We start from the raw sequence: 56583 nt of genomic DNA, 5'->3' as shown, positions 1-56583 counted from the left end.
GGGAGATCCGGAGGGGGTGGCGGACTCGGATCGGGCGCAAGGGGGGACGCCGCGCGGGGTGGCGGGCGCCGTCGCGGAACGGTGGTAACGCCAGTGTGACGCCGTCAAGCCGTTATGTCGGTAATGTCGGCGCCATTTCTCGGTCAGATCCATCGCTCCGTCGCCGGGTGCCGGGTGCCGGGTGCCAGGTCGTACGGTCTCTGCCGGCGGCGGGACGATCGGCCGGTTCGCCGGCCGGTCGGTCGGCCGATCACCACTGTCAGTCCTCTCCCGGCGTGATCAGCTCCAGGGAGCGGAGCGCGGACCGTAGGGCGCGGTCGTCGCCGTCGGCGGCCCAGGAGGCCACGTCGAGGACGGTGTCGGTCAGCTTGATCACATGCGCGTCGCCGTGCGCGGCGGCCCGTTCGAAGACTTCCTCCGGTGTGAGCGGACCCGCGACGAGCTCCGGCAGCGGGGTGTCGGGGCTGTAGACGGAGGTGAGGGCGGCGCTCGCCGTCCAGGCGGCGCCCAGCGAGGGCGCCCACAGCTCGCGGGGGAGCGCCGGGAGGGTGCGCAGGACGGCGTTCGGGGCGGTGGCCGCGTGGACCAGCAGGACGCCGTCGCCGTGGCCGTAGTCGAGATAGTGGTGGGCGGCCGCCTGTACCAGCGCAGCCAGCTGATCGCGGGCCTCGTCGGGGTTCTGCGGTGCGCGCAGCGACTCGGCCGCGGCCAACCATCCCTCCGTGCCGGGCAGCTGGGCCAGCCCGTCGATGACCGTCGCCTGCTGGTTGGGTACGTGCGGGAGGGCGGCCAGGGCGTCGGCGGGGGCGGTGGTTCCGCTGGGCCGAACGGACATCGGCAGGGTGGCGTGACGCGCCGCCCAGTAGCCGAGGGCGTGCGCCAACTCCGCGATCCGCGGCTCCTCTTCACCCTGCTCCAGGAGGGTGCGCACGGCGTGGCCGATCCGGATCACCGGGTGGGTGGCGGCGCCCGCGATGCCGGGCAGCAACCGCGGCCACCACTCCACGAGCACCTCGCGCCAGGGGCGTTCGGCCACCCGGCGGGTCATGTACGCGGTCCAGTCGGTGACCCGGCGCGGATCGCCCAGCGCCTCCTGCCAGTTGGCGTCGGTGATCGTCGTTTGCCGGCTCGGTACGTCCTCCAGACGGGTGGCGTAGTCGTCGAGCCAGCGGTGGACGGCCGCCGCCTGGCCGTGCCGGATCAGGGCCTCGACGGCCATCGGGGCGTGGTTGCTGAGGTATCCGTTGAATTCGGGGCCGGTGGTGTGGAGGCGTTCCAGGGCTTCGTCGAGGGTGCCGCTCGTCGTATCCATGCCCCGAGGCTAGGTACGCGCTCCGGGGCCGGGTAACGGACCGCGGGCGGATCCTCGGCGGGCCGGCGGGACTACGGCCCTGGTCCTACGGACACGGCCGCGGAGGGTGCGGGGCATTCGGCGGGACGTGCGGCACGGCGTGCGGCACGGCGTGTGTCCAGGCATGCGGAAAGGCGTGCAGGACGGGGCGTTGTCAGTGGTCGGTGGCACGCTGAAGTCGAGGGATTCGGAGGGTGGTTGGACGGGGCCACGGAATCGGAATACCGGACAGGAGGTGTCGGGTATGGGCGGGAGCCTGGTCGCCATGACGAGCGGGAACGGGCATGAGAACGGGCACGGGAGCGGGCGGGAGGACGGCGCGGCCTGTTGGGCTGCCGCGGAGGCCGCGGTGCCGGAGTTCGCCGCGGCGGTGCGCGAGCGGTTCGGGGCGTATCGGCACCACGTCCTGGCCACGCTGCGCAAGGACGGTGCGCCGCGGCTGGGCGGCCTGGAGGCGGATTTCCGGTACGGCGAGCTGTGGTTGGGCCTGATGATCGGCTCGCGCAAGGCGCTGGACCTGCGGCGGGACCCGCGGTTCGCACTGCACGCCAACCCAGGCGGCGGGACGGATCTGGCCGAGGGCGATGTACGGGTCGCCGGCCGGGCGGTCGAGGTGACCGACCCCGGACCGAAGGCGCGGTACGCGGCGGCGGCCAAGCCCCCGGAGCCGTTCCACCTCTACCGGGCGCTGCTGACGGAGGTGGTGCGGACGTCCGCCGAGAAGCCGTTCATCAAGCTGGAGATATGGCGACCGGGCCGCCCGCTGCGGACGATACGACGGACGTCGGACGATCCGGGGGTCCTGGAGCAATGGGGGTAGTCCGTGTCGCGGGCCCCTTACCGCCCCTTCGGTCAGCCGGCCGTGCGGGTGCGGGAGGGGCCGTCGTCCGGTTCCAGGTGCCAGCTGATGATGCGCCGCGGATGGATCCGGATCACCTCGCTGCTGAAGAACTCCGGTGCCATCGGCGGGGCGTCGAGGGTGAGCACTTCGGCGCGGCCGCGGATCTCCACACCGCGGCCCCAACCGGGCGCGACCGGATCGTCGTCCGGGGCCATGTCGTCGATGATGAGCGAGACATCGGGTCGGGCTTGCGCGTTGCGGTACTTCTGGCTGCGGCTGAGCGCCGGCCCGCCGATGTCGAGGGTGTCGTCGTCGTTGAGGACGAAGCCGACCGGGCGCACTTGCGGCCCGCCGTTCGGGCCGGTCGTCGCCAGGCGGGCCAGCGGCTGTCCGGCGAGGTAGGCGCGCTCCTTGGGGGTGAAGAGCGGGCCGGTGGCGGCGGCCGGGGAGGGTGCGGCGGCGGTCTCCGGCGTGTGCGCGGGGCCGGGCGGCGTCCGGTCGGGGTGCGGTGTCGTTGCCATGGGGAGAGGCTAGAACCTCAAGTGCGATTGAGGGCAAGGGTGTTGATCGCGACGCCTGATCCGTCGGGGTGTCGACCGGGGCGCGTCCGCTCGGCGTCAGTGTGCGGCGTGCGGGACGTGGGGCCGTCGGGTCGTGTGGGCATGGCGGGGGCGGTGCAGACCGTGCGGCTCCCGTTCGCGATGGGTGCGGAAGACGTAGAGCGAGGCGATGAACATCACCCCGAACATCACCAGTCCCCAGGCCGTCGACTTCAGGACCGAGGGCGTGCTGCCGCCGAGGGAGTAGAGCCAGCCCATCGACGCGCCGAAGAGCGCGCCGTACGCCAGGGCGCGGGTCTCGGTGATCATGGTCGACTGGAAGTGCACCAGCGTTACGCCCAGTGCTCCGGTGACCACCGCCGCGATCAGTCCGAGGAGGGCGGCCTGGCCGCCCTTGGCGCCGTTGGTGTGGTCCATCCAGATCGTGTAGCAGCCGAAGCAGAGCGCCGCGATGATCGGGAGCACCAGGGCGGGCCGCATACGGCGGCCGGGCGCCTCGGGGGTGGTGCGCTCCACGGGGCCGGAGAGCGTTGCGCCGTGTTCCGGCTCGACGGTGCCGTGCGAGCGGGCGGCCCGGGCCTCGGGCCGCCGCTCCCCGCCGGTGTGCGGGTCGCGGTGCGCGTGCGGGTCCATGACGGGCTCCTCTCGTTCGCCCTTCCAGTCCAGGCGACACCCGGGGGTGGGCGGCGTCAACTGGAACGGCCGGCCCGGGGCCCGGCCGGATCGGCCCGGGTCCCTCCCGTCGGTCGCTGTCACGGGTCCTTCGGCGCTATCGCAGGTCCTTCTGGTACCACGCGACGTCCCAGTAGCGGTCGAACTTCCGGCCCACCCCCGTGAACGTGCCGATGTGGCGGAAGCCGAAGCGCGCGTGGAGGCGGGCGGACGCCTCGTTGGGCTGAGCGATCCCGGCATAGGCGCGGTGCACGTCCTCCTCCGCCAGAGCCGCGAAGAGCGCCGCGTAGAGCAGCGTGCCGACGCCCCGACCGGCGGCCTCCGGTGCGCAGTAGACCGTTGTCTCCACGGACGTCGCATACGCGCCCTTGGGACGAAACGGGCCGCTGGTGGCATACCCGAGCAGGTGGTCGTCGGCGTCCCGCGCAACCAGAAGGCGGTGCGGGCCGTCTTGGGGGTGGGAGAGCAACCACGGGCGACGTCGCTCGGAGCTGAAGGGCTCCGTGTCGAATGTGATGGCCGTCTCACGAATGTAGTGATTGTAAAGATCCGTAAGGGCTGTGAGGTCCGTCTCGGCGCCCGCTCTGACCTGCACGTCCCCCTGCTCAGGTGGCATCTGTCCTCCCTCGTGGCGGTGCAGGGTACTGCATGATCAGAAAAATAGGGGCGCGGCATGGGAATTCTGTCCGGATTCCAGCCGTTGTTTCCTTCGGACGGGTCAGCCGGTCGCCACTGGCAGTCCACAGACCGATGATCCGCTCCACCGTCCCGCGACCGACTCAGCGCAAAGGGAGCATCCGCATGGCAACCCGTGCCGTCGCCCGTCGTCAGGCCAGCACCACCGGCTCTGGCGAGGCCAACAGCGTTCGCGCAGCAGGCGGAGACATCGCCGACCGCGACCTGGTGGGCATGTATCTCGACGAGATCGCGCGCACGCCCCTGCTGGACGCCGCCAAGGAGGTGGAGCTGTCGCAGACCATCGAGGCCGGGGTCTACGCCCAGCAGATCCTGGACGGCGAGATCACCGACACCGACGCCGCGGGTGCGAGCCGCGAGGAGCTCGAAGCGCTCGCCGCCGAGGGCGAGCGGGCCAAGGACGTCTTCATCCGGTCCAACCTCCGTCTGGTCGTCGCCGTGGCCCGCCGCTACCCGCGCTCCGGCCTCCCCCTGCTGGATCTGATCCAGGAGGGCAACGCCGGCCTGGTGCGCGCCGTCGAGAAGTTCGACTACGCCAAGGGCTTCAAGTTCTCGACGTACGCGACGTGGTGGATCCGCCAGGCCATCACCCGTTCCATCGCCGACCAGTCGCGCACGATCCGGCTCCCCGTCCACCTCGTGGAGGAGCTCGGCCGGATCCGCCGGGTCCAGCGCGAGTTCAACCGCGAGAACGGCCGCGACCCGGAGCCCGAGGAGGTGGCCGGCGAGCTGGGTTCCACGGCCGCCCGCGTCACCGACGTCCTGGACTGGGCCCGCGACCCGGTCAGTCTCAACATGTCGGTGGACGACGACGGCGACACCCAGTTCGGCGACCTGCTGGAGGACACCTCCGCCGCCTCCCCCGAGCAGTCCGTGCTCACGCTGCTGCGCAGCGAGGAGCTGGAGGATCTGATCGACCGCCTCGACCAGCGCACCGCGTCGATCATCAAGGCGCGCTACGGCATCGAGGACGGCCGCGAGCGCACGCTGACGGAGGTCGGCAAGCAGCACGGCCTGACCCGTGAGCGGATCCGCCAGATCGAGAAGCACGCGCTGCTGGAGCTGAAGCGGATGGCGCGCGACACCGGGTTCGACGCGGCGGCCTGAGCCGTCGCGGCCCCTGGCGGGGCCGGCCCGGTCGTAAGCGGACCGGCGCCGTGGCGGCGTGCGGCGGTGCGGTGTGCCCGGCGTGCGCGCGACGGACCGCTCTGATCGTGGGATGCGGTGCCGGCGCGGGACGCCGGTCACCCGTTGGTTGTGGATGGGGCGGGCCCCGATGCCGTAAGTGGCGTCGGGGCTCTTTCGCGTGCGCGCCCGCGGAGGGGCCGGCGGGTCGGGGCGGCCCGCCGCCCGGGCGGTGCTCCGCTCGGCAGGCCGCCCGGCGGCATGCCCGTTTGGGTCCGATCTGATGTCCGAGTCTGTTTACTTGGCGGATGGTGGGGCGTAACATCCCGCTGAAACCACAGGTTCGGGCATGGAACGGACACAGACGCAGATGTACGCACCCGAGCGCCAGCAGGAGATCCTGCGGCTCGCCCGTGAGAGCGGGCGGGTCGATGTGCTCTCCCTCGCCGAGGAGTTCGAGGTCACCGCCGAGACCGTACGGCGCGACCTGAAGGCGTTGGACCGCGCCGGCCTGGTCCGCCGGGTGCACGGCGGCGCCATCCCGGCCGGCCGGCTGGACTTCGAGCCGGACCTCGCCGAGCGGGACGCGGTCGCCGCCGACGAGAAGCAGCGCATCGCCCGCGCCGCGCTCGCCGAGCTGCCCGGCGGCGACGGCCCCGGCAGCGTGATCCTCGACGCCGGCACCACCGCCGCCCGACTCGCCGCCGAGATCCCGTTGGAGGCCGAGCTGACCGTGGTCACCCATGGGCTGCCGGTCGCCGCGCGGCTGGCCGACCACCCCGGCCTCACGCTCCACCTCGTGGGCGGCCGGATCCGGCACCGTACCCGGGCCGCGGTCGACGACTGGGCGCTGCGGGCCTACCGGGAGATCAACGCCGATGTGCTCTTCCTGGCGACCAACGGCTTCTCCCTCGACGGCGGGCTGACCACCCCCGACCTCGCGGAGGCCGCGGTCAAGCGGACGTTGCTCGCCGCCGCGCGGCGGGTGGTGCTGCTCGCCGACTCCGCCAAGTTCGGGCAGCAGCACTTCGCCCGCTTCGGCGAGTTGTCGGACGTGGACCTGCTGATCACCGATACCGGGCTCGGCCCCGAGGACGCCCTCGCCATCGAACGCGCCGGCACGGAAGTGATCCGCGCATGACGCCGAGCGATCCGCCTCCGACCCGTACGTCTTCCGCCCTCCGCGCCTCGTAACCCACGTCCGCATCACCGAACCGGTACCCCGAGATGATCCTCACCGTCACCCCCAACCCCAGCCTGGACCGCACCTACGAGATTCCGGTGCTGGAGCGCGGCGCCGTCCTGCGGGCCACCGCCGACCGGATCGACCCCGGCGGCAAGGGCGTCAACGTCTCCCGTGCCGTCGCCGCCGCCGGCCACCGCACCCTCGCCGTCCTGCCGTTGGGCGGCCCCGCGGGCGCGGCACTGGCCGGGCTGCTGCGGGACGAGGGCATCGACGTGGCGGGCGTCCCGGTGGCCGGGCAGACCCGCTCCAACATCGCCGTCGCCGAGCCCGACGGCACTCTGACGAAGATCAACGCGGCTGGTCCCGAACTCACCGCCGACGAGTCCGAGGCGCTGCTGGCCGCGGTCGCCGAGCACTCGGCGGGCGCCGGCTGGATCGCCTGCTGCGGCAGCCTGCCGCGCGGTCTGGCGCCCGAGTGGTACGCCGAGCTGGTCGCCCGGGCGCACCGCGCCGGCGCCCGGATCGCCCTGGACACCTCCGGCCCGTCGCTGACCGCGGCGCTCCGCGAACGCCCCGACATCGTCAAGCCGAACGCCGAGGAGCTGGCGCAGGCCGTCGGCCGCCCCCTGGCGACCCTCGGCGACGCGGTCGAGGCCGCAGAGGAACTCCGTTGCCGGGGCGCCCGGGCGGTGCTCGCCTCGTTGGGCGCCGACGGCCAGCTGCTCGTCGACGCGGACGGCGCGCACTTCGCCGGCGCCCCGGTCGCCGCCGTCCGCAGCAACGTCGGCGCCGGGGACGCCTCGCTCGCCGGCTTCCTCGCCGCGGGCGGCAGCGGCGTCCCGGCGCTGGCCGCGGCGGTGGCGCACGGCGCGGCGGCGGTGCAGCTGCCCGGCAGTCTGATGCCGACGCCGTCGGACCTGGCCCCGGAGCGGGTCACGGTGACCGCCGAGGTGCCGCTCGGCCGGGCGCTGACCGAACCGGTCCCCGATGCCCCCGCAGCACCCCGTCCCCACCGCCCGCACGGCGGTACCGCGCGCAAGGGAGCCCGCGATGAGTGAGTTGATCAGCGCGGATCTGGTCGATCTCGACCTGTCCGCCGCAACGAAGGACGCCGCCGCCCGTTCGCTGGCGGAACGGATGGCCGCCGCCGGCCGGGTCACCGACCTGGAGGGCTTCCTCGCCGATGTGGCCGCCCGCGAGGCGCAGATGCCCACCGGCCTGGACGGTGGCATCGGGATCCCGCACTGCCGCAGCGCGCACGTGACGGAGCCGACGCTGGCGTTCGGACGGAGCGCGGCCGGCATCGACTTCGGCGCCGCGGATGGCCCGGCCGACCTGGTCTTCCTGATCGCGGCCCCGGCGGGCGGCGACGCGGACCATCTGTCGATCCTGTCGTCGCTGGCGCGCCAGTTGATGGACGAGGCGTTCACCGGCGCGCTGCGGTCGGAGACCGAGCCGGCGCGGGCGGCGGCGCTCATCCGGGGCGAGCAGCCGGAGCCGGCTCCCGGGCCGACGGCCGAGCCGGCCCCATCCGTCCCTTCCGCCTTCTCGGCTCCCTCCTCTCCCCCCGCCGCTTCTTCTCCCTCAGCCTCCTCTTCTCCCTCCGCTCCATTTCGTATCGTCGCCGTCACCTCCTGCCCCACCGGTATCGCGCACACCTACCTCGCCGCCGAGTCGCTGGAGAAGGCCGCGCGGGCGGCCGGCGTCGAACTCGCCGTGGAGACCCAGGGCTCGGCCGGCTTCCGGAGCCTGGACCCGCAGCTGGTCGCGGCCGCCGACGGCGTGATCCTCGCGCACGACGTCGAGGTGCGGGACCGGGAGCGGTTCGCCGGCAAGCCGGTCGTCGACGTCGGGGTGAAGGCCGGCATCAACCGCCCCGCCGAACTCATCGCCGAGGTACGGGAGAAGGCCGCCCGCGAAGCCGCCCACGAAGGGGCCGCCGCCGCGCCCGCGCGACCCGCCGCCCCCATGGACCGGGGCGCCGACGCCACCGACGGCCCTGCCACCCGGCTCCGCAAGTGGTTGATGACCGGGGTCAGCTACATGGTGCCGTTCGTCGCCGCCGGCGGGCTGCTGATCGCGCTCGCCTTCGCGATCGGCGGCTACACCGTCGACAAGGCGCCGTCGGTCGCCGACCACTTCGTGTGGACGGAGTCGGCCAGCTGGGCGGCGCTGCTCTTCCAGATCGGCAGCACCGCCTTCGGCTTCCTCGTCCCGGTCCTGGCCGGCTTCATCGCATACGGGATGGCGGACCGACCCGGCCTGGTCCCCGGCTTCGTCGGCGGCGCGGTCGCGCTCACCGTGGACGCGGGCTTCCTGGGCGGGCTGATCGCCGGTCTGCTGGCCGGCACGGTGGTGCGGGCGGTCCAACGGGTCGGCGTGCCACCGGTGTTGCGCGGCATCATGCCGGTCGTGGTGATTCCGCTGCTCTCCTCGGCGGTGGTCGGCTTCCTGATGTTCCTGGTGGTCGGCAAGCCGGTCGCCGCGCTCCAGAAGGCCCTCACCGGCTGGCTGACCGGCCTCTCCGGTGCCAACGCCGTGATCCTCGGCGTGCTGCTGGGGCTGATGATGGCGTTCGACCTCGGCGGACCGCTCAACAAGGTCGCGTACGCCTTCGCGGTCGGCGGCCTGGCCACCCCCAATCCCGGCAGCCTGAAGGTGATGGCCGCGGTGATGGCGGCCGGTATGGTCCCGCCGCTGGCGATGGCGCTGGCCACGGCCGTGCGGGGCGGGCTCTTCACGCCGGCCGAGCGGGAGAACGGCAAGGCCGCCTGGGTGCTCGGCGCGTCCTTCATCACCGAGGGCGCCATCCCGTTCGCCGCCGCCGACCCCCTGCGGGTGATCCCCTCGGCGATGGCCGGCGGCGCGGTCACCGGCGGTCTGTCGATGGCTTTCGGCTGCACCCTCCGGGCCCCGCACGGCGGCGTCTTCGTCGTGCCGCTGATCGGCCGGCCGCTGCTCTACCTCCTGGCGGTCGCCATCGGCACCGTGGTCGGCGCCGCGCTGGTCGTCCTCCTCAAGCGCCTGCGGGCCCGCCCGGCAGCGGTGCCGGCCGCGGACATACCCGCCGCGAGGTAGCCGCCCGCTCACCGGTGACCGTTCACCGGTGACCGCTCACCTACGGGTAACCACCCACTAATTAGTGCGTACTTGTCCCGGACCACGCCCCCGCCAAAACTGATCACCAAGAGATCGTCACGAAACAGTCGGGAGCGCAGTTCCGTTATGTCGGCGGGGAATTCGGTAGGGCATTCGGTGGGCAATTCGGTGGGGAACTCGATGGAGTACCCGGTGGGAGAAGCGGTGCGGAAGAACGTCACCGTGCTGGGCCTGGGAGACATGGGTACGGCCCTGGCGGCGGCGCTGCTGGCGGCCGGTCACCGGGTGACGGTGTGGAACCGTACGGCGCGCAAGGCCGACGCGCTGGTGGAAAAGGGCGCCCGGCGCGCGCTCACTCCGGCCGAGGCGATCGCCGCGGGCGAAGTGGTGATCGTCTGCATTCTGGACTACGCCGCCGTCGGCCCGCTGCTGGCCGACGACGGTGCAGGTGAGGCGCTCAAGGGCCGGGTCGTGGTCAATGTGACCAACGGTTCGCCGGCCGAGGCGCGGGAGCTGGCGGAGCGGGTTTCCGGGCTCGGCGCGGACTATCTCGACGGCGGCATCATGGCCGTCCCGGAAATCATCGGGCAGCCGCAGGCATTCGTGCTCTACAGCGGTGCCGAGAAGGCTTTCCGGGCGCATCGCGAGGTGCTGGACGCCTTCGCCCGCAGCGTTTATCTGGGGGCGGATCCGGGCCTGGCGCCGCTCAACGACCTGGCGCTGCTGAGCGGAATGTACGGCATGTTCGGCGGTTTTCTGCACGCGGCCGGCCTGGTGCGCTCGGCGGGCGGGAACGTCGCGGAATTCACCCGGGAACTCCTGGTGCCGTGGCTGCGGGCGATGGCCGACAACCAGCTGCCCGCGATGGCGGAGCAGGCCGACTCCGGGGATTACGGCGCCACCGGCTCCAACCTCGCCATGCAGGTCTCGCACGACGCCATCGGTGACGTCAGCCAGGCGCAGGGCGTCAGCACGGAACTGTTCGGCCCGCTGTGGGAGCTGATGAAGCGGCGGGTGGCGGACGGCCACGGCACGGAGAGCGTCGGGGGAGTGCTGGAGCTGGTCCACCCCCGCGAACGCCGGGCGTGACACCGCCCCGATAGGCGAGCCCCCGGACACGACCTGATAGGCGAGCCCCTGCTCCGCCCCCCTCGCGCGCAAAAGGCGGCGACCGCCCCTCCCGGAAGGCAGGAGGAGCGGTCGCCGCCTCGTATGCGTCAGCGGGGCCGGTCGGCCGTCAGGAGTCGCTGCCCGCCGTCCACGCCGACCACGACATGTTCCAGCCGTTGAGGCCGTTGTCGGGCTGGACGGTCTTGTCCTTGGAGTTCTTGACGATGACCACGTCGCCGATCAGCGAGTTGTCGTAGAACCACTTGGCCGGGGTGTCGCCACCGCCGCCCTTGTTGTCCTCCAGGCCCACACAGCCGTGGCTGGTGCCGGTGCGGCCGAAGATCGACGAGCTGCCCCAGTAGTTGCCGTGTATGAAGGTGCCGGACGACGACAGCCGCATGGCGTGCGGCACGTCCTTGATGTCGTACTCGCCGCCGAAGCCGACCGTCGAGCCGTCCATCCGGGTCTGCTCGAACTTCTCCGAGATCACCATCTGGCCGTTGTAGGTCGGGTGGTCGGGGCTGCCGCCGGAGATCGGGATGCTCTTGATGACCTTCCCGTCCTGCTTGACGGTCATGGTCTGGGTGTCCATGTCCACCGTGGAGACCTGCGAGCGCCCGATGGTGAAGGACACCGTCTTGGACTGCACGCCGGTGATGCCCGGGCCGCCCTTCACCCCGTCCAGGTCGATCTTCATGGTGACCTTGGAGCCGGCCTTCCAGTAGTCCTCCGGCCGGAAGTCCAGCCGCTGGTTGCCGAACCAGTGGCCGACGACCTTCTGGCCGCTGCTGGAAGTCACCGTGATGTGGGACCGGACGTCCTTCTGGTTGACGATCGGCTTGTCGAAGTTGAACGACACCGGCATGCCGACGCCGACCGTCTTGCCGTTGTCGGGCGTGAACGAGCCGATGAAGCTGTGCGACGACGAGACCGTGGTGAAGGTCGCGTTCTCGGTCGCCGGACGGCCCTTGGCGTCCTTGGCGTTCGCCACGATCTTGTACTTGGCGCCGCGGTCCAGCTGCGCGCCGGGCTTCCAGGAGGTGCCGTCCGGCGATATGGCGCCGGCGACGTCCTTGCCGGTGTCGACGGCGGTGAGCTTGACGTCCGTCAACTTGCCGCCGGTGACCTTCACCCCGGTGTCGTTGATGCTGGCGTTGGTGGCGCCGTCCTTCGACGAGACCTGGATCTTGGCGTCGGAGGCGTCCTTGGCGGCCGCGGCGTCCGCTCCGGCCTGCCCGTTCTTGCCGTCGCCCTGGCCCGCCTCGGCGTCGCCGCCGCAGGCCGCCAACGACAGCGCGCCCGCGGCGAGCAGCGCGGTGAGCGCCAGGGCGCGGCGGGTACGGCGGGCGCGGCGGGGGGCGGCGGAATCGCGTGACTCGGTCTGAAGCTGCTGGTGGGCGGTGCGGGACGGGGCGGGCGAAGGGTTGTCCAGCGATGTCACGAGCTGCTCCATACAGGGGTGTTGTGATTCCGTGCTGGTAAACAGCACCTACGGGTGGATTTGGTTGCGGGTACCACCTCGTTGTGACGAAGGTCACATTCGCGGTGGCGGGGGTCGGCCGTCCGGCCCTGACAGCCAGGTTCGCAGTGCCGTGCCGTCTTCGTCCAGGCCGGGTGGCGCCGTCGGTTGTACCACCGGCGTGCCCGGCAGGCGCAGCGGGCTGGCGACTTGGAGGACCCGGCCCGCGCCGACCGGAACGACCGGGTCCAGCCCCGGCCGCGCCGCCAACTCCAGCGCCTCGGAGAGGCCGTTGACCGGGGCCGCACGGCACCGGTGCCGCCGTCAGCCGCTCGGGTGCCGGTCGTCCATCGGGCCGGGGTCCCGGCCGGTCGCCAGATGGGCGGACGCCTGGTCGACCGGCGACGCCAGGGGCGAGGAGGGCAGAGCGGCCTCCACGGCCCGGCCCGCGCCGGATCCGAAGCCGGTGATCGTGCAGTGCGCCAGGCCCGGGTCGGCGGCCGGCGTGGCGGCCGGGTCCAGGGAAGTCGGCCACGAGGATGCGGTCGAGGGCGCGCGGGGCGGCCCCGGAGGGCGCCCGGACCGGCCGCGACGCACACAGGGGACGCGCGCAAGGAACACACGTGTGGTGTCTGGAATGCGGGGAAATGTCATAGGAGATGTGTCACTTAGGGATTTGTGGCCCAAGATCCCCTGTTGGAAGGCCAGACGCGTGGTGTCTACTGGGGCCTAGCCCAGCGCCCACTTGTTCGGGAGGAACAGCATGCTCCCCTCCGTTTCGATTCTCCAGCAGATCGGCCTAGGCGTTCTGCTGGTCATCGTCGTCCTCTGGGCGGTCGGCCTGATCGGACTGACCCGCCGCGGGCACCACGGCACCGGCGCCCCGTTCCCCTTCCGTAGGCGGCCGTCCCGCGCCCGGATCCGGCTCGACGCCGTACCGCGCCAGACCGGCCCCGGCGGGCCCGCCTCGGAGAACGTCGACCTCACCCCCGCCGAACGACAGGCGTTCGACGACCTCGTGCGGCAGCTCAGCAGCCGAAGTTGACCCCCCGTCGGCCGGGCGCACCGGTCCTCCGGTGCGCCCGGCTCACCGCACCGGCCCCAGCTTGAGCAGCGCCAGCGCCGCCAGCATCTGCACCGACACCGCGGCCGCCGACCGCCGCGTCGGCAGATGGTGCTGACCACGTATCAGCAGCACCGCGAGGAAGTAGCCGAACCCCCACGTCGTCCACGTCGCGGCCTGCACGAACGTGGAACTCGCCGGCAGCCACGCCGCGATGAGCAGCCGCGGCAGGTCCGTCACCCAGAAGAGCACCACGAACAGGCTCGCCGTCGGCGCGAACCGCCCGTTGCCGCCGAGCGTCCGCGCTATCGCGTGGGTGACCGCCCCCAGCCCCAGACTGGCCAGCAGCAGCACCGCCTCGGCCAGCCCGGCCAACTGGAGCGCCGCCGCGGGGCCGGCCGTCCACTGGGCGCGGAACGCGTCCACCGAGACGATCCCGATCCCGCCGCTGATCAGGCACAGCAGCACCGCCGCACTCCACGCGCTGCGGTCCCGCGCCTCGTCGAAGACGTCCACCGGCCGGTACCAGAGCCCGAATATCAGCCGGTGCCACCACAGCCGCTGCCGCACCGGCTCCCGGCGGGCGGGCGCGGGTGCGGGGGGCGGCGGCTGCACCAACGTGGGCGGCGGCGGGGGTGGCTGGGCACCCGAGGGCGCGGCGGCGCGCCGGCCGGGCCGTGCGGGGGGAGGCGTGGGGGGCGGCGATGCGGACATACGGCCGTTTCTACCACCGGCCGCGCCGGCACGACGCGCGGGCGTCGAGCGGAACATGAGGCCGACCGCGACACCCGGATGAGACGCTCGACCGGTGACGCTTCAGACACCGGAGCACGACGAGGCACACGGCGGTGGCCTCGGCAGCCGCCTCAACTGGCTGCGCGCGGCGGTCCTCGGGGCCAACGACGGGGTGGTCTCCACCGCCGGACTCGTCGTCGGCGTCGCCGGCGCCACCGACTCGCGCAGCACACTGCTGACGGCCGGGCTCGCCGGACTGCTGGCCGGCTCGATGTCCATGGCCGCCGGCGAATACGTCTCGGTCTCCACCCAGCGCGACTCCGAGAGGGCCGCACTGGCCCTGGAGAAGCGCGAACTGGCCGCCGAACCGCAGGCCGAACTCCGGGAACTGACCGAACTCCTGGAGGGCAAGGGCCTCAGCGGCGCACTGGCGCAGGAGGTGGCAGAGCAGCTGACGGCCCATGACGCGCTGCGCGCCCACGCCGAGGTGGAGCTCGGCATCGACCCCGACGAGCTCACCAATCCCTGGCACGCCGCGGGCGCCAGCTTCCTCGCCTTCACCGCGGGCGCGCTGCTCCCGCTCCTGGCGATCGTGCTGCCGCCGGCCGGCCAGCGCCTGTGGATCACCGTCCTGGCGGTCCTCGCGGCCCTGACGGTGTGCGGCTGGACCAGCGCCCGCCTGGGCACCGCCCCCGTCGCCCCGGCGGTCGTGCGCAACGTCGCCGGAGGCGCCCTGGCCATGGCCGTCACCTATGTGGCGGGGACCCTCCTGGGGGCGGTGGGGGCCTAACTGCCGCCCGGCCCGGTCGCCCCGTACAGCTCGGTGTACGACGGGAAGCGGCCGCCGGGGCCGTCCACCGGGGTGGCGGCGCGGGCGGCCTTGACGACGGCCCGGGTCAGGACGTCGGCGCCGGTGGCCAGGAGGTCGTTCAGGACGCCCGCTTCCAGGTGGACGGCGAAGACGGGGTCGGCCAGCGCCTCCGCCTCGGCGAGCGGACGGGCGCCGGTGGCCAGCGTGAAGACCGTGTCGCCGTCGTTGAGGAGGTGCACGGGGCGCAGCGCACGGGCCAGTCCGTCGTGCGCGGTGCCGGCGAGCTTCTGGGCCTGGGCGCGGGTGAGGACGGCGTCGGTGGCCACCACCGCGAGGGTGGTGTTCAGCGGCGGGTGGACGGAGGCGGCCGAGCGGGCCGCGGAGATCTCCCGGGCCTCGGCGAGGCGGCTCCGGGCGGCCGCGTGGACCTCCGGTGCGGGGAGCGGGCCGGGTGCGCCGTAGAGGGCGCCGGTCCGCGGGTCGGCGAAGGAGCCCGCGGAGTTGACGGCGGCCAGCGCGGCGACGGTTATCCCGGAGGGCAGGACGGCGCTGGCGGAGCCCACGGCGCCCTTGAGGCCGCCCGCGACCGCGCCGGTGCCGGCGCCTACGACGCCCTGGCGGACGGGCGCACCGGGCGCCGTCCGGGCGGCCTCCTCGACGGCGGCGCGCCCCAGGGCGGCGTCCGGGCGGGCCCGCCAGTCGCCGCCGCGCCCCAGGTCGAAGAGGGCGGCGGCGGGCACGACGGGGACGACCTGGGCCGGGTCGGGGCCGACCCGGAAGCCGCGGTGCCGTTCCTCCAGCCAGCCGACGACACCGGACGCCGCGTCAAGTCCGAACGCCGAACCGCCGGTCAGCACGATCGCCTCGACCCGCTGGACGAGGTTGCGGGGGTCGAGGGCGTCGGTCTCCCGGGTGCCGGGGCCACCGCCGCGCACGTCGACCGCCGCGACGGCGCCGCCCTCGGGGGCCAGGACGACGGTGGTGCCGGTGAGCCAGCCGTCACCGATGCGCTGGGCGTGCCCGACCCGCAGGCCGGGGACATCGGTCAGGGCGTCGTGCGGGCCCGGGGGGTGCGGGGTGTCCCCGCCCCCCGGCTGCCGCTGGTGCTGCCGCGTGTCGGTCATGGGGGCATGCGTACCACGCGGGCCCCGCCCGGCGCGGCCCGATGGCCGAGCGGGGTCAGTGGCCGACCGGGCCCATCACGATGACCGGGTGGAGGGCCGGGTCGAGGGTGCGCAGCAGTGCGCGCATCACGTCGGGCTTGAGGCTGACGCAGCCCTGGGTGGGGCCGTCGTGGTCGACGTGCAGCCAGACGCCGCCGCCCTTTTCGTCGCCCAGGGGCCGCCGGCCGTCCAGCGGGGAGGAGCCGGGGACGCGGTTGTAGTTGATGGCGATGACGTAGTCGAAGGCGCCGGCCAGCGGCTCGCCCTCGACGCCGGTGCCGTGCGCGACGAAGCTGGTGTTGTGGTCGTAGGGGAGCTTGGTGCCCTCGGGCGCGGGCAGCCGGCCGCCGGCGTCGGTGAGGCTGTAGACGCCCTGGGGGGAGCGCAGGTCGCCGTAGCGGTGCTGGGTGGTCCATCCGTGGGCGGCGTTGTGCGCGGACCAGGCGGGGCCGGCCTCCCAGAGGTCCGAGCCCTGCTCGCGGGTGTAGAGGACGACCCGCGAGTCGTACGAGTCGGTGCCCTTGCCGGTGACGACGAGGACCTGGCGGGCGTTGGCCGGTATGCGCTTGCGGGCGGCGTCGCTGAGGTCCGGGATGGTGCGCAGTCCGCGGGCCGCGTCCGGCGCGGCCTGGTGGGGCGCCGGGGTGTCCGGGCTGGAGACCGTCCGGGCCGCGCCGCTCTTGGCGTCCGGCCGGCCGTTGTGGTCGTCGCCCGAGGCCGGCCAGGCCCACAGGGCGGTGCCGACCAGGGTGGAGAGCGCGAGGCCGCCGACGGCCTTGCTGCGCCGGGACAGTCTCCTGCGCGCACGGGACTGGGCGTGGCGGGCTGCCATGTCTGGCGTCTCCTCAGGTACGGACGGGCGGACGGCCCGTGGGTCGCTGCGGGACCGCAGAGCCCCCAGGCATAAAAAGGGCAATCTGCACCCTACCGCGTTCCGGTGGGGCCGCTTCCGCGGGCCGTGGTGAACGGTAGAGGGCATGAGGATGACGCCGCACGCCGAGTGGTCCTTTGGTATGGGAATGCGGGGAATGATCGCGGTCGAGGGCTATGTGACGTGCCGCGGAGGGCGTGACGGGGTGGCCCAAAGTTGGCCGGAATGCGACCCAAGTCCGCTCTGTGAAGGGTGAGTTGGCAGGAGGGATCGCCGGGTGCGCCGGGTGCTTTCCGGCCGCTCGGCGGGTGGTCCGGCGGCCGGGCGCGGCGGGCGCGCGTACGGCCGTTCGGCACGCTTACGGGGGACGGCGCGCCGGGCGGGCGCCGCTCACACCCGTACCCGGGATGGGCCGACCGGCGGCCGCTACTCCTCCTCCAGAGCGGTGCCCTGGCGGGCCGTCAGGGTGACGCCCACCGCCACCGTGGCGGCCGCCACCAGACCCGCCAACGGGACCGCGACACGCCCGGCGGACGTACATGCCAGAACCAGAACGGCGGACACTGGCAGGACCAGTTGCTGGGCGAGACCGCGCTTCTGGTGGCGGGAGTGGATCAGCCACACCGTGAACAGGTAGAGCGCGCCCGGCACCGTGACACAGGCCGCCGCCGCGTACACCGGCAGATGCGTGCCGCCGGCCGACTGCTCCACCGCGATCTCGATCCCCGCGCCGATCGCCGCGGCCGAGCAGAACACCAGGTAGTGGCCGTATCCCCACAGGAACGCCTGGCGGTTGGAACGGAGGTGGAGGTGGATGGGGACCGCGAAGTAGATCCAGTACGCCGCGAAGACCAGCAGCAGGCCGCCGGCGGCGATCGGCAGCAGCGTGCCCGGGTCGTGGTGCTCGTCGAGCGCCGACTGCACGGCCACGGTCGCCGCCGAGACCGTCTCGCCCAGCACGATGAGGGTGAACAAGCCGTAGCGCTCGGCGATGTGGTGCGGGTGCCAGGTCGTCTGCCGCCGGCGTTCGGCGAGCGCCGGGACCGACAGCTCCAGCGTGCCCATCACCAGGAACACCCACGGGGCGTCGCCCGGCGGCAGGAACAGCAGTGCCAGCCAGCCGACCTGGCAGACGGTCACCCCGAGGGCGTAGTGGAGGGCGGTGCGCCGTTCGGCGCCCCGCGCACCGTGGGCGGCCCGCAGCCACTGGCTGACCAGCGCCAGCCGCATCACCAGATAGCCGCACCACACCACCCGGAAGTCGCCGTGGTCGAAGGCCCGCGGGACGCCGGCGGCCAGGACGAGGACACCGGCGATCTGAACGAGCGTCACCACCCGGTACAGCACGTCGTCGGTGTCGTACGCGGACGAGAACCAGCTGAAGTTGAGCCACGCGAGCCAGATGGCGAAGAACACCATCAGATAGCCGACCACGCCGTGCCCCGGATGGCCCTCGGCCAGGGCGTGCACCAGTTGGCGGCCGGCCTGGGCGATCGCCACCACGAAGCACAGGTCGAAGAACAGCTCCAGTGGGGTGGCGGCGCGGTGCGCCTCGTTGCGGCTGCGCGCCTGCATCAGAACCGTCACGTTGCCCCAGCCCCTCTCGTCGGCCGCCGGTCGAGTGGCCCTCAGTAGAGCGCGGGACCGGCGGCGACGGGGGCAGCGGGGCGCGGCGTGTCGGGGCGGGCCGCCCGCTAGTCGGCCACCGCCTCCACGATCGACGCGAAGCTCGGCGTCGGGAGCACCCGGGTCAGCCGGAAGTCGGCGGCCGCCAGCAGCGCCGCGAACTCGTCCGCGTTGCGCTCCCGGCCGTCGAAGACCGTCAGCATGGCGATGTCCATCGTCTTGCCGAAGTGCGGGGCGTTCCCCGGCGGCAGCACGCAGTCGACGACCAGCAGGCGGCGGCCGGGCGCCATCGCCGTACGGCAGCCGCGCAGGATGCGGCGGCAGGCGTCGTCCGGCCAGTCGTGCAGCACGTGTTTGAGGACGTAGAGGTCGCCGCCCTCCGGGACGGAGGTGAAGAAGTCGCCCTCCTGGGTGCGCCAGCGGCCCTTGAGCTCATCGGCGCCCAGCAGGTGGTGGGCCAGTGGCGGCGCCAGGTCGAAGAGGACGCCGGTCAGCTGCGGATGGCGACCCAGCACCGCGCGCAGCAGGCCCCCGCGGCCGCCGCCGACGTCGACGACGGTGCCGGTCTCGGGGAAGGGATAGGCGGCGGCCACCGCGTCGTCCACCGGGGCGGCCAGCGACGCCGTCCCGTCGTCGAAGAGCGTGCGCCCGGCCGGATCCGACTCCAGATGGGCGAAGAGCGGCGTGCCGAAGAGCCGCTCGAAGGAGGCGCCGCCGTGCCGTACCGCCTCGGGCAGGCCGGCGGACGTCCGCAGGAACAGGTCGTCGGTGAGCATCATGACGGCGGGGTGCAGGGAGTCGGGCACGTCGGTGCGCAACTGCCGGGCCGCGGGCGTCAGTTGGTAGGCGCCCGCGGTGTCCTCGCGGAAGATGCCGCGGGCGGCGAGGTAGCGCAGGACGCGGCGCAGGTGCGGGGCGTGGGTGTCGGTGGCGGCGGCCAGTTGCTCGGGGGTGCGCGGGCCCGCGGTGAGCCGGTCGGCGATGCGGTAGTGGGCGGCGGTGCGCAGCGCGGCGGAGAACAGATGGCCCATGGCCTGGTCCATGAGGTGGGTCGCGAGATCGGCCGGCTCGTCCGCCGGTCGGGTGGGTGAAGTGGCCAACGTCAGCCTCCGGTCGTCGGCTTGGGGATGCGCTGCGCCACGTCGCAGGCATGGTGATCCACGGTTGCAGGCGGGGGCGGTGGTGTCACGGGGGACCGGACACCGACCCGCTGCGTACCGGCCAGCTCAGGACGGCCCGGCCGGCGGGAACGGAGCCGGGCGCGCCGCGGGAACGCGCCCGCCCCAGGGGCAGACGGCGGCGCCCGCGCATGGTCGAATGCGCGTATGAGCGACCGTGACCATGCCCTCCCCTCATCCGTCCTGGCACCGCTCGACGCCCGCCTCGCGGACCTCGTGGCCCTCTACGAAGACCTGCACCGCCACCCCGAACTCGCCTTCCAGGAGACCCGTACGGCCGCCGAGGCGGCCCGCCGGCTGACCGCGTACGGCTACGACGTGACGACCGGAATCGGCGGCACCGGCGTCACCGGGGTACTGCGCAACGGCCCCGGCCCGGTGGTCCTGCTGCGCGCCGACATGGACGCGCTGCCGGTCACCGAGAACTCCGGGGTGCCGTACGCCTCCACCGTCCCGGGTCGGATGCACGCCTGCGGGCACGACGTCCATGTGACCTGCCTGCTGGGGGCCGCCGACCTGCTCGCCGCGGGCCGCGCGCACTGGTCGGGGACGCTGGTGGTGCTGTTCCAGCCGGCCGAGGAGGCGGGCAACGGCGCCCGCGCCATGCTCGACGACGGCCTCTACAGCCAGGGCCTGGTGCCCACGCCCGACGTGGTGCTGGGGCAGCACGTCGGGCCCTTCGGTGCGGGGCTGATCGCGTACTGCCCGGGGGCGTGCATGGCCGCCGCCGACACCCTGGAGATCACCTTCCACGGGACCGGCGGCCACGGTTCGCGGCCGGAGACGACGGTGGACCCGATCCTGATGGCGGCGGCGTTCGTGCAGCGGGTGCAGTCGGTGGTGGCGCGGGAGATCGCCGCGAAGGAGCAGGCGGTGGTCACGGTCGGCTCGTTCCACGCCGGGGACAGCGCCAACGTGATACCGGACCGGGCCGTCGTCCGGCTCAGCGTCCGCAGCTTCGACCAGAACGTGCGGACCGCCGTGCTGGCCGCCGTCGACCGGATCGCGCGGGCCGAGGCGGCCGCGTCCGGTGCGCCGCGGGAGCCGGAGACCAGGAGGCTGGAATCCTTCCCGCCGACCGTCAACGACACGGCGGTGCTGGCGGAGGTCAACGCGAGCTTCACCGGGCTCTTCGGCGAGCAGCGGGTGTTCGCCTACGAGCCGGCGACCGGCAGCGAGGACGTGGGGCTGCTCGCGAGCGCCGCCGGGGCACCGCTGTACTACTGGTGGCTGGGCGGCTGGGACCCGGACGAGTTCCGCACCGCGCTGGCCGCCGGGCGGCTGGCCCAGGACATCCCCTCCAACCATGCGCCGCAATTCGTCCCGCTGGCCCGGCCGACACTGGAGATGGGCGTGCAGGCGCTGACGGCCGCGGCGCTGAACCGGCTGGACGGGGCGTAGCCGGGGCGGTCCCGGCGCCCTGTGGCGGGGGCCGTTGACCTTGTCCCTGGGGGAAGGCCCAGCATCGGCGGGGCCGGGCGAGGTGCCCGGTACGAGGAGGACGGCCGCCGTCCCCCGGTGGCGACGGCGCGTGGAGGAGCACCAAGTGGACGGGGCACACCGGAGGGACGGGGAGCTGCTGACGATCGGGGCGTTCGCACGGGCGTCCCGGCTCTCGCCGAAGGCACTGCGCCTGTACGACGAGCTCGGTCTGCTGACTCCCGTCCACGTCGACCCCTGCAGCGGCTACCGCCACTACGCCCCGGCCCAGCTGGAGCGCGCCCGGCTGGTCGCCTGGCTGCGCCGGCTCGGCATGCCGCTGGCCCGCATCCGCGAGGTGTGCGAGCTGGCGCCGGACGCCGCGGCCGGGGCGGTCGCCGCGTACTGGGCGCAGGTCGAGGCCGATGTCGCCGCCCGCCGGGACCTGGCCGCCTTCCTCGTGGACCAGCTGAAGCGGAAGGACACCACCATGGCCCGACCCCTGGACCCCGCGACCCCGTTGACGATGCGCTGCGCCGCCCTCACGGACCGAGGGCTGGTGCGCACCGCCCAACAGGACGCGGCCTACGCCGGCCCGCACCTGCTGGCGGTCGCCGACGGCTACGGCCCCCGTGGCGGACCGGCCGCCACCGCCGCCATCGAGGCGCTGAGGCCCCTGGCGGACCGGGATCTGACCGCCGCCGACCTGCTCACCGTCCTGGAGGAGGCGGCCCGGGACGCCCACCGTGCCGCGCCGACGGCCGACGAGGCGACCGGCAGCACCCTCACCGCGCTGCTGCGTTCCGGCGCCCGGCTGGCGCTGCTGCACATCGGGGACTCGCGGGCCTACGTCCTGCGGGACTCCGGGCTCGTCCGCCTCACCCACGACCACAGCCTGGTGCAGTCCCTCATCGACGAGGGCCGGCTCACGCCCGAGGAGGCGCCGTCGCATCCGCAACGCGCCCTGTTGCTGCGGTCCCTGGACGCCGGCGTCGACTTCGCCCCGGACCTCCAACTGCTCGACGCCCGGCCCGGCGAGCGCTATCTGCTCTGCACCGACGGCCTGACCGGCGTCGTCCCGCCCGAGGAGATCCGGGCGGCCCTCGCCGGCGCGGCCACCCCGCAGCAGGCGGTCGCCGAGCTGGTCCGCCGCGCCCACGAGGCCGGGGCGCCGGACAACGTGGGGTGCGTGGTGGCGGATGTGGTGACGGAGGGGGAGGGGGCATGAGGGACGCGGGCGCCGTGGGGGACGCGGGGGCGTAGCGGGGGGGTGCCCCTATGGGTTTCGTCAACCCGTGGGGGCTGGTTGGGGTTGGTAGAAGGTGCCGTCGCGGAGCATGGCGAAGAGCACGTCGGCTCGTCGTCTGGCGAGGCAGAGGAGGGCTTGGGTGTGGTGTTTTCCCTGGGCGATCTTCTTGTCGTAGTAGGCCCTGGAGACGGGGTCGGCCAGGGCGGCGAACGCGGAGAGGAAGAAGGCGCGTTTGAGCTGTTTGTTTCCTCTGCGCGATGGCTGTTCGCCGCGGATGGAGGACCCGGAACTGCGGGTTGCCGGGGCGAGGCCGGCGTAGGCGGCGAGGTGGGCGGCGCTGGGGAAGCTGCTGGCGTCGCCGATGTCGATGAGGATGCGTGCTCCGGTCCTGACGCCGATCCCCGGCATGGACGTCAGGACCTTGGAAAGAGGGTGAGCCTCCAGCAGTTCCTCGATCCTTGTGGCGAGGAGTTTGCGCTGGTCAAGTACCGACTGGAGCGAGCTGGCGAGGCTGGGGACGATCAATGCGGCCGCGGCCGTGCCTGGCACGACCACTGTCTGCTCGTCCAGGGCGGTGAAGATGTCATCGACGAGCCGTTCCGCCATCCGTGGTGCCTTTGGGCGGATCAGGTTCACCAGCCGACGCCGTCCGGCCTTGCGGACCTGGGCCGGCGAACCGCACTGGTCGAGCAGCTTGAGCACGGCTGGGTGCTGCATTCGCGGTCCCAGTACCCGTTCCAGCGACGGGTGGATCTGTGTCAGCAGTCCCCGCAGTCTGTTGCTGATGCGGGTGGCTTCGCCGGCCAGGTCGTCGTCGAAACCCACGATCATTTCCAGCTCGGCTACTGCCTCGTCGGCAAGCTCGACGGCCCGCAGAGTGTGCGGCATCGACCGGGCCGCGTCCGCGATGATGAAGGCGTCGCGGGCGTCGGTTTTGGCTTCACCGGGGTAGAGGTCGGCGATCCGCCGCATCGTCAGGCCCGGCAGGTAAGCCACGGGGCAGTCCATGTCGCGGGCCACGGCCAGCGGCAGGGCGCCGATGGAGGCGGGCTGGTCGACGACCACGAGCACGGTGCCGTGCTTGGCTTTCAGCTTGGCGAACACGTCGCGGAGCTTGGGTTCGCTGTTGGGCAGCCGCTTGTCGAAGGCCTTCCTTCCGGCCGGAGTGACGGCGGTGGCGTGGTGTTCGCTCTTGCCGACGTCCAGGCCGAGGAAGGCGCCGATCTCACTGACGTCGATCACGTGCGTCCTCTGGTCGTTCCCGCCCGGCCGTCCCACGGCACCGATCGCCACATCCACATTACGAAGAGCCTCCCGACCTGCGGACAAGCCGGTGGTCATGCCCCTAATCAGCGGTCTGTCGATGCCTCCGGAGCCGGTGACACCACCCCCCAGGCCATACGTTCGACAGGGGGAGAAAGTCATGCCAACTCCGAAGGCCGGGCGCCCCATTGCGGGGCCACCAAGAAGGTAATGGGGAGGACCTGGGGCCGTCCCCCAGGGGCAGTCGGGACTTCCGGCGCAGGCGCTAGCCGCGCGGCCGGCCGCCCCTGGTCGCGATCAGTGCCGCGCCGGCCGCGGCCAGGGCGGCGACCGCCAGGCCGAAGGTGGTGGCCGCCGCCGGCAGCCCGATGGCGTCGCTGAGGTAGCCGTCGGCGACGGGGAGGACGCCGGCGAGGAGGTAACCCCCGGCGTTCAGGGCCGCGTTGGCCTCCGCGCGGCGGGCCGCCGGGACCTCGCGGCTCAGCAGGGTCAGCCCGCCCAGCTGGCCGGCGCCCTGGCCCGCGCCGGCCAGCAGCACCGCGGCGACCAGCGGGACGAGCGTGGCGGTGTGGACGGCGGTGACCAGTGCCAGGGTGCCGGCGACGGTGGCAGCCCCGGAGACCAGCAGCACGGTGCGGACGGCCCGCCGCCGCAGCACGAACTGCACACCGGTGGCCGACAGGAACATCGCCAGCGCCATCCCGCCGGCCAGCGCCCGGTTCGTGGTCCCGAGCAGACCGGCCAGCAGCGACGGCCCGAGCGACAGTACGAACGAGGTGGCGCTGATGCCCGGGGCGAACGCGGCCAGCCCGAGGGCGAGATGACGCCGGTTGGCCCGGGGCACGGCCGGCAGCCGCACCCAGGAGCCGGCCGCGGCGGCGCCCGCCCCGCGCTCCCGCCGCGGCAGCGGCATCCTGGCCACCGCCACCACCGCCGTGATCAGCAGGGCGGCCTCCACGACGAAGACCGTCACGGTCGGCCCGGGCACGGTCTCCGACAGCACCCCGGCCAGCACGGGGCCGATCCCGGCGCCCAGGACCATCCCGGTGGACGCCAGCAGCGGCCCGATCCGCCGGTCGGCGGCGATGTCCGTCACCGCCGCCATCCCGGCCGACACCGCGACGCCCGTGGCCACGCCGGTCAGCAGGCGGGCGGCGACCAACGCGGCGACCGAGGGCGCGGTGGCGTAGACGAGGCAGGCGACGAGTCCCAGGAGCAGCGCCGGCACCAGGACCGGCTTCCGCCCGACGCGGTCCGAGGCGACCCCCGCCACCGGCAGCGCGCCCAGCAGTCCGACCATGTAGGCCGCGTAGATCAGCGTCAATGTGCCCGAGCTGAAGCCGAGTTGCCGCTGCCAGAGCGCGTACAGCGGCATCGCCGCGTTCGACAGGACGAAGAGGGCGACCACCGGCCAGGCGGCGAACCAGATCTCTCTGGTGGGCGGTGCGGGTGGTGCGGGCGGCATGTGGGGTGCGGGCGTCGGTGCCGTGCGGGTTCCGGCCGTGGGCGCTGCCGTACGGGTTCCGGGCATGGGTGTCCCCTCCTCATCCAGCAAGTACGAGATGATTCGCACAAGCGGTACGAGGAAATTCGTACAGGCAATTGCAGTACGATGCAAGTCGTACTAGGGGTGGGGCTACTGGGGCACTGGGGTAACTGGGGCCACCCGGGTCGCCGAGCGAGAGGAGTGTCGGGATGGGTGCGGGGCGGAGCGAGGGGAGCAAGGGGAGCAAGGGGAGCAAGGGGTTGGAGAGTCGGGCGGGCTCGAAGGCGGGTGCTGGGGTGAGCGCCGGGGTGAGCGCTGGGGCGCGGCTGGATCTCGCCGCGCTTCAGAGGCCCGTCCCCGCCGACGCGCCCGAGCCGCTGCCGGAGCCCGCGCGGGACGCCCTGCGGCTGGAGGTCGTCATGGGTGCGCTGAGTGACCCGCTGCGGATGGGGATCGTGCGCACCCTGTTGCTGGAGTCGGAGGCTTTCGACCACACCTGCGGCTGGTTCGGCCTGGACCGCCCCAAGTCCTCGCTCACCCACCACTTCCGGACCCTGCGCGAGGCCGGGCTGATCCGCCAGCGTCAGTACGGCCTGGAGCGCCGCAGTCACGTCCGTATCGAGGACCTGGAGACCCGGTTCCCCGGCCTGCTGGCCCTGGTCGCCGACTGGCGGGAGTGAGGGCGGGGAGGGGTGGATGTGTGGGGGCGTGAGGGCGCGGGGTGGAACCCTGAGGCGGGAGGCGGGTGACCCCTAGGGGGAGCGGGCGCCCCTCGCGGGATCCCTGCCCGGCGGGGCGGGTGATAACACCCGGGACCCGCCGGTCAGTTGACGGGCCGTCCGGACGGGCGAGGCGCCCCGTCCACCACCGCCCCGGTCGGCTACTGCCCTCCCCGGTCCGCCACCGCCCCCAGTGGGACGCCGCGCACCCAACGGCCAACGCGCCCCTACGGCCCGCCCCTAAGCCCGTCCCTTCAGCATCCCCTGGAAGTAGAGCTGCGGCAGGCCGTAGCGCTTGAGGAACCACATGTCGGTGCGCTCCCGGGTGGTGTCGATGAACGGGAACGAGGGAGTGGGGCGCAGGTCGTAGTCGAACTCGGCCAGCAGCATCTTGTGCCGGGCCGTGACGAGCGGGCAGGAGGTGTACCCGTCGTAGCGGGCGGTGGCCGGGCGCCCGCGGAGCCCCGCGAGGAGGTTGGCGACGAGCACCGGAGCCTGCTTGCGGACCGCCGCGCCGGTCTTGGACGTGGGGAGGTTGGCGACGTCCCCCAGGACGAACACCTCCGGGAAGTCCGGGTTCTGGAGCGTGTGCCGGTCCGCCTTGACGTACCCGTAGGGGGACTGGGGGTCGGCCAGCGGGCCGTCGGCGAGCCACTGGGGCGCGCGCTGCGGCGGTACCGCGTGCAGCAGGTCGTAGTGGACGGTCTCGGTGCGGCCGGTGGCGTGGTCGGTGAGCACGGCCGCGCGCTCCGCGCCGTCCACCCGGGTCAGCTCGCTCTGGAGGCGCACCTCGATGCCGTAGCGGCGCGCCGTCTGCTCCAGGGCCCGCGCGAAGACCGGCACCTTGAAGAGCGTGGGCTCGGGGAGGGCGAGGATGGTGCGGATGGTGCCCAGGACCCCGCGCTTGCGCCAGTGGTCCGCCGCCAGATACGCGATCTTCTGCGGCGCGCCACCGCACTTGACCGGCCCCGACGGCATGGTGAACACGGCCGTGCCGCGCCGCATCCGCCGGATCAACTCCCAGGTGTACGGGGCGAGATCGGCCCGGTAGTTGCTGCTCACCCCGTCGTGACCGACGGCCGACGCCAGCCCCGGCACGCCGTCCCAGTCGAGGCTCAGTCCGGGCGCCAGAACCAGTCGCCCGTAGGAGAACACCCGGCCCGTGGCGGTGGTGACCGTACGGGCCACCGGGTCGACGGCGGTGGCGCGCTCGCGCAGCCAGCGCACGCCGGGCGGGATGACCTCGGCCTCGGGGCGCAGCGCGGCCCGCAGCGGCGCCTGGCCGCCGCCGACGAGGGTCCACAGCGGCTGGTACCAGTGCGTCTCGGCGGGCTCCAGCAGGGCGATGTCCCGAAGGCCGGCACGTCGTAACCGGGCGGCGACCGTGATGCCCGCGGTACCGCCGCCGACGATCAGTATCTGGTGGTGGACGGGGGCGGACGCGGGCGCGGGCGCGGAGTCCGCGTCGGCTGCGGACCGGGTCATGTCTGTCTCCTGACTTCCGGACGGGTTATGGGTGTTGGGGGACGGGGACGGGGACGGGGACGGGGACGGGGACGGGGACGGGGACCGGGTTCGGGTCCCGGGGGAATTCCGGGGTGGATCCGGGCTGTCGGCCGTGCTGTCGGCTGTTCGGGCGCGCTCCGCCGCACCTGTCGGTGCGGCCCGGCGGCACCCCGCGGCGGTCTGTCGGTGTTCCGGCGCTCCCATCGCTAGAGATCGGTCAGTGAGGCGGCCGCCATGGCCAGGGCCAGGACGGTGACGAGGGCGGCGAAGGACGTCGTGAGGGTCCGCGGGCGCAGCCGGCCGGCGAGGCGGTTGCCGAGGTGGCTGCCGGCCGCGGCGCAGGCCGCGAGGGTGGCCAGCAGGGGCCAGTCCAGCGACCCGGTACCGGCCCGAGTCGCCAGCGCGGCCCCGGAGTTGATCAGTATCACCAGCAACGAGGTGCCGACCGCGACCGGCATCTCCAGTCCCAGGACGAGGGTGAGGGCCGGCACGACGACGAAGCCGCCGCCCACCCCGAAGAACCCGGTGAGCAGCCCGACGGACGAGGCGGTCACGGCGGTACGCAGCGGCCGCGGGCGCCGGGACCGGGGCTGAAGCCGAGGCCGGGACTGCTGGGGCAGCTGAGCCCGCAGCCCGCCAACCCACCCCCCTAAGGACTTGCACGCCATGCGCCCTAAGACGCCCCCTAAGACGCCCCCTAAGGCCCCCACCCGCCACCGCCCCGCCCCCGTCAACCGCCCTTCCCCTTTCCCTTCCCCCTCCACGGCGCCGCCCGCGGCCCCCTCGCTCCCTCGGGCGCCGCGCACCACCATCCCCACCGCCACCACCAGCATCAACCCCGAGAACGCCACCATCAGCACCCCCGAGTCCAGGGACGCGCTCCAGCGGGAGCCGGCGAAGCTGCCGGCCGTCCCCAGGGCGCCGAACGCCGTGCCCGCGGCCCACCGGACCCGGCCCGCGCGGGCGTGGCAGACCAGTCCGCTGACCGCGCCGACCGCGACCACCACCAGGGCCCCGGCCGTCGCCGCGTGCGGTGACTGGCCCAGCAGATAGACCAGGGCCGGCACTGCCAGCACCGAACCGCCACCGCCCAGCGCACCGAGCAGCAGACCGATCAGCAGCCCGCAGGGCACCGCCGTCGCGGCTATGAGAACGGACACGGCGGCCGGCTACGCGGACGGCGCCGCGGCGCGCGGCGCGAGCGCGACCGCCCGGCTGGCGTCGGACCACTCGGCGACGAACGTGAAGCGGTCGCCGCGGACCACCGTCTCGCGCCACTCCACCACCCGCTCCCCGGCCCGCCCGACCCGTTCGATGGCGAACGCCGCCTCCCGGTCGGCCAGCCCGAGCAGCCACGCCTGCCGGATGTCCGGCAGGAACGGGGCGATCCGCTCCCGCCCCCCGGTGACCCGTACGCCGCAGCGCCGGGCCAGCTCGCCGTAGAGCGAGGTGTGCCCGAAGTCGCCCTCCAGCAGGGGCTCGGCGAGATCGGCCGGGAGGTAGGCGGTGTCGTGCGCGAGCGGTTCGCCGTCCGCGAGCCGCAGCCGCTCCAACACGACCAGCGGCGCGTCCGGGACCAGCCCCAGGTGGCCGGCGACCGTCGCGTCCGCGGTCCGCTCCAGCCGCAGCACCTCACTGCGCTGCTCCACGCCCTGGGCCTCCAGATCGCGGAAGAGGCTGTAGAGGGAGCCGAGCGGCTGCTGTATGCGACGGGTGTCGAGGCGGCTGGCGCGGCCGCGTTCGGCGATCACCAGGCCGTCGGCGCGCAGCTTGCGCAGCGCCTCCCGGACGGTGTGCCGGCTGACCTCGTACTCGCCGGTGAGCCGGTGCTCGGCCGGGAACTCCTCGGTGAAAGCACCGGCGTCCACCCGGCGGCGCAGATCGTCCAGGAGCTGCGCCCAGAGGGGCAGCGGAGAACCGCGGTCCAACGGGCGGGGCCCGTAAGGGGCGTGTCCGCCGGCACCGGCCTGCGGATCCGGTCGGCGGTGCGCGCCCGGGTGTTCGGGCTGGGGCGGCGTCATCTCGGTCCGGTCCTCTCGTTCCGTCGTCCGGCCGACGGGGGAGGGCCTCGGCTTGTCCCCCGCCAACCGGGTACTAATGTACGTACATCCGTGCATCCGCACAACGGAGCGGCATACACGGTGCATTCAGCCGCCCACGCGGCCGGCCCGAGCGGGCCGACCGCCGCGCCCGGGCGCCGCACCCCTGGAGGCCCGACCGTGCACTTCGCGCAGTACTACCTCGACTGCCTGTCCCAGGCGTCCTACCTGATCGGGGATCAGAACACCGGGCGCGCCGTCCTCGTGGACCCGCGCCGCGACATCGACGAGTACCTGGCCGACGCCGAGGCGGCCGGCCTGCGCATCGAACTCGTCGTCGAGACCCACATCCACGCCGACTTCCTCTCGGGGCATCTGGAGGCGGCCCGGGCGACCGGTGCCGAGATCGCCTTCGGCGCGGCCGCCGAAACTGGCTTCCCCATACGGCGGTTACACGACGGCGAACGCATCTTCCTGGGCCCCGAGCCGCAGGCCCGCCCCGGGACGGGACCCGGCTCGGACCCTGCTCCGCGATCCGGCGTGACCCTCACCGTCCTCGCCACCCCCGGCCACACCCTGGAATCCATCTGCCTGGTGGTCCGGGAAAACCCCGACGACGACGTTCCGTTCGGCGTGCTGACCGGTGACACCCTCTTCATCGGCGACGTCGGCCGCCCCGACCTGCTGTCCGCCGCGGGGCACTCCCCGCAGGACATGGCCGCCCGTCTCCACCGCTCCCTGCACACCAAACTGCTGCCCCTCCCGGACGCGACCCGGATCTTCCCCGCGCACGGCGCCGGCTCGGCCTGCGGCCGCAGCATCTCCACCGAGACCAGCTCCACCCTCGGCGACCAGCGTCGCCTCAACTACGCCCTCCAGCCCATGACGCAGGACGCCTTCGTCCGGCTGGTCACCGCCGAACAGCCCGCCACCCCGGGCTACTTCGCGCACGACGTGGCCCTCAACCGCGACGGCCACCCCCTACGGGACCCGGCCCCGCCCGCCCCGCTCACCCTGGACGAGGCGCTCACCGCCCGCGCCACACAGGGCGCCGCACTGCTCGACTGCCGCCCGGCCGCCGAGTACATCCGCGCCCACCTCGCCGGTTCCCTGCACTCGAGCCTGGACACCCGGTTCGCGGAGTACGCGGGCAGTGTGGTGGCGCCCGGTACCCCGCTCGTCCTCCTCGCCGCCCCGGGGAAGGAGGACGAGGCCCGCCTCCGCCTCGCCCGCATCGGCTACGACCGGGTCCTCGGCCACCTGCCCGACCCGGCCGGCGTACTGGCGGCCGCCCCCGAACTCACCCGCCGCAGCAACCGCCTCCGCATGGCCGACCTGCTCGACCGGCTGCCCCTGGACCCCGAGGACGGCCCCCAGCTGGTCGACGTACGCAACCCGGCCGAGTACGCCGCGGGCGCCCTGCCCGGCGCCCGCAACATCCCGCTGGCCGCCCTCGCCGACCGGCTCGACGAACTGGACCCGGCGCGCCCGGTCATCCTCTACTGCCGCAGCGGCAACCGTTCGCTGATCGCGGCCGCACTTCTGGAGGCCCACGGCTTCATCGACGTCAGCGACGTCTCGGGCGGCTACACCGAGGCGGCCGCCCTCGTCTGACCTCAGGGGAGGGCCGGCGGCGAACCCCCGCTCCACCACCCGGCCCTCCCCACCTCACCCGTCACTCACCTCTCGCTCGTCCCACTCCGCCCCTGTCCCACCTCCCTCGACGTATCCCGCGCACCGCCACCAGCACCACCGGAACCGCCCCCACCGAACACCCCACCGCCGGCACCACCAGCGACGGCAACGACGCCAGCGACGGCAACGGCAATGGCGACGACGCCATCGACGACGACGCCATCGACGACGACGAATACGAGGACACCGCCCCGCCACCTGAGGACACCGCCCCACCGCCCCCCGATCCCGTAAGGGCCAACCCCAGCCCCGCCGTGACCGTCAGAACCGCCTTCGTGACGCCCGAAGCCTCCCCGGCCCGTTCCCGACGCACAACGGCCTGCGTCCCCGTAAGGGCCAGCCCGCCCGCGACGCCCAGTGCCGCCGCGGCCCCCGTCGAGGCCACCAGCAGCCCGAGCGCCCCCGTGGGCGTCCCCGCAAGGCCCCTGGTGGCCCAGAGCGCGCCACCGGCGACCGCCAGACACAGCGCCATCACCGGCACCGCCGCCCCGGGCCGCACCCGTCCGGCCACCGGACCTCCGACCGCCAGCGCGACGGCCGGTGCGAGAAACGCCAGCCCCGCCTCCCACACCGTCCACCCGAGCCCCTGTTGGAGCGTCAGCGGGACCACGTACAGCAGCGCCACCGTCGCCGCGTTGGCCACCGCCCCGGCCGCGGTCAGCGTCACATACGGCAGGTTCCGGAACAGTGCGAGGTCCACCAGCGGCGCCGGCGCCCGCCGCTCGGCCCGTACGAACAACGCGCCCGGCAACACCGCGCCCACCGCCCAGCCCCAGGCACCGACATGTTCCAGCCACCCTGCGAGGCACACCAGCGCGCCGGTCGCGGTCACCGCCCCGGCCACGTCGAGGGGATGCTCCGCGGCGGCCGGGTCGCGGGACTCGTCCGCCCGGCGGGCGCACCACACCGTTGCCGCGGCGAACGGCACCGTCAGCCAGAACACCGCCCGCCAGGAAGCCGATTGGGCCAGCGCCCCGCCGAGGAACGGACCGCAGACGGTGGCCAACCCGGCCAGCCCCAGGGCACGCCCGGTCGCCCGGTGCGCCCCACCCGGCGGGCAGGCATTGGTGAGCAGCGCCAACCCGGCGGGCATGATCAGCGCACCGCCCGCGCCCTGCGCCACCCGCGCCGCCACCAGGAAAGGCAACGACGGCGCCAGCGCGCACAGCACGGCGCTCACCCCGAACACCACCGCCCCGACCACCAGCATCCGCCGCCGCCCCCAGAGGTCGGCCAGCCGCCCGGCCACCGGCATCAACGCCCCGGCGGCGAGCAGATAGCCACCGACCACCCACGGCACCGCGCCCGGCGGCCCGGCCAACTCGGCCCGTACGACCGGCAGCACCGCGTTCAACGCGAACGAGTCCAACTGGACGCAGAACGCCCCGGCGGCCAACGCCCACCGCGCCCAACGCCCTCGCCGCGCAGGCCCGTTCCCTGCACCCACGGCCGTGATCACATCAACTCGCCCCTCTTTCAGACACGCACACACGCAAACGGAAGCCACTGGCGGAAGCCACTGAAGGAAGAAGTAGGAAGTAATGAGGGAGAGAGGGAGGGATGAAGCGCACCGGACCGGGGCAGGAAGAGACGAGAACGTTTCGCGCTGCCGTGCGGGGTGCGAGAAGAGGCCGGCGCCGACCTCGTGGAGCCGCGTACGGCGCCGAGCGGGCCGTAAAGCGGACGTTCAGCGATCGTTGATCGCCGATCTCCATGCTGAAGCGCATGTTGCGCCGTGTGATCTCAGAGCATGCAGATGACGCCCGGGAAGTGCAAGGGCCCGAAGCGTCGCAGATCGCCCTTACGTGGAACGGAGAACCGGGTCGCGTGGAGGAGCTGACGCACGGCGCACTCCTGCACCAGGCCGAACGGGCCGCCGCCACGCTCGCCCGTCTCGGGGTGCGCGCGGGGGACCGGGTCGCGGTGCACCTGCCGCTGGTGCCCGAGTCGGTGATCGCCACACTCGCCTGCGGCCGGCTGGACGCGATACGGACCACGCTGCCGGTCTCGCTGACCGTGCCCGAACTGGCCGCGCGCCTGGGGGAGTCGAGGACCGGCGTGCTGATCACGGCGGACGCGGCGTTCTGGGACGGGTCCGTGCGGCCAGTGAAGCCGGTACTGGACCACGCGCTGGCGCGGAGCGCCGCCAACGGCTCCGGCCGCCTGCCACACACCGTCCTGGTGGTGAACCGCTGCTCCCGGCCCGTCTCCTGGAAGCCCGGCCGCGACAAATGGTGGCACGAGGCCCTGGCCGAGAACTGACCGACCCAGGGCCTGGCCACGGCGCGTCCCGGCCACGGCGAAGACGCCCCGTAGCGAGGACACGGCCCACTATGAGGACACGGCCCACTACGAGGTCCGCCCACGGCCGGCACCGATCACCGCCTGGACCGACCGACGCGAGGACCGGCCGCCGCGAGGACGGGCCACGGCGAGGTCCGCCCACTACGGGGCCGATCACCGCCTACAAGCGCCGATCACCGCCAGCGCCGATCACCGCCAGGGTCGCCCACCGCGAGGGCCGACCACCTACAAGGGCCGGCCGCCTCCCGCACTGCTCCACCACCTCCACCACCCCGATGGCGCAGCCGACGGGCCATGCCCCACAGACGCTCCTAGCGTGGGAATTCCCGCCCCCGCACGGAAGCCCGGTAGCCATGCCGCACCGCACGACCCGTGGGCACTCCCCCCACCCCCACCCCCTCCCTGGTTCCGAACGCGACCGGCCGCTCGGCCGCGGGCGCGGCCGCGGCGACCACGGACCTCCCACCCGCCCGCACGGCACCCACCGCCCCCACCCCACCCCCACCCATGAATCCGCCATGTGGAACCCCTAGGGCGCTTCTGACGGGTCGGCGTGGGTCCCAGCCCCACTCCCGGCCGACCGTCCCCGTCCGCCCCCAGCGGTCCTCGGCCGACTCCCCGTACCGCTCCCCCGTACCCTGAAGACGTGAGCACCGAGTCCCAGCCGCAGTCCCAGACCCAGCCGCCCGCCCGGGCCGGTCAGGACACCCCCGCTCCGGAGGCGACGAACACCGCCCCCGACAGCGTGGACACGACCCCGGCCGCCGAGGCCGCCGCGGCGGCACCCGCCCCCACCGCGTCCCCCGCCCCCAAAAGCGTCGGCGGGAAGGCCGCGGCCCTGATCTTCGACGATCCGCTGAGCCGACGGTCCTCGGACGACACCGATCGCGGCTGGGGCGAGCGCCCCACCGCCTCGGGCAGTGCCGCCGACCTCGCCCGCTTCCTCGACGAAAAACCGCCCCACCACCTCTGAGCGAGGCGACGGGGCGGCGTGGGCCGACCATGGTGCCCGCTACTTCTGGGTCTTCTGCGCGATGATCGCCGCGGCGGCTGCCTCCGGAACTGCGGAGTTGCCGTTGCGCTGGGCGATCAGGGCATCGCGGATCTCGGTGAGCAGTTCGATCTCGGTCGGGCCCGCCGGAGTCGCGTCGACCGGCTTCTTCGCGTCCTGCCGGGCCTTCCACCTGTTCATCGGCAGGATCATGAGGAAGTAGACGACGGCCGCGGTGATCAGGAACGTCAGCGCCGCGCTGAGCACCGAGCCCCACAGGACGTAGATCCCGTCCACGTACTGGCCGGTCTTCTTGTCCACCGCGCACGTGGCGGTGAGGCAGGTCTGGTAGTTGTCGAGGTTCTTCGAGCCGAAGGCACCGACGATCGGGTTGATGAAGCCCTTCACGACCGCATTGACGATGTTCGTGAACGCCGCGCCGACGACGACCGCCACCGCGAGTTCGATGACGTTGCCGCGCATCAGGAATTCCTTGAATCCCTGGAGGACGCTCTTGTGCTCGCTCACCTGACAGCCTCTTTCCACGCTTGCTCCGGACGGTGCACCGACGATCAGCACCGCAACTTACGGCAGGGCGGGGCAGCGGTGTCCAATTGCGCCACACGAACCGGCGAGCGACCGGTGCACCCGTGCGGATACCGGTGCGGAGACCCGTACGGAGGCGGCGGACCCCGGGGACCGGGCCGTGCCGAGGCCGGCTCGCAGGAGGCGGAGGGGTGGCCGGACGGGAGCGGGGAGCCGCGGGGGAGCGGCGGATCCGTCCGCTCGGCAGGGCCCTCGCGGCGGCGATTGGTGCGGCGGTGCCGATAGCGGCATCGGTATCGGTGGTGCGGGCGCGCCCTCGTAACGGGCGCGCGGCAGGTGCCCCGCCACTCGGAGAAGTCTCGCGTCCCCGGACGGTGGACGCCACTCGATCTTGGCGCGGCCCCGGCACCGTCACCACCCCCGGCAGGGTGCGGCGGCGGGGCAGGTGGCGGGGGCGGACGCGGTGCGGACCGGGTGGTGCGACAGGCCGGTGGCCAGTGCTGCGGCGGTCGCGGCCAGGGCGGCGGCGAGCAGACGCCGGCTTGCCGGCCCGCGCCATCGGGCACGGATGCCGCCCACGCGGACCGGGGCGAAGTGCGGCACTTCACACCGCGGGGGAGTGGGCAGGGGCGGGGTCGGAGTGGGCGCGGACATGGTCATCACCGCCTGGGGTTGGGGTGCAAAAGCGGGCCCGCCGTTCGGACCCGGCGATCACCACCGTGCCGCAATCCGCCGCGGCCCGCTCCGGCCTGTGGACGGCCCCGCGGTTGTGGACAACTCCGTCACCCGTCAGTGGGAACCCGGCCCGCCCCACGCCCGAGAGCTGCCCCTAAGGCAGTTCGATCCCCAGGTCCCACCCCTGGTGCGCGTCCGTGCACGGGCAGGCCCGGTCGGCGGTGGCGGGCAGTGCGGCGACGGTGTCGAAGAGCACCTCGCGCAGCCGGCCGATGTTCTCGCCGAAGACCTTGAGGACCTCCTCGTGGGAGACGCCGTCGCCGGCCTCGGCGCCCGCGTCCAGGTCCGTGACCAGTGTGACCGAGGTGTAGCAGAGGCTCAGCTCGCGAGCCAGGACGGCTTCGGGATGGCCGGTCATGCCCACCACCGACCAGCCCTGGGCGGCGTGCCAGCGCGACTCGGCCCGGGTGGAGAACCGCGGCCCCTCGATCACCACGAGGGTGCCGCCGTCGACCGGCTCCCAGTCGCGGCCGCGCGCGGCCCCGAGTGCGGCCCGGCGGCCGGCGGGGCAGTAGGGGTCGGCGAAGGTGAGGTGGACGACGTTGGGCACACTGCCGTCCGGGAGCGGCTCGCCGTCGAAGTACGTCTGGACGCGGGCCTTGGTGCGGTCCACGAGCTGGTCGGGGACGAGCAGCGTGCCGGGGCCGTACTCGGGTCGCAGGCCGCCGACCGCGCACGGGCCAAGGACCTGGCGGACGCCGAGGGAGCGCAGCGCCCAGAGGTTGGCGCGGTAGTTGATGCGGTGCGGCGGGAGGTGGTGGCCGCGGCCGTGCCGGGGCAGGAACGCGACCGAACGGCCGGCGATCTCGCCGAGGAAGAGGGAGTCGCTGGGGCGCCCGTAGGGGGTGTCCACAGTGATCTCGGTCACGTCGTCCAGGAAGGAGTAGAACCCGGACCCGCCGATAACGCCAATCTCCGCGTCAGCCATGCGGTCACACTATCGGGGCACGGCGGCGCCCCATAGGCCGGTCGTCGAACGGGCCGGTCCGGGAAACGCGGCGGGCCCCGCCGCTCCCTGGTGGGGGAGTGGCGGGGCCCGGAGGTCCGTTCGCCGGCTTCGGTGTACGAGCCGGGCCGTTGCCGCGGGTCAGGCGGCGGAGCCGGCGCCCGCGGAGGCCGTGGACTTGCTGTCCGAGGACGAGGAGGACTTCGAAGAAGACGAAGACGAGGAGTCCGACGAGGTCGTCGAGGACGACGACGAGGTCGAGCCGCTCGACGAAGAGGAGGAGCCGCCGGCCGGGCTGCTGCTGGACGACGAGCCGCGGCTGTCGTTGCGGTAGAAGCCGGAGCCCTTGAAGACGATGCCGACCGCCGAGAACACCTTCTTGAGGCGTCCGCTGCAGCTGGGGCACTCGGTGAGCGCGTCGTCGGTGAACTTCTGCACGGCCTCAAGGCCCTCGCCGCACGCGGTGCACTGGTACTGGTAGGTCGGCACTTGACTTCCTCCTGGCACTCTCACTCATTGAGTGCTAACGACGCTCCATCTTGCAGTATTCCGGCGCGCCCGTCCACCGTGAACGCCCCACGGTGACCGACCCCACGCCCGGCCCCGCGTCGGGCGCGGGGCCCACTCCGCGCGCCGGTCAGGCCCGGCTCAGCTCGCGTTCCCGCTCGTCGGCGGCGGTGTCCACGGAGGCGCCGGCGGCGGCCGCCGACCCGGTGACGACCTTCGACGACCGGGGCGCCAGGTGGACCCGCAGGGCCAGCAGCACCACCAGGGCCAGCGCCGTGCCGGCCAGCGGCACCAGGAAGCCGGAGCTGGGGCCGAAGCGGTCCGCCAGCTGGCCGGCGGAGGTGGCCGCGGCGGCCTGGCCCAGCGCGACCGCGCCGGTCAGCCAGGTGAACGCCTCGGTCCGGGCGCCGGCCGGGACCAGGGACTCCACGAGGGTGTAGCCGGTGATCAGGGCCGGGGCGATGCACAGGCCGACGACCAGGCCGACGGCGCCCAGCAGCGGCACCGCGGTGATCGCCCACAGCGGGGTGGTGGCCAGCGCCAGCAGCCCGTAGGCGACCAGCAGGCGGCGGCGCGGGCCGACCTTCCAGGCGATCGCGCCGCAGGCGACGCCGGCGAGCATGTTGCCGCAGGCGAAGATCCCGTAGAGGACGCCGTTGATGCCGGGCTGGCCGATGTGCTCGGTGAGCGCGGTCAGCGAGACCTGCATGCCGCCGAAGACCGAGCCGATGCCCAGGAACGCCACGATCAGGACGCGCACACCGGGGACGGACAGCGCCGAGACGCGCGGCTGGTCCTCGCCCCGCCCGCGGTGGACGGGCGGCTGGGTGCGCCGCTGCGAGGCGAACAGCAGGCCGCCGGCCAGCGTCAGCGCGGCCTCGGCGACCAGGCCGGCCGCCGGGTGGACGCCGGTGCACAGCGCGGTCGCCAGCACCGGGCCGACGACGAAGGTGAACTCGTCGGTCACCGACTCGAAGGCGGCGGCGGTGGGCATCAGCGGGGTGCCGCCCAGCTTCGCCGCCCAGCGGGCCCGCACCATCGGGCCGACCTGCGGCGTCGAGGCGCCCGTGGGGACGGCGACGGCGATCAGCGCCCACAGGGGCGCGTGGGCCAGGGCCAGGGCGATCAGCGTCGAGACGCCGGCGACGTGCACCAGGACGCCGGGGATCAGTACCGCGCGCTGGCCGAAGCGGTCGGCGAGCTTGCCGCCCTGCGGGGCGAAGAGCGCCATCGAGACACCGGTGGCGGCGGAGACCGTGCCGGCGCTGCCGTAGGAGCCGGTGGTGGACTGGACGAGCAGGACGATGCCGATGGTCAGCATCGCGAACGGCTGCCGGGCCAGGAACCCGGGCAGCAAGAAGGTCCACGCGCCGGGCGTGCGCAACAGTTGTCCGTATCCGGGACGGGAGTCCTTGACCGCGGATGCCACGGCCGGGCCTTTCTGCCGCCTGGTAGCGCGCCGCCCCGCGAGGTCGTCACGGGTGCGCACCGAGAGCTGTCCTCTCGCGCAGGACCGAGTGATACCGCGTGGTCCGCACCGGGAGGTGGCTGCGTGTGGCAGGGGACCGCGGCCGCCGAGCGGTCGCGCCAGCTCTGCGTCAGGCAGAGTTGGTTCGTGATCCGTACAAAATTCCTTCTCGATTGTACAGGTCGAAGGCCGTGAAGCCCTGGGATCAACCAGGGCTTCACGGCCTTTTTCCTTGGTATCCGTGGAGAGATAGCGCACATTCGGAGCCCGGCCGGGCAAGCCGGGCCGGATCCGGGGCGGGCGGGCCGGGGCCCGCCCGGCTCACCCGGCCTCGCGTCGGCGGACGCGCCCCTCCTCGGCCCGCGGCGGCGCGCCGCCGCCCAGCCAGCCGGCCAGCTTGCCGCCCTGGGACACCGCCTGCAGTCGCCGCTCGGCCGCGTCCCGCACCGGGTCGGTGGCGACCACCAGCAGCTCGTCGCCGCGCCGCAGCACGGTCGTGGGGGAGGGCACGAAGCTGGTGCCGTCCCGGACGACGAGGGTGACCGCGGCGCCCGCCGGCATCCGCAGCTCGCCGACCTCGACGCCGTGCATCAGGGAGGTGGGCCCTATCGACGTGGACAGCAGATGCCCGCGCAGCCGCTCCAGCGGCGCCGACTCGATGCCCAGGTCGGCGGGCTCCTCGCCCTCGCCCAGCCGCAGCCGGCGGGCCAGCCAGGGCAGCGTCGGCCCCTGGATGAGGGTGTAGACCACGACCAGGACGAAGACGATGTTGAACACCGTCTCGCTGCCGGGGACGTCGCTCACCATCGGGATGGTGGCCAGCACGATCGGCACCGCGCCGCGCAGCCCGGCCCAGGACAGCAGGGTCTTCTCCTGCCAGGGCACCCGGAAGGGCAGCAGGGAGACGAAGACGGACAACGGGCGGGCGACCAGAGTGAGGATCATGCCGATCAGCAGCGCGGGCATGATGTCGTCGAGCAGGTTGTGCGGGGTGACCAGCAGGCCCAGCAGGACGAACATCCCGATCTGGCCGATCCAGCCGACCCCTTCGGCGAATCCGCGGGTGGCCGGGGCGTGCGGCAGCTTGGCGTTGCCCAGGACCACCGCGGCCAGATAGACGGCGAGGAAGCCGGAGCCGTGCGCCAGCGCGCCGGCCGCGTACGCGGAGACCGCGATGGCCATCACCGCGATCGGGTAGAGGCCGGAGGCGGGCAGCGCCACGTGCCGCATGCCGTACGCGCCGAGCCAGCCGATGGCCAGGCCGACGGCGGCGCCGATCGCCAGCTCCAGCGCTATCTCGCCGAGCAGGACGTACCAGTGCTCCACCGGTCCGGCGGTGGAGAAGGCCACGACGAGGATGACCACCGGGGCGTCGTTGAACCCGGATTCGGCCTCCAGGACGCCCGTCAGACGGGCCGGCAGCGGGACGCTGCGCAGTACGGAGAAGACGGCCGCGGCGTCCGTGGACGACACCACCGCGCCGATCAGCAGCGCCTGCTTCCAGCCGAGTCCGGCGAGGTAGTGCGCGCCGGCCGCGGTGACCCCCACGCTCACCGCGACGCCGACCGTCGAGAGCACCGCGGCTCGCGGCAGGGCTGGTTTGATCTCTTTCCACTTGGTGCCGAGGCCGCCCTCGGCGAGGATCACCACCAGGGCGGCATAGCCGAGGAGTTGGGTCAGTTCGGCGTTGTCGAAGACGACGCCGCCGATGCCGTCCTGCCCTATCGCGATGCCTATCCCCAGGTAGATGAGCAGGCTGGGGAGCCCGCTGCGCGAGGAGAGCCGTACCGCGGCGACTGCGACCAGCAGTACCAGCGAGCAGATCAGCAGGAGTTCGTTGAGGTGTTCGACAGTCAGGAGCTGATCCTTCCTCGCGCCTTGGTGGGGCTGAGCCGCTTGTCCTTACCCTATCTAGTTACTGACCCTAACAATTTACCATTGCTTGAAAGTTTGATGTGCCCGCCGGTGACTCCGCGTAGGGGTCGCCAAACCGGTGCGCCTATGGTTGCTCCAGCACTCCCACCCTGCCCCTCGAAGGACAGAGATGCCCGCCAACAAGACCGGTCCAGCCCCCAAAAAGAAGAAAGGGCGGCGCGGCCGCCTCGTAGCGCTCACGGTCGTGCTGCTGCTCGTGGCGGGCATCGGCTTCGGCGCGTACTGGGGTGTCAGCACCGTCCGCGCCTCCTTCCCGGAGACCACGGGATCGCTCAAACTCCCGGGCCTGACCGACCCGGTGGACGTCATCCGTGACGGCAACGGCATCCCCCAGATCTACGCCGACACCGACGAGGACCTCTTCCGCGCGCAGGGCTACGTCCAGGCCCAGGACCGCTTCTGGGAGATGGACGTCCGCCGCCACATGACGGCCGGCCGGCTCTCCGAGATGTTCGGCAAGGGCCAGGTCAGGACCGACGAGTTCCTGCGCACCCTGGGATGGCACGAGGTCGCGCAGAAGGAATACGACACCAAGCTCTCGCCGTCCACGAAGAAGTACCTCCAGGCGTACTCCGCCGGTGTCAACGCCTACCTCAAGGACCACCAGGGCTCCGCGCTCTCCCTGGAATACGCCGCGCTCGGCTTCACCAACGACTACAAGCCCGAGCCCTGGACCTCGGTCGACTCGGTCGCCTGGCTCAAGGCGATGGCCTGGGACCTGCGCGGCAACATGAAGGACGAGATCGACCGGGCCCTGATGACGAGCCGGTTCACCCCGCAGCAGATCGCCCAGCTGTACCCGCAGTACCCGTACCAGCGGAACCGGCCGATCGTCGACGGGGGCGGCGTCGACCCGGCCACCAAGGAGTTCGACCCCAAGGCCGGCGGCTCCACCGGTACGGGCGCCGGCACCGGCACCGGCACGGGTACCGGCAACCGCACCGCGCGCACCGCCGCCGGCGGCCTCCAGAAGCAGCTCTCCTCGCTGTCCACCACCCTGGAGCAGGTCCCGGCGCTGCTCGGCCCCAACGGCAACGGCATCGGCTCCAACTCCTGGGTCGTCTCCGGTGAGCACACCACCACCGGCAAGCCGCTGCTCGCCAACGACCCGCACCTGGCGCCGCAGATGCCCTCGCTCTGGTACCAGATGGGCCTGCACTGCCGCACCACCGGCCCCAAGTGCAACTACGACGTGGCCGGCTTCACCTTCTCCGGGATGCCCGGCGTCGTCATCGGCCACAACCAGAACATCTCCTGGGGCATGACCAACCTGGGCGCCGACGTCACCGACCTCTACCTGGAGAAGATCAGCGCCGACGGCTACCTCTACGACGGCCGGCAGCGCCCCTTCCTCACCCGCCAGGAGACCATCAAGGTCGCCGGCGGCGAGAGCCGCAAGATCACCGTCCGGTCCACCAACAACGGCCCGATCGTCTCCGACCGCGACGACGAACTGACCAACGTCGGCAAGGACGCCCCCGTCGCCGACGGCTCCCCCGACCGCGGCGACGGCTACGCGGTCTCCCTGCGCTGGACCGCGCTGACCCCCGGCAAGTCCATGGACGGCGTCTTCGAGCTCAACCGCGCCAAGGACTGGACCGGCTTCCGCAAGGCCGCGGCCGACTTCGAGGTCCCCTCGCAGAACCTCGTCTACGCCGACACCAAGGGCAACATCGGCTACCAGGCCCCCGGCGCCATCCCGATCCGCGGCAAGGGCGACGGCACCTTCCCGGCGCCCGGCTGGGACCCCGCCTACCAGTGGAAGGGCTTCATCCCGCAGAGCGCCCTGCCGTACGAGTACAACCCCAAGCGCGGCTTCATCGTCACCGCCAACCAGGCCGTCGTCGACGAGAAGTACCCGTACGTGATCACCAAGGACTGGGGCTACGGCGCCCGCAGCCAGCGGATCAACGACCTGATCGAGTCCAAGATCAAGGACGGCGGCAAGGTCTCCACCGACGACATGCAGACCTTCCAGAAGGACAACAGCAGCGAGATCGCCCGGCTGCTCACGCCCTACCTGACGAAGATCGACATCAAGGACAAGTACGTCCGCGACGCCCAGCAGCTGCTCAACGGCTGGGACTTCACCCAGGAGCCCGACTCCGCCGCGGCCGCCTACTTCAACGCCGTCTGGCGCAACACCCTCAAGCTCGCCTTCGGCAACAAGATGCCCAAGGAGCTGCGCGTCAAGGGCCAGTGCCTCTACGTCCGCCCGGCCGGCGACACCGGCCCGGCCGACACCCAGAACAAGCTGGTCCGCGAGTGCGGCGAGCGGGACGGCGACACCGCCCAGCCCGACGGCGGCGACCGCTGGTACGAGGTCGTCCGGAACATCCTCGACGACCCGAACAACGCCTGGTGGAAGACCGACGACCGGCCCGGCCACCCCGGCCTGAAGAACCGCGACGAGCTGCTCGCCCAGGCCATGAAGGACGCCCGCTACGAGCTGACCTCCAAGCTCGGCAAGAACATCGACAACTGGACCTGGGGCCGTCTGCACCAGATGGACCTCAAGAACCAGACCCTCGGCAAGGACGGGCCGGGCTTCCTCCAGGACCTGCTCAACCGTGGCCCCTGGAACCTCGGCGGCGGTGAGGCCGCGGTCGACGCCACCGGCTGGAACGCCTCCGGCGGCTACCAGGTCACCTGGGTCCCGTCCATGCGGATGGTGGTCAACCTCGCCGACCTCGACAAGTCCCGCTGGATCAACCTCACCGGCGCCTCCGGGCACGCCTACCACGCCCACTACTACGACCAGACCGACAAGTGGGCCAAGGGCGAACTGCTGCCCTGGGCGTTCAGCGAGGACGCCGTGAAGAAGGCCGGGAAGGACACCCTGACCCTGTCGCCGTGACGGCGGCGGACACCTCACCGCGTCGGGCGGGCCGGACTCCACCGGCCCGCCCGACGCCGTTTCACGTGAAACATCCGGCCAATTCCGGTGGGGCGGTCAGCGACGGAAGCGATGCACCCCCGACGGCGTCACCGCGGCATGCACCCGGCGGTCGTGCGGCTCGGCCGGCACCTGCTCCAGCACCTCGTGGTCGTAGAGCAGCACCACCAGCGACGTGGGCCGCGCGGACCGCTCCAGCCGTGCCAGCACCCGGTCGTACGAGCCGCCGCCGCGGCCCAGCCGCAGTCCCGTCCGGTCCACCGCCAGCCCCGGCAGCAGCACCACGTCCGCCTGTGCGACGGCCTCCGGCGTCAGCCGCGGCCCGTCCGGCTCCCGCAGCCCCCAGCCCGCCGCGACCAGGTGCTCGGGGCCTTCGTATACCGCCCAGTCCAGGTCGTTGTCCGGCAGCAGCACCGGCAGCAGCACCCGCACCCCGGCCGCCCGCAGCGTGTCGATCAGCGCCCGGGTGTCCGGCTCGCCGCCGATCGAGACATACGCGGCCACGGTCGGCGCGCCGACCTCGGCGTTCCCGGTGCCCGTCACGGGAGCCGTCCGCAGCTCGTCCAGCTCCCGCACCCGGCGGGCCAGCGCCGTCCCCCGGGCCGCGACGACCTCGGCCGGCAACCCCCTCCTCACCTCCCCGAGATCCCGCCGCAACCTGCGCTTTTCCTCGTGCTCAACGCTCATCGTGGGCCTCGCTCGGGCTCTCATGATCTCTTAACCGGACGCTCATCATCGGCCCTTCCGGGCCGGTTAGGGTGTCGCGCATGACCCCATCGCATGCACGGATCAGCAAGGCTGTCATCCCGGCAGCAGGGCTCGGCACGCGGTTCCTGCCGGCGACCAAGGCGACGCCCAAGGAAATGCTGCCGGTCGTCGACAAGCCCGCCATCCAGTACGTGGTGGAGGAGGCGGCGGCGGCCGGACTCACCGACGTCCTCATGGTGACCGGGCGCAACAAGCGCCCCCTGGAAGACCACTTCGATCGCAACTACGAACTCGAAGAGGCCCTGCACCGCAAGGGTGACGAATCCCGGCTCGCCAAGGTCCAGGAGTCCAGCGACCTGGCGACCATCCACTACGTCCGCCAGGGCAACCCCAAGGGCCTGGGCCACGCCGTGCTGTGCGCCGCGCCGCACGTGGGCGACCAGCCCTTCGCGGTCCTCCTGGGCGACGACCTCATCGACCCCCGCGACCCCCTGCTGCGCCGGATGATAGAGGTCCGCGAGGAGCACGGCGGCTCGGTCGTCGCCCTCATGGAGGTCGACCCCGCCAACATCCACCTCTACGGCTGCGCGGCCGCCGACCCCACCGCCGACGACGACGTGGTCACCGTCTCCGACCTGGTCGAGAAGCCCGAACAGGCCGAGGCGCCCAGCAATCTCGCCATCATCGGCCGCTACATCCTCGACCCGGCCGTCTTCGAGGTGCTGCGCAAGACCGACCCCGGCCGCGGCGGCGAGATCCAGCTCACCGACGCCCTGCAGGTGCTGGCCGCCCACCCCGAGCTGGGCGGGCCGGTGCACGGCGTGGTCTTCAAGGGCCGCCGCTATGACACCGGGGACCGCGGAGACTATCTGCGTGCCATTGTCAGACTGGCATGCGAACGTGAGGACCTGGGCCCCGACTTCCGGGCCTGGCTGCGCAGTTACGTCACCGAGGAGATGTAGGACGTTGAACGGCTCCACCGACCGGACCTCCCACCCTGACCACGTCTGGTCGGTGGCCGAACACCTCGACGACATCCTCGCCCGGCTCCGCCCCCCGGCCCCGGTCACCCGGCAACTCCTCGACGCCCAGGGCTGCGTCCTCGCCGAGGACCTCACCGTCCCGCTGCCGCTGCCACCGTTCGACAACAGCTCCATGGACGGCTACGCGGTCCGTGCCGCCGACGTCGCGGACGCCGCCGAGGACGCCCCGGCCACCCTCGCCGTCCTCGGCGACGTCGCCGCCGGCAGCGCCGAGCTGCCCACCGTCGGCCCCGGACAGGCCGCGCGCATCATGACCGGCGCCCCGCTGCCGCCCGGCGCCGACGCGGTGGTCCCCGTCGAGTGGACCGACGGCGGCACCGGCCGGGGACCGGCCGCCACCATGCGTGCCCACAGCGCCGCCCCGCAGGACGCCGGCGGCGAGGTCCGGGTGCACCGCCCGGCCGCCGCCGGCGCCCATGTCCGCCGCGCCGGCAGCGACGCCCGGGCCGGCGAGCCGGCGCTGCCCGCCGGCACCGTCCTCGGCCCCACCCAGCTCGGCCTGCTCGCCGCCCTCGGCCTGGACACCGTCGCCGTCCGCCGCCGCCCCCGGGTCGTGGTGCTCTCGACCGGCAGCGAACTCGTCCCGCCCGGCGAGCCGTTGGGCCCCGGCCAGATCCACGACTCCAACAGCTTCCAGCTCACCGCCGCCGCCCGCGCGGCCGGCGCGCTCGCCTACCGCGTCGGCGCCGTCGCCGACGACGCGGAGACCCTCCGCGCCGCCCTGGAGGACCAGTACCCCCGCGCCGACGTCCTCGTCACCAGCGGCGGTGTCAGCGTCGGCGCGTACGACGTCGTCAAGGAGACCCTCGCCGGGCTCGCCGCCGACGAGGGCCGGGTCGAGTTCCGCAGGCTCGCCATGCAGCCCGGCAAGCCCCAGGGCTTCGGCCTGATCGGCCCGGACCGCATCCCGCTGCTCGCCCTGCCCGGCAATCCGGTCAGCTCCTACGTCTCCTTCGAGCTCTTCGTCCGCCCCGCCATCCGCACGCTCATGGGCCACCCCGAGGTGCACCGCCGCACCGTCCGCGCCCGCGTCACCGAAGCGCTCGGCTCCTCGCCCCGCGGCAAGCGGCAGTTCCTCCGCGGCACCCACGACCCGGTCGCCGGCACGGTCACCCCCGTCGGCGGCAGCGGTTCCCACCTCATCCGGGCCATGGCCCACGCCGACGCCCTGATCGTCGTCCCCGAGGACACCACCGAGGTCCCCGCCGACGCCACCGTCGAGGTCATCCCGCTCGGCCCCTGCTGACGTCCGCCGGGAGCACCGGCAGCGCACCGCCCGCATCGGGTGCGCTGCGCCGACCGGGGGTACGGTGTCGTCCCACAGGCGGCAGTATGGACCGGGAGAACGATGAGCAGCGGCCAGCAACACCTCACCCATGTCGACGCGGCCGGCGCGGCCCGCATGGTCGATGTCTCGGGCAAGGACGTCACCGCCCGGACCGCCCGTGCCAGCGGCCGCGTCCTGGTCGCACCGCGCGTCGTCGAGCTGCTGCGCGGCGAGGGCGTCCCCAAGGGCGACGCCCTGGCCACCGCCCGTATCGCCGGCATCATGGGCGCCAAGCGCACCCCGGACCTCGTCCCGCTGTGCCACCCGCTGGCCGTCTCCGGGGTGAAGGTGGACCTCTCCGTCACCGACGAGGCCGTCGAGATCACCGCCACCGTCCGGACCACCGACCGCACCGGCGTCGAGATGGAGGCCCTGACCGCCGTCTCGGTCGCCGCGCTCACCGTCGTCGACATGGTCAAGGCCGTCGACAAGGCCGCGGTCATCTCCGACATCCGCGTCGAGGAGAAGACCGGCGGCAAGTCCGGCGACTGGAGCCGGCCGTGAGCCCCGCCCGCGCCCTGGTCGTCACCGCCTCCAACCGCGCCGCCGCCGGCGTCTACGAGGACAGGGGCGGCCCGCTTCTCGCCGAGGGCCTGAGGGCCGCGGGCTTCGCCGTCGACGGCCCCCGGGTGGTCCCCGACGGCGACCCCGTCGAGGCCGCCCTGCGCGCGGCCGTCGCCGCCGGCTACGACGTGGTGCTGACCACCGGCGGCACCGGCATCTCGCCCACCGACCGCACCCCCGAGGCCACCGGCCGGGTCCTGGACTACGAGGTCCCCGGCATCCCCGAGGCGATCCGCGCCGCGGGCCGCGCCAAGGTCCCCACCGCCGCCCTCTCCCGTGGCCTGGCGGGCGTCGCCGGCCGCACCCTGATCGTCAACCTCCCCGGCTCGACCGGTGGGGTGCGCGACGGTCTGGCCGTCCTCGCCGAACTCCTCCCGCACGCCGTCGACCAGATCCGCGGCGGCGACCACCCCAGACCTTCCGGGAGCCCCAGCTGAACACGCCCTGGCCGGTGGTCCTGACGGACGGAGAGATCTCCCTCCGCCCCATAAGGCTGCGCGACCAGCGCCCCTGGCGCGAGGTCAACCGCCGCAACCGCGACTGGCTGCGCCCTTGGGAGGCGACCGTCCCGCCGGCCCCGCCCGGTCTCCCGGTGCCGCACCGCCCCACCTTCCGGCAGATGGTCCGGCATCTGCGGGCCGAGGCGCACGCGGGCCGGATGCTGCCGTTCGTCGTCGAATACCGCGGCCGGCTGGTCGGGCAGCTCACCGTCGCGGGTATCACCTGGGGCTCGATGTGCTCGGGCCATATCGGTTACTGGGTCGACCGGGAAGTCGCCGGGCGGGGCGTCATGCCCACCGCGGTGGCGCTCGCCGTCGACCACTGTTTCCACACCGTCGGACTGCACCGCATCGAGGTCTGCATTCGGCCGGAAAACACCCCCAGCCGTCGCGTGGTGGAGAAACTCGGCTTCCGCGAGGAAGGCATCCGCCCGCGCTACCTCCACATCGACGGCGCCTGGCGCGACCACGCGGTTTTCGCGCTGACCGCAGAGGAAGTGCCCGAAGGGCTCCTCAACCGCTGGCGGAGCCGGCGGCCCGGCGCATCCGACCGCACCGACTCATCCCACAAATAAAAAACCTGTTCGAATTGCACCGTCGCTACCCCGTCCTCGGTGCCCCATTCGCCACAACTCCATCGCAACAATCACAAAAAAAGTTCGAGATATCAGCCAGATCGTGCGACACACCGGCCCAATTGGCGGATGGCCCCACGCAAACCCCTCTACCGTGTGAGTTGTGAGAAGCAGCGGCCTCATCTACGCAGTCATCGTCGGGGCCTGGGCCGCCTATTTGGTGCCGATGTGGCTCCGTAGACAGGACGAGCTCAACGAAGCCCGTCCCACCGAGCGCTTCAGCACGGCCATCCGCCTCCTGTCCGGACGCGCGGCCATGCAGCGCCGCTACGACAAGGAGCATGGGGACGCCCCCGCCGACGAGACGGGCGAGGAGCTCGAACCGGACGCCGCGGACGACCCGCCCGACGACCGGTCCTTCGGCGACCCCGCACCCGCCCCGGCGCCCGACGACACCCCCACCCGCGCCCACCACGCCCCACCGCGCCCCTCGCTCGCCGAGCGCACCAAGCGCGCCAAGGTCCTGGCCCGCCGCCGGCGCACCATCAGCGTCCTGTTCCTCACCTTCACCGCCGGCGCCGTCGCCGCGGCCGTGGGCGGCCTGCCCTTCCTCTGGGCCCCCGCCCTGCCCGCCGTGCTCCTGACCGCCTACATCCTCTATCTGCGCGCCCAGGAGCGCCGCCGCTTCACCTTCACCATGGACCAGCGCAAGGCGGAGGCGGCAGCACGACGGCTGCGTGAGGGCCGACCCCGCCCTCACCAGGCGGCCGACCAGCCGCCCGCCGACGACCACCGGCCCGACGCCCGCGCTGACGTCGCCGAGACCGCCCCCGAACCGTCCCGTCCCGCGCCGCCCCCGCACACCGCCGGCGCCCGCGCCCTCGTCGAGGAGACGGACCACGCCGAGTGGGTCGACCAGCAGCGCGAACGGGAGCGCCCGCGTCCCCCCGCCGGCAGCTGGGAGCCCATCCCGGTCCCGCTGCCCACCTACGTCACCGCGCCGGTCGCCCCGCGCGCCACCAGCCACGTCGACCTGGACGCCGACGACGCCTGGAGCTCGGCCCGCTCCAGCTCCGTCCCCGAGCGCCCGCAGCCCGGCCCCGCGCAGGACCGCCCCACCCACCCGGGCCGCCGCGCCCGCGGCCGCACCCCCCTCTTCGACCAGTACGAGGACGAGGACCGCCCGCGCGCGGCGAACGAGTGACGGGCGCCCCACTGACCAGCACCGGAAGCGATTTCCGAGCACGGCGAACGGGATGCTAGAGTTTCACTCGTCGCAAGGGCCTGTGGCGCAGCTGGTAGCGCACCTCGTTCGCAACGAGGGGGTCAGGGGTTCGAGTCCCCTCAGGTCCACCGTGCGTTGAAGCCCCCACCGGGATTTTCCGGTGGGGGCTTTTTCGTGTGTGTGGGTGGTGGGGCGGGGGTCAGTGCGGGAGGTGGGTGAGGGCGTTGAGGACGGGGGTGGGGCCGTCCTCGGTGGCGAGGTGGCGGGCGGCGGATCGGGCGTGGGTGCGCAGGGACGGGGCGGTGGTGGCCTCGGTGAGGGCGGTGGCGAGGCGGGCCACGGCGTCGTCGAGGGGGAGCTTGGTGAGGGTGGGGAAGGGCAGGGCGGGGGTGGCGGCGCCCAGGGAGGCCAGGCGGGCGGCCCAGAAGGGCTGGTCGGCGGTGAACGGGACGGGGACGGAGGGGATGCCGGCGCGCAGGGCGGCGGCGGAGGTGCCGGCGCCGCAGTGGTGGACGGCGGCGGCGACGCGCGGGAAGAGGAGGGCGTGGGGGACGGGGGCGGACACCGTGAGGATGTCGTCGGAGGGGGAATCGGCGGTGGTCAGGGCGGCGTTGCCGGAGAGCAGGACGCCGCGGAGGCCGGCGCGGCGCAGGGCGCGGACGGCGAGGGCGCTCAGGCGTTCGGCGTCGTCGGCGGTCATGCTGCCGAAGCCGACCGAGACCGGCGGCGGGCCGGAGGCGAGGAAGTCCTCCAGGGCGGGCGGGAGTTGGGCGTCCGGGGCGAGGTGCGGCCACCAGTAGCCGGTGATGTCCAGGCCGGGGCGCCAGTCGGCGGGGCGGGGGACCAGGAGTTCGCTGAAGCCGTGCAGGACGGGCCAGTTGGCGGCCTCGACGCGGCGGCGGACCGCGCCGGGCGTGGCCGGCGGCAGGCCCAGGCGGGTGCGCAGGGCCCGTGCGGCGCCGGTGTGGAGGCGGTCGACGACGCGGAGGGAGAGGCGGCCGGCGGCGCGGTTGCCCCAGCTGCCGAGCGAGCGGCCGCCGCCGACGACGGGGGAGAACGCGCGGGTGGGGGCGGTGGGTTGGAGGTAGGCGCCGACGGAGGGGATGTCCAGGGCCTCGGCGAGGTGCCAGCCGAGCGGCGCGGTGGTGGTGGACAGCAGGAGCAGTTCGGTGTCCGGGGAGACGGCGTCGGCCAGGCCGGTGCCGAGCTGCTCGACGAAGGCGGCGGCGCGGCGTATCAGGGCGCGGCGGTCGGTGGGGGTGCCGGCGCGGTCCCGGTCCGCGGGGTGGGCGGCGCGCGGGTCGGCGGGGAGGCTGCGGAAGTCCAGGCCGGCGGCGCGGACGACGGGGGCGAAGTCGTCGTGGGTGGCGAGGGCGACCTGGTGGCCGGCGGCCCGGAGGCGGGCGCCGAGGCCGGTGTACGGGGCGATGTCGCCGTAGGAGCCGGCGGCGGTGATGAGGATGTTCACGGTTCGGCCTTGGGTCGGGTGGCGGTGGTGCCGGTCGCCGGGTCGGCGGTGGGTGCCGGGGGCGACTGGCGGACCGCGTTGGCGTGGATGGCGGTGCGCAGGTACGGGGCGAGGCCCGGGCGCTGTTCGGTGGGCGGGACGATCAGGGCGAAGGCGCGCGGATCGGTGGCGAAGTCGTCGGCGATCCGGCCGTGCATGTCGGTGGCGCAGGGGGCGAACCACCGGGTGATGTGCCGGCGGTGCTCCTCGGCGAGGTCCATGGCGGGCTCGCCGTCGGCCGGTTCGCCGGCGTCGAAGGCGGCGGTCAGCCGGGCCCGCCAGTCGGCGGCCTCGGCCATGATCTGCGCCCAGTCGTCCTTGGAGTGCGCGGCGGCGCGGGCCATCGAGCGCCGGTAGCCGTCGCTGTCGCGCCACTTGCGGTCGGCGTGGGTGGCGTAGGTCAGGTCGAACGCGATCTCGCCGAAGACCTCGAAGCGCTCCTCCGGGGTGAGCCGGACGCCGGTCTGCTGGACCTCCATGGCCTGTTCGGCGACCTCGACCAGGCGCCGCAGCCGGTTGATCTCCTCGGTGAGGCGGCGGTGCCGGGCGCGCAGCTGGTCGAGGGCGTTGGCCTGGGGGTCCGCCAGGATCGCGGCGATCTCGTCGAGCGGGAAGCCGAGTTCCCGGTAGAAGAGGATCTGCTGGAGCCGGGCGAGGTCGGCGTCGCTGTAGAGGCGGTAGCCGGCGGGGCTGCGGTCGCTGGGGCGCAGCAGGCCCGTCCTGTCGTAGTGGTGCAGGGTGCGGACGGTGACCCCGGCGAAGGCGGAGACCTGGCCTACCGGGTATCCCATGGGAGCGCCTTTCGGTTGCGGGGGCGGGTGGGGCGTGGCCTGCTGGTGCGTGGCCGGTGCTGTGGACAAGGGTGGAGCCTGACGTGACGTGAGGGTCAAGGGAGGGTCGGCGGCGGTGCGGGCGGCGGGCGGTACCGGAGGCGCGATCGGACGCCGGTTTCGCGGTGACCCCGTTACATTTGTCGGGAAACAGGTATTCGCTCGTGTGTACGCATCTGTGCATCCTTGTGCACACAGGGTGCGTACGCCTGATAGGCAGGGTGCACCTGAGGTGATGGGTGTGCCCGGTGCGCAGGCCCGTCCGCCGTTCCCCGCCCCGAAGGAATCCGTGAGACCAGCAACCGCCACCGCCCGGACCCTCGGGGTCGCCGGGGCCGCGCTGCTCGCGGGGCTGCTCGCCGCGGCGGTCGCCGGGTGCGGCGGGCCGGACCCGCTGCTGCGGGACGAGGGGCCGGCCGCCGCGCCGACCGCGCGCATCGGCCCGGTCTACGCGGCGGGCGACGCCGGGCGCCCGCTCCAACGCCCGTCCGCCCTCCCGTTGGGGGACTCGGCGCGGCTGACCGGGCTGCGCTGGGAGTCGTGGGGCGGGGCGACCGCGGTGGCCGGCGGCGGGCTGGTCGGGGACTGGTGCGCACCGGCGTGCGTACGCAGGCCGTACCGGGTGAAGGTCACGCTGAGCGGGCTGCAGCGGCAGCAGGGCTTCGCGTACTACTCCAGCGCCGGGGCGGTCGCGCCCGAGGTGCACGGCGCGAAGGCCGCCGAGCTGGGGCGGGTGAGCCTGCACCTTCCCGACGTCGAGTAGTCGGGCGGCCCCGGGCCCGGACACGCGGGCGGCGGGGCAGGACGCCGGCGGGACGAGCCGGCGACGGCAGGAACGGAAGAAGGGAACGGATGGGGCTGCGCGCCAAGATCGGCATCGCGATCTCCGCCACCGCGGCGGTGGTCGCGGTCCTCGTCGGCGTCCTCGTCCACCAGCACACCGTCAACGCCCAGCTCGAACTGGCCGGGGGCACCCTCGACAGCCGGCTGCAGACCACCGTCCAGGACCGGGCCGCCGGGATCGACACCGGGCGCGGGCTGATCAACCCCCGGGACCTGCCGGGCCCGTTGCGGGCACTGGTCGACCGAGGGCGGCGGGGCGTCTATCTGGAGCAGGGCGGCCGCACGCCGTATCTGTGGGCGGCCACCCGGCAGGGCACGGACATCGTCGCGCTGAAGCGGCCCTACGAACGGGAGCAGCGGACCGTCGAGGCGCTGGACCGGATCCTGTGGGTGGCCGGGGCGGCCGGTACGGCGCTGGGCTGCGTGGTCGGGCTGCTGGTCGCGCACCGGCTCGGGCGGCGGCTGACGACGTCCGCGGCGACCGCCCAGCGGATCGCCGAGGGGGACCTGGGCGCGCGGCTGCCGCGGTCCGGCAGCGACGAGGTCGGGCAGCTCACCGAGGCCGTGAACACCATGGCGGAGGCGCTCGCCGGGCGGCTGCGGGCCGAGCGGGACGTCACCGCGAACATCGCGCACGAGCTGCGGACGCCGGTCGCCGGGCTGGTCGCCGCGGCCGGGCTGCTGCCGCCGTCCCGGCCCGCCGAGATGGTCCGGGAGCGGGCCGAGCGGGTGCGCGGGCTGATGGAGGACGTGCTGGAGGTGGCCCGGCTGGACGCCCGTACCGAGGAGGCGGACCAGGAGGTGCGGCCGCTGGGCGAACTGGTGCGGCGTGCGGTGGCGGCGGCCGGTCATCCGTCCGCGGGCGGGCCGTCCGCGGGCACCGGACCCGGGAGCGCGGCCGTCGGCGCGGAACGGGCGCCCGTCGACGGGGAGATACGGGTGCGGGTGGGCGCGGACGGACTGGTGGAGACCGATCCGCGGCGGGTGGAGCGCATCCTGGTCAATCTGATCAGCAACGCCCGGCGGCACGGCGCGGCGCCGGTGACCGTCGAGGTCGACGGCGGGGTGATACGGGTGCGGGACGCCGGGCCCGGATTCCCGGAGGAACTGCTGGCGCACGGCCCGCAGCGGTTCCGCAGCGGCTGCGGCCGGGGCGGGCCCGGGCTGGGGCTGGGGCTGACCATCGCCGCCGGGCAGGCACAGGTGCTGGGCGCCGGGCTGCGGTTCGGCAATCCGCCCGGGGGCGGGGCGCTGGCCACCGTCGACCTGCGGGCGGCACTGCGCCCGGAAGCGGACATCGAGGAGGCCCGCCCCGACGGGGAAGGCGGGGCGGGCGGGGAGGGCGGCCCGGTGTGAAGGGGACGGCCGGGGACCGGCGGTGGGCCGGGGCGCGCACCCGGCCCACGGCGGGCCGTCGCGCCAGGGTCGGACCCGCCCCGGGCGCCGCGCCCTCACCCCGCCGGAAAGCGGTCCTCCAGAACGGAGTTCAGCAGCGCCCGGACGTCCTCGCGGTCCAGCCCCTCGGCGCGGGCGCGGTCCATCCAGCCGCGCAGCTCCTCGCGCAGCACGGCGTCGGCGGCCGAGTCGGGCCGGGCCAGGGTGCGGCTGACGAACGTGCCGAGGCCGGGCCGCGGCTCCACCAGGCCCTCGCGCTCCAGCTCGCGGTACGCCTTGAGGGTGGTGTTCGGGTTGACCTTGGTGCTGGCGGCGACCTGCGCGGCCGTGGGCAGCCGGTCGCCCTCCACCAGGATGCCCAGCCGCAGCGCCTGCTGGACCTGCTGGACGATCTGGAGGTAGGTGGCGACGCCGCTGCGGCGGTCGATCCGGAACTCGACGACGTTCACCGCCTCTCTGCCTCTGTGCTCGTCCGGTTGCGGCCGGGGCGGCCGACCGCTCGATGATCGGGCCGCCCGCGGCGGGTGTCAAAGCGCGGCCGGGCCGGCGCCGGGCGCCCGTTCAGAGCGGCCGCCGGCGGGCCCGCCACACCACGAACGCCAGCACCGCGGCGGTCAGCGCCAGCAGGATGCCCGCGCCGAACCACTGCATCCCCGGCATCTGGTCGTAGGAGAAGTACTGGGTGACGTAGTCGACGATGCCCAGCTTTGCCCGGCAGGCGTCGGGGTGGGCGTCGTGGACGCAGGTGCCGAAGCCGAAGAGCCGGCCGTCGGCGGTGGCCACCCAGTCGTCCATCCGGACCGCGTCGGCCGCCAGGTGCGGGCCGTCGCCGTGGTACGGGTGGGTGGTGCTGCGCAGGGAGCCCAGGGCCGGCCGCACCTTGGCGCCCCAGACCACGGCGAACGCCGCCGCGGTGACCGCGGTGGCCAGCATCGCCGGCACCACCCGCTTGATCAGTTTGCCCAGGGCGACGCCGCAGGCGGTGAGGAAGAGGGTCTTGGCGACCAGCACCGGGCCGGTGACGTCGAACGGGCCGCTGTTGAGCCAGTCGCCGCCCACCACCAGGGTGTGCGCGGGCGACCAGAGCCACTGGAAGACCGCCGACAGCAGGACGGTGCACACCGTGACGACGGCCAGCGGGAGGGCGAGCGTCGCGGCGAGCCAGCGGCCGCGGCCGACGGACTGGGTGGTGACCAGCCGGAGGGTGCCGCGCTCCAGCTCGGAGGAGATCAGCGGCGCGCCCAGGAAGACGGCGACCAGCACCGGCACCAGCTCCAGGAACTGCAGATCGCCGTTGAACGCCGAACCGAACCGGTTGCGGAACTCCTCGTCGAGAGTCGCCCCGCCGGCGTCGTGGCCGCCGAGGAAGCCCATCAGCCCGATCCGCTGGTACGAGAAGAGCGCGCAGGCGGCGAGGGTGACCAGGATGCCGGTGAGCAGCGCCGCACGGTGCCGGCGCCAGACCAGCCAGAGCGTGCCGCGCAGCGGTCCGGAGGCGGTGCCGCCGACCGCCGCGGCCTCGTGGGCGGTGGTGGCGGCGCTCATGCCAATGCCTCGCTTCGCTCGGCCTCGCATGCGCTCGGTGCGCACCTTTTGATGATTCTCCCCCAGTCTCCGACCGGGGGGACCCCCATGCTTCGTTCGCTCATGCCGCGGTCTCCTTCCGGGCCTCGTCCACGATCAGGGCGGGTGCCTCCGGGGCGCGCATGCAGGCCAGCAGGATCTCCTCCAGGCTCGGCGCCATGACGTCCCAGGGGGCGTCGGGGGTGGCCTCCGGGCGGTCGGCGAGCGGTCCGGCCGGGCGGACCATGGCGCTGAACTGCCGTCCGCTGACGCGGGATTCGACGACGGTGTGCCGCTCGGCCAGCTCCCCGGGGACCCGGCCGTCGACGGTCCGCCCGGTCACCAGGGTGTGCGCGGGCACCAGTGCCTCGGTCGGGCCGGCCATCCGCAGCCGGCCGCCGGCCACGACGAGGAGGTGGTCGCACATCTCCTCGACCTCGGTCAGCATGTGGGACGACATCAGCACGGTGGTGCCGTGCTCGGCGGCCTCCGCCATCAGCAGCCCGGACAACTCGTCGCGGGCCAGCGGGTCCAGGTCGGACATCGGCTCGTCGAGCAGCAGCAGCTCCGGGCGCTTGCCGAAGGCGAGCGCGAAGGCGACGCGGGTGCGCTGGCCGCCGGAGAGCGTGCCGATCCGCGCGGCCGGCGCGATCCCGCCGCCGCGGACGATGCGTTCGGCCAGCGCCTGGTCCCAGCGCGGGTTGAGCTCGCGGCCGAGCCGGAGCGTCTCGGCGACCGTGAAGCGCGGGTAGAGGGGCTTGTCCTGCGCGAGGTAGGCGACGCGTTCCCGGGCGGCGGGGTCGCCGGCCGATGTGCCGCACAGCCGCAGGGTGCCGGTGGACGGCTCGATCAACCGGGCGGCGATGCCCAGGAGGGTGCTCTTGCCGGCGCCGTTGGGCCCGACCATGGCGCAGACGCGGCCGGCCGGCAGCCGGAAGGAGAACTCCCGGAGCGCCCACCGGCGGCGGAACCGCTTCCCCAGGTCGTCGGCCTCGATCGCCCAGGGGCCCGGGCTCGGGTCGTGCACGCTGATCCCCCCTTTAGCTAGTTAATTAGTGGAATGAGTATGGAGAGCGCCGCGGGAGGTGTCAAAGGCGGGATCGGCCCAAGCTGCCGCCGCAGGCGGAGCGGGCGGCGGACGTGCGGGGGCTAGGCGGCGCTGACCAGCTGCTTTGCCATGCAGCGACTGGACTCGTAGGTCCGGTAGTAGCCGAACTTCTCGTCGAACTCGACCATCGCGTAGCCGCTGGAGG

General features: G+C 73.5%; 52 protein-coding genes and 1 tRNA gene (1 of these 53 only partly in view). 24 read left to right on the top strand and 29 right to left on the bottom strand.

The features are described from left to right. Positions 1–259 precede the first annotated feature (259 nt). Positions 260–1312 carry a questin oxidase family protein gene (locus K2224_RS03850; protein WP_221905258.1) on the bottom strand — a complete coding sequence of 351 codons (1053 nt, stop codon included), beginning with the start codon at positions 1310–1312 and terminating at the stop codon, positions 260–262. A 304-nt stretch (positions 1313–1616) separates the two neighbouring features. On the opposite strand from K2224_RS03850, the gene K2224_RS03845 reads away from it, so the two are divergent. Continuing rightward, complete coding sequence (locus K2224_RS03845) at positions 1617–2171, top strand: pyridoxamine 5'-phosphate oxidase family protein (RefSeq protein WP_260692327.1); 555 nt, start codon at positions 1617–1619, stop codon at positions 2169–2171. A 32-nt stretch (positions 2172–2203) separates the two neighbouring features. Here K2224_RS03845 and K2224_RS03840 read toward each other — a convergent pair whose 3' ends face one another. The 3 genes from K2224_RS03840 to K2224_RS03830 form a co-directional block, all read right to left on the bottom strand. Further along, entirely contained in the window at positions 2204–2713 is a 510-nt protein-coding gene (locus K2224_RS03840) for a PPOX class F420-dependent oxidoreductase (RefSeq protein ID WP_221905257.1), read from the bottom strand. 96 nt (positions 2714–2809) lie between these two features. Continuing rightward, positions 2810–3385 carry a DMT family transporter gene (locus K2224_RS03835; protein ID WP_221905256.1) on the bottom strand — a complete coding sequence of 192 codons (576 nt, stop codon included), beginning with the start codon at positions 3383–3385 and terminating at the stop codon, positions 2810–2812. Between the two features lie 136 nt (positions 3386–3521). Then, positions 3522–4040 (bottom strand): GNAT family N-acetyltransferase, encoded by a 519-nt coding sequence (locus K2224_RS03830; RefSeq protein ID WP_221905255.1) that lies wholly within the window; start codon positions 4038–4040, stop codon positions 3522–3524. 185 nt (positions 4041–4225) lie between these two features. Between K2224_RS03830 and K2224_RS03825 the strand changes: the two genes are divergently transcribed. The 5 genes from K2224_RS03825 (at position 4226) to K2224_RS03805 (ending at position 10619) form a co-directional block, all read left to right on the top strand. Then, positions 4226–5227, top strand: a complete 1002-nt coding sequence (locus K2224_RS03825; RefSeq protein WP_221905254.1) for an RNA polymerase sigma factor RpoD/SigA — start codon at positions 4226–4228, stop codon at positions 5225–5227. A 388-nt stretch (positions 5228–5615) separates the two neighbouring features. Next, positions 5616–6386: a DeoR/GlpR family DNA-binding transcription regulator gene (locus K2224_RS03820; RefSeq protein WP_221909416.1), complete on the top strand. Its 771-nt coding sequence runs from the start codon at positions 5616–5618 to the stop codon at positions 6384–6386. A gap of 86 nt (positions 6387–6472) precedes the next feature. Continuing rightward, positions 6473–7489 carry a 1-phosphofructokinase gene (gene pfkB, locus K2224_RS03815; RefSeq protein WP_221905253.1) on the top strand — a complete coding sequence of 339 codons (1017 nt, stop codon included), beginning with the start codon at positions 6473–6475 and terminating at the stop codon, positions 7487–7489. Further along, complete coding sequence (locus tag K2224_RS03810) at positions 7482–9509, top strand: fructose-specific PTS transporter subunit EIIC (RefSeq protein WP_221905252.1); 2028 nt, start codon at positions 7482–7484, stop codon at positions 9507–9509. Before pfkB ends, K2224_RS03810 begins: the two co-directional genes overlap by 8 nt. 201 nt (positions 9510–9710) lie before the next feature. Beyond that, positions 9711–10619, top strand: coding sequence for an NAD(P)-dependent oxidoreductase (locus K2224_RS03805; RefSeq protein ID WP_221905251.1), 909 nt, complete (start codon positions 9711–9713; stop codon positions 10617–10619). Positions 10620–10767: 148 nt separating this feature from the next. Here K2224_RS03805 and K2224_RS03800 read toward each other — a convergent pair whose 3' ends face one another. Beyond that, a complete protein-coding gene (locus K2224_RS03800) occupies positions 10768–12093 on the bottom strand; it encodes an Ig-like domain-containing protein (protein WP_221905250.1) in 1326 nt (441 codons plus the stop codon). Between the two features lie 769 nt (positions 12094–12862). Here K2224_RS03800 and K2224_RS03795 point away from each other — a divergent pair. Beyond that, on the top strand, positions 12863–13144 hold the full coding sequence (locus tag K2224_RS03795; protein WP_221905249.1) for a hypothetical protein: 282 nt from the start codon (positions 12863–12865) through the stop codon (positions 13142–13144). A gap of 42 nt (positions 13145–13186) precedes the next feature. Here the strand turns inward: K2224_RS03795 and K2224_RS03790 are convergent, their stop codons facing one another. Then, positions 13187–13876 carry a YIP1 family protein gene (locus K2224_RS03790; protein ID WP_260692326.1) on the bottom strand — a complete coding sequence of 230 codons (690 nt, stop codon included), beginning with the start codon at positions 13874–13876 and terminating at the stop codon, positions 13187–13189. Between the two features lie 94 nt (positions 13877–13970). Here K2224_RS03790 and K2224_RS03785 point away from each other — a divergent pair, with 94 nt between their 5' ends. Next, on the top strand, positions 13971–14687 hold the full coding sequence (locus K2224_RS03785) for a VIT family protein (protein ID WP_221905248.1): 717 nt from the start codon (positions 13971–13973) through the stop codon (positions 14685–14687). Here K2224_RS03785 and K2224_RS03780 read toward each other — a convergent pair. The 4 genes from K2224_RS03780 to K2224_RS03765 all read right to left on the bottom strand — a co-directional run bounded on the left by K2224_RS03780 (position 14684) and on the right by K2224_RS03765 (position 19468). Further along, positions 14684–15832, bottom strand: a complete 1149-nt coding sequence (locus K2224_RS03780; RefSeq protein ID WP_221905247.1) for a P1 family peptidase — start codon at positions 15830–15832, stop codon at positions 14684–14686. The two genes, K2224_RS03785 and K2224_RS03780, sit on opposite strands and share 4 nt — an antisense overlap. A gap of 55 nt (positions 15833–15887) precedes the next feature. Continuing rightward, the gene (locus K2224_RS03775) at positions 15888–16703 is read right to left on the bottom strand and encodes a L,D-transpeptidase family protein (RefSeq protein WP_221905246.1); all 816 of its coding nucleotides are present in this window, start codon (positions 16701–16703) and stop codon (positions 15888–15890) included. Positions 16704–17168: 465 nt separating this feature from the next. Continuing rightward, positions 17169–18329: a low temperature requirement protein A gene (locus K2224_RS03770; protein ID WP_221905245.1), complete on the bottom strand. Its 1161-nt coding sequence runs from the start codon at positions 18327–18329 to the stop codon at positions 17169–17171. A 107-nt stretch (positions 18330–18436) separates the two neighbouring features. Further along, positions 18437–19468, bottom strand: coding sequence for a methyltransferase (locus tag K2224_RS03765; protein ID WP_221905244.1), 1032 nt, complete (start codon positions 19466–19468; stop codon positions 18437–18439). 225 nt (positions 19469–19693) lie between these two features. Here K2224_RS03765 and K2224_RS03760 point away from each other — a divergent pair, with 225 nt between their 5' ends. Together K2224_RS03760 and K2224_RS03755 are read left to right on the top strand one after the other, a co-directional pair. Continuing rightward, positions 19694–20947 (top strand): amidohydrolase, encoded by a 1254-nt coding sequence (locus K2224_RS03760; protein WP_221905243.1) that lies wholly within the window; start codon positions 19694–19696, stop codon positions 20945–20947. A 145-nt stretch (positions 20948–21092) separates the two neighbouring features. Next, complete coding sequence (locus tag K2224_RS03755; protein ID WP_221905242.1) at positions 21093–22193, top strand: MerR family transcriptional regulator; 1101 nt, start codon at positions 21093–21095, stop codon at positions 22191–22193. Between the two features lie 60 nt (positions 22194–22253). Here K2224_RS03755 and K2224_RS03750 read toward each other — a convergent pair whose 3' ends face one another. Together K2224_RS03750 and K2224_RS03745 are read right to left on the bottom strand one after the other, a co-directional pair. Continuing rightward, positions 22254–23456 carry an IS110 family transposase gene (locus K2224_RS03750; RefSeq protein WP_221909414.1) on the bottom strand — a complete coding sequence of 401 codons (1203 nt, stop codon included), beginning with the start codon at positions 23454–23456 and terminating at the stop codon, positions 22254–22256. A 286-nt stretch (positions 23457–23742) separates the two neighbouring features. Next, entirely contained in the window at positions 23743–24942 is a 1200-nt protein-coding gene (locus K2224_RS03745) for an MFS transporter (RefSeq protein ID WP_260693404.1), read from the bottom strand. 329 nt (positions 24943–25271) lie between these two features. Between K2224_RS03745 and K2224_RS03740 the strand changes: the two genes are divergently transcribed. After that, positions 25272–25643 (top strand): helix-turn-helix transcriptional regulator, encoded by a 372-nt coding sequence (locus tag K2224_RS03740; RefSeq protein ID WP_260692325.1) that lies wholly within the window; start codon positions 25272–25274, stop codon positions 25641–25643. A 279-nt stretch (positions 25644–25922) separates the two neighbouring features. Here K2224_RS03740 and K2224_RS03735 read toward each other — a convergent pair whose 3' ends face one another. From K2224_RS03735 to K2224_RS03725, 3 genes are all read right to left on the bottom strand, one after another. Beyond that, positions 25923–27167, bottom strand: coding sequence for an FAD/NAD(P)-binding oxidoreductase (locus tag K2224_RS03735; RefSeq protein ID WP_221905239.1), 1245 nt, complete (start codon positions 27165–27167; stop codon positions 25923–25925). Positions 27168–27394: 227 nt separating this feature from the next. After that, complete coding sequence (locus K2224_RS03730; protein ID WP_260692324.1) at positions 27395–28348, bottom strand: sulfite exporter TauE/SafE family protein; 954 nt, start codon at positions 28346–28348, stop codon at positions 27395–27397. 9 nt (positions 28349–28357) lie between these two features. Beyond that, positions 28358–29209, bottom strand: a complete 852-nt coding sequence (locus K2224_RS03725; RefSeq protein WP_221905238.1) for a GntR family transcriptional regulator — start codon at positions 29207–29209, stop codon at positions 28358–28360. A gap of 198 nt (positions 29210–29407) precedes the next feature. Here K2224_RS03725 and K2224_RS03720 point away from each other — a divergent pair, with 198 nt between their 5' ends. Next, positions 29408–30841, top strand: a complete 1434-nt coding sequence (locus K2224_RS03720) for an MBL fold metallo-hydrolase (protein ID WP_221905237.1) — start codon at positions 29408–29410, stop codon at positions 30839–30841. 61 nt (positions 30842–30902) lie between these two features. On the opposite strand, the gene K2224_RS03715 is transcribed toward K2224_RS03720, so the two are convergent. Continuing rightward, positions 30903–32318 (bottom strand): MFS transporter, encoded by a 1416-nt coding sequence (locus tag K2224_RS03715; protein WP_221905236.1) that lies wholly within the window; start codon positions 32316–32318, stop codon positions 30903–30905. A 374-nt stretch (positions 32319–32692) separates the two neighbouring features. On the opposite strand from K2224_RS03715, the gene K2224_RS03710 reads away from it, so the two are divergent. Then, complete coding sequence (locus K2224_RS03710; RefSeq protein WP_221909412.1) at positions 32693–33184, top strand: AMP-binding protein; 492 nt, start codon at positions 32693–32695, stop codon at positions 33182–33184. A 688-nt stretch (positions 33185–33872) separates the two neighbouring features. Beyond that, positions 33873–34199: a hypothetical protein gene (locus K2224_RS03705; RefSeq protein WP_398194311.1), complete on the top strand. Its 327-nt coding sequence runs from the start codon at positions 33873–33875 to the stop codon at positions 34197–34199. A 39-nt stretch (positions 34200–34238) separates the two neighbouring features. Here K2224_RS03705 and mscL read toward each other — a convergent pair whose 3' ends face one another. The 6 genes from mscL to K2224_RS03675 form a co-directional block, all read right to left on the bottom strand. Next, positions 34239–34745 carry a large conductance mechanosensitive channel protein MscL gene (gene mscL, locus K2224_RS03700; protein ID WP_221905235.1) on the bottom strand — a complete coding sequence of 169 codons (507 nt, stop codon included), beginning with the start codon at positions 34743–34745 and terminating at the stop codon, positions 34239–34241. A 429-nt stretch (positions 34746–35174) separates the two neighbouring features. Continuing rightward, complete coding sequence (locus K2224_RS03695) at positions 35175–35417, bottom strand: hypothetical protein (protein ID WP_221905234.1); 243 nt, start codon at positions 35415–35417, stop codon at positions 35175–35177. Positions 35418–35592: 175 nt separating this feature from the next. Continuing rightward, the gene (locus K2224_RS03690) at positions 35593–36426 is read right to left on the bottom strand and encodes an S-methyl-5'-thioadenosine phosphorylase (protein WP_221905233.1); all 834 of its coding nucleotides are present in this window, start codon (positions 36424–36426) and stop codon (positions 35593–35595) included. Between the two features lie 159 nt (positions 36427–36585). Beyond that, entirely contained in the window at positions 36586–36933 is a 348-nt protein-coding gene (locus K2224_RS03685; protein ID WP_221905232.1) for an FmdB family zinc ribbon protein, read from the bottom strand. A gap of 148 nt (positions 36934–37081) precedes the next feature. After that, positions 37082–38380, bottom strand: a complete 1299-nt coding sequence (locus tag K2224_RS03680; RefSeq protein WP_221905231.1) for an MFS transporter — start codon at positions 38378–38380, stop codon at positions 37082–37084. Positions 38381–38740: 360 nt separating this feature from the next. Continuing rightward, positions 38741–40276: a potassium/proton antiporter gene (locus K2224_RS03675; protein WP_221909410.1), complete on the bottom strand. Its 1536-nt coding sequence runs from the start codon at positions 40274–40276 to the stop codon at positions 38741–38743. Between the two features lie 187 nt (positions 40277–40463). Between K2224_RS03675 and K2224_RS03670 the strand changes: the two genes are divergently transcribed. Further along, a complete protein-coding gene (locus K2224_RS03670; RefSeq protein ID WP_221905230.1) occupies positions 40464–43211 on the top strand; it encodes a penicillin acylase family protein in 2748 nt (915 codons plus the stop codon). A 96-nt stretch (positions 43212–43307) separates the two neighbouring features. On the opposite strand, the gene K2224_RS03665 is transcribed toward K2224_RS03670, so the two are convergent. Then, positions 43308–43937 (bottom strand): 5-formyltetrahydrofolate cyclo-ligase, encoded by a 630-nt coding sequence (locus K2224_RS03665; RefSeq protein ID WP_221905229.1) that lies wholly within the window; start codon positions 43935–43937, stop codon positions 43308–43310. 80 nt (positions 43938–44017) lie between these two features. Between K2224_RS03665 and galU the strand changes: the two genes are divergently transcribed. The 7 genes from galU (at position 44018) to K2224_RS03630 (ending at position 49320) form a co-directional block, all read left to right on the top strand. Next, entirely contained in the window at positions 44018–44920 is a 903-nt protein-coding gene (gene galU, locus K2224_RS03660; RefSeq protein WP_221905228.1) for a UTP--glucose-1-phosphate uridylyltransferase GalU, read from the top strand. Between the two features lie 4 nt (positions 44921–44924). Continuing rightward, positions 44925–46247, top strand: coding sequence for a gephyrin-like molybdotransferase Glp (gene glp, locus K2224_RS03655; protein WP_221905227.1), 1323 nt, complete (start codon positions 44925–44927; stop codon positions 46245–46247). A 102-nt stretch (positions 46248–46349) separates the two neighbouring features. Continuing rightward, on the top strand, positions 46350–46832 hold the full coding sequence (gene moaC / locus K2224_RS03650; RefSeq protein WP_221905226.1) for a cyclic pyranopterin monophosphate synthase MoaC: 483 nt from the start codon (positions 46350–46352) through the stop codon (positions 46830–46832). Next, the gene (locus K2224_RS03645) at positions 46829–47329 is read left to right on the top strand and encodes a molybdenum cofactor biosynthesis protein B (protein WP_221905225.1); all 501 of its coding nucleotides are present in this window, start codon (positions 46829–46831) and stop codon (positions 47327–47329) included. Before moaC ends, K2224_RS03645 begins: the two co-directional genes overlap by 4 nt. Before the next feature lie 14 nt (positions 47330–47343). After that, entirely contained in the window at positions 47344–47967 is a 624-nt protein-coding gene (locus K2224_RS03640) for a GNAT family N-acetyltransferase (protein ID WP_221905224.1), read from the top strand. A gap of 163 nt (positions 47968–48130) precedes the next feature. Then, positions 48131–49171, top strand: coding sequence for a gephyrin-like molybdotransferase receptor GlpR (gene glpR / locus K2224_RS03635; RefSeq protein WP_221905223.1), 1041 nt, complete (start codon positions 48131–48133; stop codon positions 49169–49171). Positions 49172–49247: 76 nt separating this feature from the next. Then, positions 49248–49320, top strand: a tRNA-Ala gene (locus K2224_RS03630). Positions 49321–49391: 71 nt separating this feature from the next. On the opposite strand, the gene K2224_RS03625 is transcribed toward K2224_RS03630, so the two are convergent. After that, on the bottom strand, positions 49392–50660 hold the full coding sequence (locus tag K2224_RS03625) for a glycosyltransferase (RefSeq protein ID WP_221905222.1): 1269 nt from the start codon (positions 50658–50660) through the stop codon (positions 49392–49394). Then, positions 50657–51490 (bottom strand): MerR family transcriptional regulator, encoded by an 834-nt coding sequence (locus K2224_RS03620; protein WP_221905221.1) that lies wholly within the window; start codon positions 51488–51490, stop codon positions 50657–50659. Before K2224_RS03620 ends, K2224_RS03625 begins: the two co-directional genes overlap by 4 nt. A 328-nt stretch (positions 51491–51818) precedes the next feature. Here K2224_RS03620 and K2224_RS03615 point away from each other — a divergent pair, with 328 nt between their 5' ends. Both K2224_RS03615 and K2224_RS03610 read left to right on the top strand, forming a co-directional pair. Continuing rightward, positions 51819–52292 (top strand): hypothetical protein, encoded by a 474-nt coding sequence (locus tag K2224_RS03615; protein ID WP_221905220.1) that lies wholly within the window; start codon positions 51819–51821, stop codon positions 52290–52292. A gap of 89 nt (positions 52293–52381) precedes the next feature. Then, entirely contained in the window at positions 52382–53728 is a 1347-nt protein-coding gene (locus K2224_RS03610; protein ID WP_221905219.1) for a HAMP domain-containing sensor histidine kinase, read from the top strand. 95 nt (positions 53729–53823) lie between these two features. Here K2224_RS03610 and K2224_RS03605 read toward each other — a convergent pair whose 3' ends face one another. The 4 genes from K2224_RS03605 to K2224_RS03590 form a co-directional block, all read right to left on the bottom strand. After that, positions 53824–54216: a GntR family transcriptional regulator gene (locus tag K2224_RS03605; RefSeq protein ID WP_221905218.1), complete on the bottom strand. Its 393-nt coding sequence runs from the start codon at positions 54214–54216 to the stop codon at positions 53824–53826. 112 nt (positions 54217–54328) lie between these two features. Next, complete coding sequence (locus K2224_RS03600) at positions 54329–55312, bottom strand: ABC transporter permease subunit (protein WP_221905217.1); 984 nt, start codon at positions 55310–55312, stop codon at positions 54329–54331. Between the two features lie 100 nt (positions 55313–55412). Next, positions 55413–56357, bottom strand: coding sequence for an ABC transporter ATP-binding protein (locus K2224_RS03595; protein WP_221905216.1), 945 nt, complete (start codon positions 56355–56357; stop codon positions 55413–55415). A 122-nt stretch (positions 56358–56479) separates the two neighbouring features. Next, a protein-coding gene (locus tag K2224_RS03590; RefSeq protein WP_221905215.1) for a GNAT family N-acetyltransferase crosses the window boundary here: on the bottom strand, positions 56480–56583 show its final stretch. It continues 388 nt past the right edge of the window; 104 of the gene's 492 nt are visible here — the last part of the coding sequence; the start codon falls outside the window, past its right edge — the gene reads right to left on this strand; the stop codon is at positions 56480–56482.

It is taken from the genome of Streptomyces sp. BHT-5-2 (assembly GCF_019774615.1).
Classification (GTDB): Bacteria; Actinomycetota; Actinomycetes; order Streptomycetales; family Streptomycetaceae; genus Streptomyces.
The sequence above is the reverse complement of the archived record's forward strand: the minus strand, read 5'-3'. Positions and strand labels throughout refer to the sequence as shown.

What these genes read in the sequence shown, in the direction of transcription:
- K2224_RS03850 (WP_221905258.1), bottom strand. Translation starts at nt 1,312, where the DNA reads ATGGATACGACGAGCGGCACCCTCGACGAAGCCCTGGAACGCCTCCAC.
- K2224_RS03845 (WP_260692327.1), top strand. Translation starts at nt 1,617, where the DNA reads ATGACGAGCGGGAACGGGCATGAGAACGGGCACGGGAGCGGGCGGGAG.
- K2224_RS03840 (WP_221905257.1), bottom strand. Translation starts at nt 2,713, where the DNA reads ATGGCAACGACACCGCACCCCGACCGGACGCCGCCCGGCCCCGCGCAC.
- K2224_RS03835 (WP_221905256.1), bottom strand. Translation starts at nt 3,385, where the DNA reads ATGGACCCGCACGCGCACCGCGACCCGCACACCGGCGGGGAGCGGCGG.
- K2224_RS03830 (WP_221905255.1), bottom strand. Translation starts at nt 4,040, where the DNA reads ATGCCACCTGAGCAGGGGGACGTGCAGGTCAGAGCGGGCGCCGAGACG.
- K2224_RS03825 (WP_221905254.1), top strand. Translation starts at nt 4,226, where the DNA reads ATGGCAACCCGTGCCGTCGCCCGTCGTCAGGCCAGCACCACCGGCTCT.
- K2224_RS03820 (WP_221909416.1), top strand. Translation starts at nt 5,616, where the DNA reads ATGTACGCACCCGAGCGCCAGCAGGAGATCCTGCGGCTCGCCCGTGAG.
- pfkB (WP_221905253.1), top strand. Translation starts at nt 6,473, where the DNA reads ATGATCCTCACCGTCACCCCCAACCCCAGCCTGGACCGCACCTACGAG.
- K2224_RS03810 (WP_221905252.1), top strand. Translation starts at nt 7,482, where the DNA reads ATGAGTGAGTTGATCAGCGCGGATCTGGTCGATCTCGACCTGTCCGCC.
- K2224_RS03805 (WP_221905251.1), top strand. Translation starts at nt 9,711, where the DNA reads ATGGAGTACCCGGTGGGAGAAGCGGTGCGGAAGAACGTCACCGTGCTG.
- K2224_RS03800 (WP_221905250.1), bottom strand. Translation starts at nt 12,093, where the DNA reads ATGGAGCAGCTCGTGACATCGCTGGACAACCCTTCGCCCGCCCCGTCC.
- K2224_RS03795 (WP_221905249.1), top strand. Translation starts at nt 12,863, where the DNA reads ATGCTCCCCTCCGTTTCGATTCTCCAGCAGATCGGCCTAGGCGTTCTG.
- K2224_RS03790 (WP_260692326.1), bottom strand. Translation starts at nt 13,876, where the DNA reads ATGTCCGCATCGCCGCCCCCCACGCCTCCCCCCGCACGGCCCGGCCGG.
- K2224_RS03780 (WP_221905247.1), bottom strand. Translation starts at nt 15,832, where the DNA reads ATGACCGACACGCGGCAGCACCAGCGGCAGCCGGGGGGCGGGGACACC.
- K2224_RS03775 (WP_221905246.1), bottom strand. Translation starts at nt 16,703, where the DNA reads ATGGCAGCCCGCCACGCCCAGTCCCGTGCGCGCAGGAGACTGTCCCGG.
- K2224_RS03760 (WP_221905243.1), top strand. Translation starts at nt 19,694, where the DNA reads ATGAGCGACCGTGACCATGCCCTCCCCTCATCCGTCCTGGCACCGCTC.
- K2224_RS03745 (WP_260693404.1), bottom strand. Translation starts at nt 24,942, where the DNA reads ATGCCGCCCGCACCACCCGCACCGCCCACCAGAGAGATCTGGTTCGCC.
- K2224_RS03735 (WP_221905239.1), bottom strand. Translation starts at nt 27,167, where the DNA reads ATGACCCGGTCCGCAGCCGACGCGGACTCCGCGCCCGCGCCCGCGTCC.
- K2224_RS03725 (WP_221905238.1), bottom strand. Translation starts at nt 29,209, where the DNA reads ATGACGCCGCCCCAGCCCGAACACCCGGGCGCGCACCGCCGACCGGAT.
- K2224_RS03695 (WP_221905234.1), bottom strand. Translation starts at nt 35,417, where the DNA reads ATGTCCGCGCCCACTCCGACCCCGCCCCTGCCCACTCCCCCGCGGTGT.
- K2224_RS03690 (WP_221905233.1), bottom strand. Translation starts at nt 36,426, where the DNA reads ATGGCTGACGCGGAGATTGGCGTTATCGGCGGGTCCGGGTTCTACTCC.
- K2224_RS03670 (WP_221905230.1), top strand. Translation starts at nt 40,464, where the DNA reads ATGCCCGCCAACAAGACCGGTCCAGCCCCCAAAAAGAAGAAAGGGCGG.
- K2224_RS03665 (WP_221905229.1), bottom strand. Translation starts at nt 43,937, where the DNA reads ATGAGCGTTGAGCACGAGGAAAAGCGCAGGTTGCGGCGGGATCTCGGG.
- galU (WP_221905228.1), top strand. Translation starts at nt 44,018, where the DNA reads ATGACCCCATCGCATGCACGGATCAGCAAGGCTGTCATCCCGGCAGCA.
- moaC (WP_221905226.1), top strand. Translation starts at nt 46,350, where the DNA reads ATGAGCAGCGGCCAGCAACACCTCACCCATGTCGACGCGGCCGGCGCG.
- K2224_RS03620 (WP_221905221.1), bottom strand. Translation starts at nt 51,490, where the DNA reads ATGGGATACCCGGTAGGCCAGGTCTCCGCCTTCGCCGGGGTCACCGTC.
- K2224_RS03610 (WP_221905219.1), top strand. Translation starts at nt 52,382, where the DNA reads ATGGGGCTGCGCGCCAAGATCGGCATCGCGATCTCCGCCACCGCGGCG.
- K2224_RS03600 (WP_221905217.1), bottom strand. Translation starts at nt 55,312, where the DNA reads ATGAGCGCCGCCACCACCGCCCACGAGGCCGCGGCGGTCGGCGGCACC.